General features: G+C 57.4%; 42 protein-coding genes. 18 read left to right on the top strand and 24 right to left on the bottom strand.

The features are described 5' to 3' along the window. Positions 1 to 219 (top strand): integrase core domain-containing protein (locus AB5Y90_RS03100; protein ID WP_368166549.1); only part of this gene is annotated, 219 nt, incomplete at its 5' end. A gap of 45 nt (positions 220 to 264) precedes the next feature. Here AB5Y90_RS03100 and ttcA read toward each other — a convergent pair. The 11 genes from ttcA to ccoN form a co-directional block, all read right to left on the bottom strand. Then, positions 265 to 1,173, bottom strand: coding sequence for a tRNA 2-thiocytidine(32) synthetase TtcA (gene ttcA, locus AB5Y90_RS03095; RefSeq protein ID WP_005336634.1), 909 nt, complete (start codon positions 1,171 to 1,173; stop codon positions 265 to 267). A gap of 74 nt (positions 1,174 to 1,247) precedes the next feature. Beyond that, a complete protein-coding gene (uspE, locus tag AB5Y90_RS03090) occupies positions 1,248 to 2,195 on the bottom strand; it encodes a universal stress protein UspE (RefSeq protein ID WP_005345417.1) in 948 nt (315 codons plus the stop codon). Between the two features lie 151 nt (positions 2,196 to 2,346). Beyond that, a complete protein-coding gene (locus tag AB5Y90_RS03085) occupies positions 2,347 to 3,102 on the bottom strand; it encodes an FNR family transcription factor (RefSeq protein ID WP_005336632.1) in 756 nt (251 codons plus the stop codon). Between the two features lie 68 nt (positions 3,103 to 3,170). Next, positions 3,171 to 3,857: a sulfite exporter TauE/SafE family protein gene (locus tag AB5Y90_RS03080; RefSeq protein WP_279502064.1), complete on the bottom strand. Its 687-nt coding sequence runs from the start codon at positions 3,855 to 3,857 to the stop codon at positions 3,171 to 3,173. Further along, complete coding sequence (gene ccoS / locus AB5Y90_RS03075; RefSeq protein ID WP_033138318.1) at positions 3,841 to 4,029, bottom strand: cbb3-type cytochrome oxidase assembly protein CcoS; 189 nt, start codon at positions 4,027 to 4,029, stop codon at positions 3,841 to 3,843. Before ccoS ends, AB5Y90_RS03080 begins: the two co-directional genes overlap by 17 nt. A 138-nt stretch (positions 4,030 to 4,167) precedes the next feature. Further along, complete coding sequence (locus AB5Y90_RS03070; RefSeq protein ID WP_368166548.1) at positions 4,168 to 6,552, bottom strand: heavy metal translocating P-type ATPase; 2,385 nt, start codon at positions 6,550 to 6,552, stop codon at positions 4,168 to 4,170. 86 nt (positions 6,553 to 6,638) lie between these two features. Beyond that, positions 6,639 to 7,139, bottom strand: a complete 501-nt coding sequence (locus tag AB5Y90_RS03065; protein WP_005345427.1) for a FixH family protein — start codon at positions 7,137 to 7,139, stop codon at positions 6,639 to 6,641. Between the two features lie 140 nt (positions 7,140 to 7,279). Next, the gene (gene ccoP / locus AB5Y90_RS03060) at positions 7,280 to 8,263 is read right to left on the bottom strand and encodes a cytochrome-c oxidase, cbb3-type subunit III (RefSeq protein WP_307894895.1); all 984 of its coding nucleotides are present in this window, start codon (positions 8,261 to 8,263) and stop codon (positions 7,280 to 7,282) included. Then, the gene (locus tag AB5Y90_RS03055; protein WP_005336620.1) at positions 8,263 to 8,442 is read right to left on the bottom strand and encodes a CcoQ/FixQ family Cbb3-type cytochrome c oxidase assembly chaperone; all 180 of its coding nucleotides are present in this window, start codon (positions 8,440 to 8,442) and stop codon (positions 8,263 to 8,265) included. The genes ccoP and AB5Y90_RS03055 overlap by 1 nt, the downstream gene beginning before the upstream one ends. A gap of 10 nt (positions 8,443 to 8,452) precedes the next feature. Further along, the gene (gene ccoO, locus AB5Y90_RS03050) at positions 8,453 to 9,067 is read right to left on the bottom strand and encodes a cytochrome-c oxidase, cbb3-type subunit II (protein ID WP_021230095.1); all 615 of its coding nucleotides are present in this window, start codon (positions 9,065 to 9,067) and stop codon (positions 8,453 to 8,455) included. Between the two features lie 16 nt (positions 9,068 to 9,083). Beyond that, the gene (gene ccoN / locus AB5Y90_RS03045) at positions 9,084 to 10,508 is read right to left on the bottom strand and encodes a cytochrome-c oxidase, cbb3-type subunit I (RefSeq protein ID WP_005336616.1); all 1,425 of its coding nucleotides are present in this window, start codon (positions 10,506 to 10,508) and stop codon (positions 9,084 to 9,086) included. 281 nt (positions 10,509 to 10,789) lie between these two features. Here ccoN and AB5Y90_RS03040 point away from each other — a divergent pair, with 281 nt between their 5' ends. The 15 genes from AB5Y90_RS03040 to rmf all read left to right on the top strand — a co-directional run bounded on the left by AB5Y90_RS03040 (position 10,790) and on the right by rmf (position 30,130). Then, complete coding sequence (locus AB5Y90_RS03040) at positions 10,790 to 11,251, top strand: hypothetical protein (protein WP_005351925.1); 462 nt, start codon at positions 10,790 to 10,792, stop codon at positions 11,249 to 11,251. 93 nt (positions 11,252 to 11,344) lie between these two features. Beyond that, positions 11,345 to 11,803 carry a GAF domain-containing protein gene (locus AB5Y90_RS03035; RefSeq protein WP_307894893.1) on the top strand — a complete coding sequence of 153 codons (459 nt, stop codon included), beginning with the start codon at positions 11,345 to 11,347 and terminating at the stop codon, positions 11,801 to 11,803. A gap of 102 nt (positions 11,804 to 11,905) precedes the next feature. After that, on the top strand, positions 11,906 to 12,553 hold the full coding sequence (gene proQ, locus AB5Y90_RS03030) for an RNA chaperone ProQ (RefSeq protein WP_368166547.1): 648 nt from the start codon (positions 11,906 to 11,908) through the stop codon (positions 12,551 to 12,553). 8 nt (positions 12,554 to 12,561) lie between these two features. Further along, positions 12,562 to 14,577, top strand: a complete 2,016-nt coding sequence (prc, locus tag AB5Y90_RS03025; protein WP_307894891.1) for a carboxy terminal-processing peptidase — start codon at positions 12,562 to 12,564, stop codon at positions 14,575 to 14,577. 144 nt (positions 14,578 to 14,721) lie between these two features. Next, complete coding sequence (pepN, locus tag AB5Y90_RS03020; protein WP_307894890.1) at positions 14,722 to 17,346, top strand: aminopeptidase N; 2,625 nt, start codon at positions 14,722 to 14,724, stop codon at positions 17,344 to 17,346. A gap of 70 nt (positions 17,347 to 17,416) precedes the next feature. After that, positions 17,417 to 17,638: a DUF2835 family protein gene (locus AB5Y90_RS03015; protein ID WP_201974254.1), complete on the top strand. Its 222-nt coding sequence runs from the start codon at positions 17,417 to 17,419 to the stop codon at positions 17,636 to 17,638. A gap of 278 nt (positions 17,639 to 17,916) precedes the next feature. Continuing rightward, entirely contained in the window at positions 17,917 to 22,755 is a 4,839-nt protein-coding gene (locus tag AB5Y90_RS03010) for an NAD-glutamate dehydrogenase (RefSeq protein WP_368166546.1), read from the top strand. Between the two features lie 77 nt (positions 22,756 to 22,832). Continuing rightward, a complete protein-coding gene (pyrD, locus tag AB5Y90_RS03005; protein WP_005336601.1) occupies positions 22,833 to 23,843 on the top strand; it encodes a quinone-dependent dihydroorotate dehydrogenase in 1,011 nt (336 codons plus the stop codon). 90 nt (positions 23,844 to 23,933) lie between these two features. Continuing rightward, positions 23,934 to 24,470 carry a cell division protein ZapC gene (locus AB5Y90_RS03000; protein WP_307894888.1) on the top strand — a complete coding sequence of 179 codons (537 nt, stop codon included), beginning with the start codon at positions 23,934 to 23,936 and terminating at the stop codon, positions 24,468 to 24,470. A 380-nt stretch (positions 24,471 to 24,850) separates the two neighbouring features. Next, complete coding sequence (locus AB5Y90_RS02995) at positions 24,851 to 25,114, top strand: type B 50S ribosomal protein L31 (protein WP_103252468.1); 264 nt, start codon at positions 24,851 to 24,853, stop codon at positions 25,112 to 25,114. Then, complete coding sequence (gene ykgO, locus AB5Y90_RS02990; protein ID WP_005336596.1) at positions 25,115 to 25,240, top strand: type B 50S ribosomal protein L36; 126 nt, start codon at positions 25,115 to 25,117, stop codon at positions 25,238 to 25,240. A 139-nt stretch (positions 25,241 to 25,379) separates the two neighbouring features. After that, positions 25,380 to 27,575, top strand: a complete 2,196-nt coding sequence (rlmKL, locus tag AB5Y90_RS02985) for a bifunctional 23S rRNA (guanine(2069)-N(7))-methyltransferase RlmK/23S rRNA (guanine(2445)-N(2))-methyltransferase RlmL (RefSeq protein WP_257698997.1) — start codon at positions 25,380 to 25,382, stop codon at positions 27,573 to 27,575. After that, on the top strand, positions 27,575 to 27,805 hold the full coding sequence (locus tag AB5Y90_RS02980) for a glutaredoxin family protein (protein ID WP_257698996.1): 231 nt from the start codon (positions 27,575 to 27,577) through the stop codon (positions 27,803 to 27,805). The genes rlmKL and AB5Y90_RS02980 overlap by 1 nt, the downstream gene beginning before the upstream one ends. Before the next feature lie 73 nt (positions 27,806 to 27,878). Next, positions 27,879 to 29,792 carry an ABC transporter ATP-binding protein gene (locus AB5Y90_RS02975; protein ID WP_368166545.1) on the top strand — a complete coding sequence of 638 codons (1,914 nt, stop codon included), beginning with the start codon at positions 27,879 to 27,881 and terminating at the stop codon, positions 29,790 to 29,792. A gap of 161 nt (positions 29,793 to 29,953) precedes the next feature. Further along, positions 29,954 to 30,130, top strand: coding sequence for a ribosome modulation factor (gene rmf, locus AB5Y90_RS02970; RefSeq protein WP_010674759.1), 177 nt, complete (start codon positions 29,954 to 29,956; stop codon positions 30,128 to 30,130). A gap of 84 nt (positions 30,131 to 30,214) precedes the next feature. Here rmf and fabA read toward each other — a convergent pair whose 3' ends face one another. Beyond that, positions 30,215 to 30,754, bottom strand: coding sequence for a 3-hydroxyacyl-[acyl-carrier-protein] dehydratase FabA (gene fabA, locus AB5Y90_RS02965; RefSeq protein ID WP_196783564.1), 540 nt, complete (start codon positions 30,752 to 30,754; stop codon positions 30,215 to 30,217). 98 nt (positions 30,755 to 30,852) lie between these two features. Then, positions 30,853 to 32,829 (bottom strand): Lon protease family protein, encoded by a 1,977-nt coding sequence (locus AB5Y90_RS02960; RefSeq protein WP_368166544.1) that lies wholly within the window; start codon positions 32,827 to 32,829, stop codon positions 30,853 to 30,855. A gap of 140 nt (positions 32,830 to 32,969) precedes the next feature. Between AB5Y90_RS02960 and AB5Y90_RS02955 the strand changes: the two genes are divergently transcribed. Next, positions 32,970 to 33,401 (top strand): hypothetical protein, encoded by a 432-nt coding sequence (locus tag AB5Y90_RS02955; RefSeq protein ID WP_307896789.1) that lies wholly within the window; start codon positions 32,970 to 32,972, stop codon positions 33,399 to 33,401. A gap of 24 nt (positions 33,402 to 33,425) precedes the next feature. On the opposite strand, the gene AB5Y90_RS02950 is transcribed toward AB5Y90_RS02955, so the two are convergent. The 11 genes from AB5Y90_RS02950 to AB5Y90_RS02900 all read right to left on the bottom strand — a co-directional run bounded on the left by AB5Y90_RS02950 (position 33,426) and on the right by AB5Y90_RS02900 (position 41,243). Further along, positions 33,426 to 33,788 (bottom strand): hypothetical protein, encoded by a 363-nt coding sequence (locus tag AB5Y90_RS02950; RefSeq protein WP_307896787.1) that lies wholly within the window; start codon positions 33,786 to 33,788, stop codon positions 33,426 to 33,428. 212 nt (positions 33,789 to 34,000) lie between these two features. Continuing rightward, positions 34,001 to 34,975 carry a zonular occludens toxin domain-containing protein gene (locus AB5Y90_RS02945; protein WP_307896786.1) on the bottom strand — a complete coding sequence of 325 codons (975 nt, stop codon included), beginning with the start codon at positions 34,973 to 34,975 and terminating at the stop codon, positions 34,001 to 34,003. 7 nt (positions 34,976 to 34,982) lie between these two features. Beyond that, complete coding sequence (locus AB5Y90_RS02940; protein WP_368166543.1) at positions 34,983 to 35,249, bottom strand: DUF2523 family protein; 267 nt, start codon at positions 35,247 to 35,249, stop codon at positions 34,983 to 34,985. After that, the gene (locus AB5Y90_RS02935; protein ID WP_307896783.1) at positions 35,249 to 36,361 is read right to left on the bottom strand and encodes a hypothetical protein; all 1,113 of its coding nucleotides are present in this window, start codon (positions 36,359 to 36,361) and stop codon (positions 35,249 to 35,251) included. The genes AB5Y90_RS02940 and AB5Y90_RS02935 overlap by 1 nt, the downstream gene beginning before the upstream one ends. A 69-nt stretch (positions 36,362 to 36,430) precedes the next feature. Next, entirely contained in the window at positions 36,431 to 36,559 is a 129-nt protein-coding gene (locus AB5Y90_RS02930) for a major capsid protein (RefSeq protein ID WP_005333101.1), read from the bottom strand. A gap of 138 nt (positions 36,560 to 36,697) precedes the next feature. Then, positions 36,698 to 36,985: a hypothetical protein gene (locus AB5Y90_RS02925; protein WP_307896782.1), complete on the bottom strand. Its 288-nt coding sequence runs from the start codon at positions 36,983 to 36,985 to the stop codon at positions 36,698 to 36,700. Beyond that, on the bottom strand, positions 36,985 to 37,242 hold the full coding sequence (locus AB5Y90_RS02920) for a hypothetical protein (RefSeq protein WP_307896781.1): 258 nt from the start codon (positions 37,240 to 37,242) through the stop codon (positions 36,985 to 36,987). Before AB5Y90_RS02920 ends, AB5Y90_RS02925 begins: the two co-directional genes overlap by 1 nt. Position 37,243: 1 nt before the next feature. Further along, the gene (locus tag AB5Y90_RS02915; RefSeq protein WP_307896780.1) at positions 37,244 to 37,585 is read right to left on the bottom strand and encodes a DNA-binding protein; all 342 of its coding nucleotides are present in this window, start codon (positions 37,583 to 37,585) and stop codon (positions 37,244 to 37,246) included. Positions 37,586 to 37,637: 52 nt separating this feature from the next. Continuing rightward, a complete protein-coding gene (locus AB5Y90_RS02910) occupies positions 37,638 to 39,374 on the bottom strand; it encodes a phage/plasmid replication protein, II/X family (RefSeq protein WP_307896779.1) in 1,737 nt (578 codons plus the stop codon). A gap of 451 nt (positions 39,375 to 39,825) precedes the next feature. Further along, positions 39,826 to 40,011, bottom strand: a complete 186-nt coding sequence (locus tag AB5Y90_RS02905) for a hypothetical protein (RefSeq protein ID WP_307896778.1) — start codon at positions 40,009 to 40,011, stop codon at positions 39,826 to 39,828. Between the two features lie 407 nt (positions 40,012 to 40,418). Further along, a complete protein-coding gene (locus AB5Y90_RS02900) occupies positions 40,419 to 41,243 on the bottom strand; it encodes a hypothetical protein (protein ID WP_368166542.1) in 825 nt (274 codons plus the stop codon). Positions 41,244 to 41,588: 345 nt separating this feature from the next. Between AB5Y90_RS02900 and AB5Y90_RS02895 the strand changes: the two genes are divergently transcribed. Continuing rightward, complete coding sequence (locus AB5Y90_RS02895; protein ID WP_368166541.1) at positions 41,589 to 41,924, top strand: hypothetical protein; 336 nt, start codon at positions 41,589 to 41,591, stop codon at positions 41,922 to 41,924. Positions 41,925 to 42,050 lie beyond the last annotated feature (126 nt).

Below are 42,050 nucleotides of genomic sequence, written 5' to 3'. Positions count from 1 at the left end.
GACTGTTACCAGAATGCGTTGGCGGAGCGGGTGAACGGGATTTTGAAAGGAGAGTTATTGCTACAAAGCCCGCAGGATTTGGCGCAAGCGCGGGAGATGGTGCGTGAAGCGGTGGATATTTACAACGCGGAGCGGCCGCATCATGCGTTGAAATACAGAACCCCCGATGCGGTACATAGGGGGGTTCTGAGTAGAGAAATGCTAGTTGAAAATGTGTAAACCTATTTCAGGACTAGACAGTGGCGTGTGCCTTGTGAGAGCGGCTTAGCGCACTTCAATCACATCAAGCATGTCCATCTCGTCGATGTCCAGCAGCGGCGCCTTTGGCATCTCGGGCGGATCAAACGCCTTGTCGCCGCCATCTATGATGCCGGAGTCGCGATTGATGCTCTTGAAGTCAAACAGCTTGTGGTCGAGCAGGTGGCTCGGGATCACGTCCTGAATGGCGGTGAACATGGTTTCGATACGACCGGGGAAGCGGCGATCCCAATCCTGCATCATCTGCTTGATGGCCTGACGCTGCAGGTTCTCCTGCGAGCCGCACAGGTTGCACGGAATGATGGGGAAGGCTTTGACGTCGGCGTAGCGGATCAGATCCTTCTCTTTGCAGTAGGCTAGCGGGCGGATCACCACGTTCTTGCCATCGTCGCTCACCAGCTTGGGCGGCATGGACTTGAGCTTGCCACCGTAGAACATGTTGAGGAACAGGGTCTCGAGGATGTCGTCGCGGTGGTGACCAAGAGCAATCTTGGTGCAACCCAGCTCCTGGGCGGTGCGGTAGAGAATACCGCGGCGCAGCCGTGAGCAGAGGGAGCAGGTGGTTTTGCCTTCCGGTACCTTCTCCTTGACGATGGAGTAGGTATCTTCCTCGACGATCTTGTACTCGATGCCGAGGGAATCCAGATACTCGGGCAGCACATGCTCGGGGAAACCAGGCTGCTTCTGATCCAGGTTGACGGCAACCAGATCGAAATGGATGGGGGCACTGGCTTTGAGGCTCATCAGTATGTCGAGCATACCGAAGCTGTCCTTGCCGCCTGAGAGGCAGACCATGACCTTGTCGCCCTCTTCAATCATGTTGAAGTCGGCAATGGCCTGACCCACGTTGCGCCGCAGGCGCTTCTGCAGTTTGTTAAAACTGTATTTTTCTTTGGCGTTCAGCTCTTCTAGCATGCTCGTAAAACCCGGGACACAAATAAGCGCGTTATTATAGCCATGTCCCGGGGGAGGGCAAGGTGCCAGGCACCTTATGATTGATTGCGACGACTGTCGACCGGGCAGCTGTAGTCCGCCGGTTTGAGGATCAGGATGTCGCAGGAGAGGCGGTCAATCACATGTTCGGCGGTATTGCCGAGCAAAGCTGCAGAAAGCCCGGTACGGCCGACGCAGCCCATGATCATCAGGGTCGCCTTGAGCTCTTCGGCCATATCCGGCAACACCTCTTCCGGTAGCCCCTCTGCTACCCGAGTCCAGAGATGACCGATCCCGAACTTGTCGGCATGGCTTAGCAGCAGGCTTTCGTGGTGCTTGCGGATAGCTTCGTTGTAGGCGTTGGGATCAAACTCTGGCAGCTCGATGGCCACGTTGACCGGGGTGCCCGGGTAGGTGTTGACCAGATAGAGATTGGAGCCCAGCAGCTCGGCGATGTCGCTTCCCTCCTGGGTGATCCGTTCGTTGAGCAGTTTCTGATCCGGATCGTCACTTGAGCAGTTGATGGCGGCGATGATGTTGCCGCCCCGTTGCCAGTGACCCTCTTTGACCAGCAGCACCGGACAGGGGCATTTGCGCAGCAGGTGCCAGTCGGTGGGGGTAAAGATGAAGGTTTGCAGGAAGCTGTGATGGTGAGTGGCTTTGACCACCAGATCGTGGCGCTGCTCCAGCACCTCCTGGATCACGCACTCGAAGGGACGATTGTGCCAGACCACTTTCACTTCGCACTCGATCCCCTGTGCCCGATAGGGGGTCAGGATCTCGTCCAGCCACTCACGTCGCTGTGAAATGACGCCGTCGCGCATCTCTTGCCGCTCGTCCACCGAGAGCATGGCGGTCATTTCATACGAGAAGTCATAGATGGTGAGCAGCAGGGTCAGATGGGCGTTTTCGTCCAGCTCGGCGACTTTGACTGCCCGTTCGAGGGCGATTTGGCGCTCCTCTTCTGGATTGATAACCACCAGAATATTCTGATATTTGACCATCTTCTCCTCCTTGGAAAAGTCCAATGACAGTAGAATCTTAGCCATTACAGCTTAGCGCAGGAGGAGGGTATGGGGAACGTACCGGATCACATTCCAGAGGAAAGGATCCGGCAGGGAAAGCAGGAAAAAAGTGAGAGGGTAAGCGGAAAAATCAGCCGCAGGGCGGGCGAGTTGCACCGGCCATCATGCCCAGCGCGACCTGATCCAGTACGGTAATGTATTTGCCTTTAACGCTGATGAGACCGGACTTCTGGAAACGGCCGAGCAGACGACTGATGGTCTCAACGGTCAGCCCCAGATAGTTGCCAATGTCACCACGGGTCATGGATAGACGGAACTCCTTGGCGGAGAAGCCGCGTTCGGAGAAGCGTACCGACAGATTGTGCAGGAAGGCGGCGAGGCGCTCTTCGGCATTCTTCTTGGAGAGCAGCAGGATCATCTCCTGATCGCCCATGATTTCGTTGCTCATCAGACGCATGATCTGCTGGCGCAGCTTGGGCATCTTGCCGGAGAGATCATCCAGCACTTCAAAGGGGATCTCGCACACCATGGCGGTTTCCAGCGCCTGGGCGAAGGAGGGGTGTGCTTGTTTGTGGATGGCATCAAAACCGACCAGATCGCCAGCGAGGTGGAACGCGGTGATCTGCTCATCCCCTTGCTCGGTGATGGTGTAAGACTTGATGGTCCCGGAACGGATGGCATAGAGCGATTTGAACTCATCGCCAGCCTTGAACAGCTCTTCACCCTTCTGGATCGGCTTCTTGCGCTCGATGATGCTGTCCAGCTGATCAAGCTCGTTATCGTTCAGAGTGAAGGGAATACAGAGCTGACTGATGCTGCAATCCTGGCAATGAATTGCACAGCCACCGCTCTGGATACGTCTGCCAGGTTTCTTTTCCGGGATCATAGGCTCATACGAATAATTGATTTATATCAAACAAGTTTACCATCAACTCATCCGTTTTGGATAGGGTTTCAAAAGGAAGCAATGCCAATCCAGAAGGTATGCACCCCGAACAAAATGAGCAGCAGGGCACCGCCAAGGCGCAAACTGCGCAGGGTGAGCCAGTATCTCAGGCGATCGGCGAGCCCGCCCAACGCAAACAGGGTGGGCAGGGTGCCGAGGCCAAAAAATAGCATGATGAGCGCCCCGCCACTGGCCGAACCCGCCGCTGCGCTCCAGGTCAGCATGGAGTAGACCAGCCCGCAGGGGAGCCAACCCCACACCATGCCAAAGGGCAGTGCCTGCACAGGTGAGGTGAAGGGGATAAATTTGCCCGCCAGCGGTTTGATACGTGGCCAAAATCTGGCGCCGAGCCGCTCCAGCAGCAAGATCCCTTGCCACCAGCCCGCCAGATAGAGACCAAGCGCAATCATCAATAGCGCTGCCACGAGACGCAAGCCGGCAATAGCGTGTTTGCCAGCGCCCAGCTCACTGGTGGTGGCGAGCAGGCCGCCCACCAGTGCACCTGCAATGACATAGCTCAGGATCCGGCCGAGGTTGTAGTTGAGCAGATAGGCGAGTCGCCCCCAAAAATGCTGTTTGTTGGCGGGGATCGCCATGGAGAGCGCGGCGGAGACGCCACCGCACATGCCGATACAGTGGGCTGAGCCTGCCAGTCCGACCAGCAGGGCGCCGGCCAGGTCAAGGTTGTGGGTCATTGTCAGCAGGCTTTGCGGGTTTGTGGGTGGGTTGCTCTTCGTCAAACAGGATGTTGGAACCCTGGCGGTCGAGATCTTCAAACTGTTCGGAGCGAATGGCCCAGAAGAAGACGACCCCGGCGATGATCACAAACAGGATAGCGATGGGGATCAGGACAAAAATTATATTCATGAGAGGTACCTTGGCGTTCATCCTTGGCAAGCGTCCCCTATGGTAACCCTGTTCGGGCAGGGGGCCAGCCGCTATCAATTAGAAATGTGGCCTGCATCGGAGGCAGGCCACATTTTCAGCTATTTTCCGCCACCAGCCTCATCGGTTGAGGCGCATGGAGTTGGTTACCACGATGAGTGAACTGAGCGACATGCCCGCCGCCGCCAGATAGGGGGGCAGCCAGCCGCAGGCCGCCAGCGGCAACACCAGCAGGTTGTAACCGATGGACCAGGCGAAGTTCTCGATGATGATCTTGCGGGTACGCATTGCCAGCACTCTGGCCTCGAGCAGTCGGCTCAGGTCATCGGCCAGCAGGATGGCATCGGCGCTGTTTTTCGCCAGATCGGTGCCACCGGCCATGGCAAACGAGGCGTGAGCGCCAGCCAGTACCGGGGCGTCGTTGATGCCATCGCCCACCATGATACTGATATCCCCTTGGGCTTCCCGGGCCTTGAGGTAGGCCAGCTTGCCATCGGGCGAGACCCCCTTGACCAGCTCATCCACTCCCAGCTCGCGGGCAATCTCGTCTGCCTGCAAAGAGCTGTCGCCAGTCAGCACGGTAGTTTGCAGACCGGCGGCCTTGAATGCCGCGATCAGCGCCCTGGCATCGGGGCGCAGGGTATCTTCCAGATTGAAGCGGGCCAATACCTGCTGCTCGTCGGCCAGATAGATAGCCAGACCGCGGCCGCGTTCTTGCGCCGGATCCAGCCCAAGCCAGCGGGCACTGCCGATGCGGTAGCGTACGCCATCCACCAGCGCCGTGATGCCGTGACCGATGACGGGGGTGATCTCGCGGGCGGATGGCAGCACACTGATACTGTCGGCAGGTAGCCGGAAGGCGCGAGCTATGGGGTGCTCGGATTGCGCCTCCATGGCCCGGGCGATGGCGAGGCATTGCGTCTCGTCCATCTCTGCCAAGGTGGTGGTGCCTGTCAGACTGATCTCACCTGTGGTGAGCGTGCCAGTCTTGTCCATCACGATGCGGTTGGCCTTGGTCAGCACGTCCAGCACATGACCACGGCGCAGCAGAATGCCGTTGCGGGTCAGATTGGCGGTGGCCGAGGTCAGCGCCGTCGGAGTCGCCAGCGACAGGGCACAGGGGCAGGTGGCAACCAGCACGGCGAGAGTGACCCAGAACGCCTGATCCGGTTGATGGAAGTGCCAGAAGGTCCAGACCGCAGCGGCAATGATCAGCAGCACCAGAATAAAGTGGCGTGACAGCTGATCCGCCATCTGGGCGATGGCCGGTTTGTCATCGAGGGCGTGATCCTGCAGCCGCATGATCTGGGCGATCCGCGACTCTTCGATGAGGTGGGTAACCCGGATCTGCAGCGGGGCATCCGTGTTGATGGTACCTGCATAGACCTGCTCACCTGGCTGTTTGAGCAGGGGCAGCTGTTCACCGGTCAGCATGGATTCGTTGAGGCTGGCTTGCCCTTCGACAATGATGCCGTCCGCCGGCAAGGTGGCGCCAGCAAGCACCCGTACCCGATCGCCGACCTGCAAGGTCTTGGCCGCTACCTCATGCTCCCCTTCATCATCGATGCGGGTCGCCATGATGGGCACCAGTCGCGCCAGGTTGGAGCTTGATTCCGACGCCTTGCGCCGGGCCCGCAACTCGAGAAAGCGCCCCAGCAGCAGGAAGAAGACGAACATGGTGATGGAGTCGTAATAGACCTCACCGGTATTGAACACGGTGGCCCACATGGAGGCGATAAAAGCCCCGATCAGCGCCAGCGACACCGACACATCCATCGACAGGTGACCCTGTTTCAGGGTGCGCCAGGCACCCACGTAAAAGGGCTGGGCCGAGTAGATCATGATGGGGGTGGAGAGCAGCAGGCTTATCCACTTGAAGTAGACCATGAACTCATCTTCAACGCTGATGAAGAGATCCATGTAGAGGGCCACAGCGCACATCATCACCTGCATCGAGCCAAGCCCCGCCAGTGCCAGCCGGAACATATAGCTGCGCACCTCTTTGGCGTAGAGCGCCTCCTGTTGATGGGTCTGGAACGGATAGGCGCGATAGCCGATCTGGGCAAATCCCTTGAGGATGTCACTCAGGGAGAGTAGCTCCGGATCCCACTTGATGCGGGCCCGGTGGGTGGTGGTGTTGACATTGATGTAGCGCAGGCCCGTCAGTGTCATCAGGTGGCGTTCGATAAGCCAGGCACAGGCGGCGCAGGTGAGCCCTTCAACTGTCAGCTGGATTTCGCGAAGGGTACCGCTGTCGGTGACAAAATCCTGTTGCACTTCTGCCAGATCGTAGTGGGTGAGGGCGGCCAGCTCCTCGGGCACCAGATCCCCCTTGGTGCCGGGAGCGGTGCGGTGATCGTAGTAACTGGCGAGGCCGCACTCCATGATGGTCTCTGCCACAGCCTGACAACCGGGGCAGCACATGGGGCGAACAATCCCCTTTATCTCGAGGGCATAACCACTATTGGCGGGTACCGGCTCGCCACAGTGAAAGCAGGGGGTCATGCGTTATGCCCCCCTGAATGCAGAATGCAAGCAGCAGGGGCGGTGGCGAGAACCGGCTCGCCACAGTGAGAACAGCCGGTCATGGCTTAGCGTCCTTTCGGGTCGAGTTCGACAGGGGCCAGGGTGGGCAGCTGGACGGTCTCTTGCAATCGCCACTGGTGATCGAAGGCATCGACCCGAATGTGCCACTTGCCGACCAGCGGCTTGTCGAAATGGAGGCGATAGGTGCCGCTCGCATCGGCGGTGATCATGTGTTCGCTGTCCTGACCGGCCAGGGTCGGGTGGAACAATGAGAGATAGAGAGCTTGCCCGGCAGGAATGTCACCGCTGATGGGTTTGAGGGTCAGCTCGTTGCCGTCAACTTCCAGCCCAAAGCGGATATTGAGCGCTTCGGAGCGGTCAAACTTGCTCAAGTCCTGATTGATCTCTTTCCCTTGTTTGTAATAGTCCTCGGCCACCAGATTGACCCCATCCTTGCTGGCGATGATGGCGGTGGCGATACTGCCGACAACGGCGGCAGTGGGGAGGGCGATGATAAACCAGGGCCAGAATTGGCGATACCACGGTTTGGATAGAGGTTGGGTCATGATTGCTACTGCCATGAAACGAATGATTAACGTGGAAGATGGTTTTTACGCAACACAAGATAACAAAAAGCCTCGAGGAGTCGAGGCTTTTTGCTGTGTAATCACGTGTTTATCACATGTTACAACGTTACGGGCGAACCTTATTTGGCAGACTGTTGATGAGACAGGCTGTAAACGTAGGAGGCCAGCAGGTGAACCTTGTCCTCACCCAGAATGTCTTTCCAGGCTGGCATCACGCCGTGACGACCGTGGGTGATGGTTTGCACCACCACTTCGCGGGAGCCACCGTAGAGCCAGGTGTTGTTGGTCAGATCTGGCGCACCGACGGCAACACCGCCCTTGGCATCGGCCCCGTGGCAGGCAGCGCAGATGGCGAAGCGTGCTTCACCTTTCTTCGCTTCCACCAGGTCGACCTTGCGACCGGAGAGGCTCAGCACATAGGAGGCCACTTCCTGAACGCCATCTTTGCCGAGGATTTCACCCCAGGCAGCCATGACCCCCTGACGACCGCCCATGATGGTGGTCTTGATTTGATCAGGCTGTCCGCCCCATTGCCATTCGCTGTCGGTCAGGTTCGGGAAGCCGCGGCCACCACGGGCATCGGAGCCGTGACACTGGGAGCAGTTCTGCAGGAACAGACGCTGACCCACTTTCAGGGCTTCCGGATCCTTGGCGATCTCGGTGATGGCACGATAGGTTTTGCCATCCGCTTCATAGGTGAGTTCACGGAACTTGGCGCCGTAGATCTCGTCAGCCTTGGCGACCTCGCGGTCATACTCAACCGCGCGACCTTCAGCCTTGGCCGATTCGGTTGCAGCCTTGGACTCAGCCAGCGAACGCACGTCCTGGTTGGAACTTTGCCAGCCCAGCAGGCCTTTGAAGTTGCCAAGCCCCGGGAAGGCGATCAGATAGACCAGACCGGTGACGATGAAGAAGAGGAACATGTAAGTCCACCACTTCGGCAGCGGGTTGTTGATCTCCTCGATGCCATCGAAGGAGTGACCCATCGATTTGCCTTCTTCAACACCCATCTTGTCCTTGCGGCACCACATCAGCAGCAAGAAGCAGCCGAGGATGGTTCCCAGACTGATGACAGTCACAAAAATGCTAAACAGAGTGCTCATTATTGTTTCGCTCCTGCGTTCTTTTTATCAGCACCGGGTTGCTCATCATCGGCAAAAACCAAATTGGCAGCCTCGTCGAAAGAGGTCTTGCGGCGTTTGCTGTAGGCCCAGACGATGATGCCAATCATGATGGCCATCAACAGCAAGGTATACAGACCGCGAAATGTGCCGTAGTCCATTTTCGCCTCCTTATTTCAGGGCATGACCCAGTGATTGCAGATAGGCCACCAGCGCATCCAGCTCGGTTTTGCCCTTGACGGCTTCGCCAGCACCCTGAATATCGGCGTCGGTATAGGGCACACCGAAGTGATCGCGGAACAGCGCCAGTTTTTTGCCGGTCATCTCGCCAGTCAGCACATTGGTATCAAGCCAGGGATAGGCGGGCATGTTGGATTCCGGTACCACATCGCGCGGGTTGATCAGGTGAACCTTGTGCCACTCGTCGGAGTAGCGACCACCAACACGGGCCAAGTCCGGACCAGTACGCTTGGAGCCCCACAGGAAGGGGTGCTCCCAGACGCTCTCGCCGGCGACCGAGTAGTGACCGTAACGCTCGGTTTCGGCACGGAACGGACGGATCATCTGGCTGTGGCAGTTGGTGCAGCCTTCGCGAATGAAGATGTCGCGTCCTTCCATCTGCAGAGCGGTGTAGGGCTTGAGGCCCTCCACCGGCTCGGTGGTTTGCTTTTGGAAGAACAGCGGGGTGATTTCAACCAGGCCCCCCAGACTGATGGCGAAGATGATGCCGACCACCAGCATGGGAACGCTTTTTTCAAATATTTCGTGACGGTTATTGTTGCTCATGGGTTGACCTCTTCAATCATGCTGGCTGGGCGACAGGTTCCAGAGAACCTTTGGGCGCAGTGATGGTGCGATAGGCGTTGTAAGCCATCAGCAACATGCCGGTGACGAAGAAGCAGCCACCCAGGAAGCGCACGAAATAGAAGGGATAGGATGCCTGCAGCGCTTCAACGAAGCTGTAGGTCAGGGTGCCGTCTTCGTTGACTGCACGCCACATCAGGCCCTGCATCACGCCGGAAATCCACATGGCAACGATGTAGAGCACGGTGCCCACGGTCGCCAGCCAGAAGTGAACGTTGATCAGCTTGACGCTGTACATCCGGCCCTGGCCGAACAGGTTCGGGATCAGGTGATAGACCGCACCGATGGAGACCATGGCAACCCAGCCCAGCGCACCGGAGTGAACGTGACCAACGGTCCAGTCGGTGTAGTGGGAGAGGGCGTTGACGGTTTTGATCGCCATCATCGGGCCTTCGAAGGTCGACATGCCGTAGAAAGACAAAGAAACGATCAGGAAGCGCAGGATGGGGTCATAACGCAGTTTGTGCCAGGCACCGGAGAGGGTCATGATGCCGTTGATCATGCCGCCCCAGGAAGGTACGAACAGGATCAGGGACATTACCATGCCGAGTGACTGTGCCCAGTCAGGCAGTGCGGTGTAGTGCAGGTGGTGCGGACCGGCCCAGATATAGAGGGAGATCAGCGCCCAGAAGTGGACGATGGAGAGGCGATAGGAGTAAACCGGACGACCGGCCTGTTTGGGCACGAAGTAGTACATCATCCCCAAGAAGCCAGCAGTCAGCAGGAAGCCTACCGCGTTGTGGCCATACCACCACTGTACCATGGCGTCCATGGCGCCGGAGTACATGGAGTAGGACTTCATGCCGGAGAGCGGCACTTCCATGTTGTTGACGATGTGCAGCACCGCAACGGTGATGATGAAGGCGCCGAAGAACCAGTTCGCCACATAGATGTGGGAGGTGGTGCGCTTCATCAGGGTGCCGAAGAAGACGATGGCATAGGCGACCCATACCACAGTGATGGCGATATCAATCGGCCACTCCAGCTCGGCATACTCTTTGGCGGAGGTGTAACCCAGCGGCAGAGAGATGGCGGCAGAGAGGATGATTGCTTGCCAGCCCCAGAAGACGAAGGTTGCCAGCGGGCCCCCAAACAGTCTGGTTTGACAGGTGCGCTGCACCACGTAGAAGGAGGTGGCCATCAGTGCACTGACGCCGAAGGCGAAGATCACTGCGTTGGTATGGAGGGGCCGCAGACGACTGTAAGTCAGCCACGGGGTCTCGAAGTTGAGGGCAGGCCAGATCAACTGGGCTGCGATCAGTACGCCAACCGACATGCCGACAATTCCCCAGACAATCGTCATGACGGTAAACTGGCGAACAACGGTGTAGTTGTACTCAGGATGGTTAGTTGTATGGCTCATCGTTATATTCCGCTTCCGATGCTGCTGTTGTTTGGTTTTGTATCCGGAGGACCGGACTGGCTTCATCAGCCACCGCCGACCAGTTGTTAACATCTGTTAACGAAAGGAAAAGCAAAAGATGGCTAAATGAAAACTGCATGGGAATGATACTGAAGTGACAGGTAAAATAACAGTATAAACAGTGATATATTTGGCTCCGTCCGGTCTCGATATGGCAGTTTTTTACCTTGTTCGAGATCACAAAAAACTATTTTAATTGCATCTTAATCGGGCTGTTTTTGATGAAAGAGAGACTTACCGCACGTAAAGTTTTGCACCTCGTACTGGTATTGGCGCTGTTATTGGCGCTGATGGCCTATCGCACCTGGTTTTCGGCCGATAACAGCGTCTCTGCTGACCAGAAAAAAGATCAGATTTGTGATCTTTCCCACACCCCTTGCAGCGCGCTGATTGGTGACAAGCCGCTGACGGTCGCCATCAAGGAATTACCGCTGCGCGCCGAACATGACTTTGCCATCGCTATTACCGGCGGCGATCCGGCCATCAAACCGGTGAAAGCGACACTCGAAGGCAAAGATATGTTTATGGGCACCATTCCGGTGAGCTTTGAAGAAATAGACGGACAGTGGCAGGGGGTGACCCAGGTGGGGAGCTGTACATCACCCGTCATGATCTGGTTGTTAAATATCGAGTGGAGTAATGGTCAACGCCAGCAATTGGCGCTTTCCGTTGCCCGGGAATAACGGCGCAAGAGGTGGGGAGTGGAAAAAATATTTGAAATTTCCCGGCCAGGAGTTACCTTCCCCAAACCATCAGGGAGTGAAGTTCATTTAATCATGATTGAAAAACAACCGTTTTATCGCACCCTCAACCAGCAGGCCAAGGCGCTGCTGGAGGGGGAAACCGATCTTATTGCCAATCTGGCCAATCTCTCCGCACTGCTTAATCAGGAGCTGGAGGAGATCAACTGGGTCGGTTTTTATCTGTTGCAGGGCGAGACCCTGGTATTGGGGCCATTTCAGGGCAAACCGGCTTGCGTACGGATCCCGGTCGGCCGTGGGGTGTGTGGTACCGCAGTGGCAGAGGGGAGAACCCAGCTCATTGACGATGTCCACCAGTTCGACGGTCACATCGCTTGCGATGGCGCGAGCAACTCGGAAATCGTGATCCCGGTTCGCCGTGGTAGCGAGATCATCGGGGTACTCGATATCGACAGTCCGATTTTTAACCGTTTCGACCAGCAAGACCGGATTGGCCTCGAAGAAACGGTGCAAATTTTGGAAAGCATGCTCTAAGTCATTGCTAGATGGTTCGCAAAAGGCCCCAAGCTCTCTATAATGGGGCCTTTGTTGTGCTCGGGACGTGCCCGTGCGTTTATATGAAAGCCAAGGTTATACATGGAAAACACTGAGAAGCTGAAGAACAGTAAAGAGATCGTTGCCTACCTGGTCGAGAAATTCCCGGCCTGCTTCGTTGCTGAAGGAGAGGCCAAGCCGCTCAAGATTGGCATCTTCCAGGATTTGGCCGAGCGTCTTGCTGACGATGCCAGAGTCTCCAAGACCATGCTGCGCTCCGCACTGCGTCAATACACCTCCAGCTGGCGCTACCTGCACGGTCTCAAAGCTGGCCAGGCTCGCGTTGATCTGGATGGCAACCCGGGCGAGCTGCTGACCGAAGAGCACATCGAGCACGCCAAGCAAGCTCTGAAAGAGAGCAAAGAGCGCGTATTCGCCAGCCGTCGTACCAATACCAAAGATAAGGATGAGAAGGCCAAGAAGCCCCGTCGTCCTGCTGTGCGCAAAACCGAGAAAACCGAGAAAGCTGATGTAGCTGCCAAGCCGAAAGCTGCCGCCAAGGCACCGGTCGCTGACGCTCCGCTGGTTAAAGTGGATGCCGCTACGCTGAAAGTGGGCCAGGATGTGCGCGTCGTTATGGGTAAATTCCCGGTTCCGGCAACCATCAAGGAAGTAACCAAGGACGATGTACAGGTCCAACTGCAGACCGGCATGATGGTGCGGGTCAAATCAGAGCACTTGGTTCTCTAAGGAGACAAATGTTGAAGCATGGCGTAATTCGTTTTTCCCTCGTTGCCTGTAGCCTGGCGCTTGCCGGGCTTGCACAGGCCATCGAGCCGGTGCTCAAGGAGAGTGATTTGCCTGTGTTGGCTCAAGAGAGCCAACATGCTACGGCCAGCAAGCGAATTACCAATCTGTTTACCCGCTCGCACTACAAACAGTTCAAGCTGGACGATGCCTTTTCCTCCGTGATTTTCGATAAATATCTGGAGAATCTGGACTACAGCCGCAACCTGTTTTTGGCCTCTGATATCAGCCGTTTTGAAAAGTACCGTAACGGTTTTGACACCGACCTCGAAAGAGGCCGTCTGGCTCCCGCCTACGAGATGTTCAACCTGAGTCAGCAGCGGCGTTATGAGCGGTTCGAATACGCCCTCAAACTGCTTGATACTCCTTTCGATTTTACCCAGACCGACAACTATGTGTTTGATCGGGAAGGGGCGGCTTGGCCCAAAGATGAAGCAGAGCTCAACGAGCTGTGGCGTCAGCGGGTCAAGTTCGATGCCCTGAGCCTCAAGCTCAGCGGCAAGGAGTGGCCCGAGATCAAGGAGCTGCTTGGCAAGCGTTACAACAACGCCATCAAGCGGATGTCCCAGACCGAGAGTGAAGATGTCTTCCAGCTCTTCATGAACTCCTTCGCTCGCGCCATCGAACCGCACACCAGTTACCTCTCACCGCGCAGTGCCGATCGTTTCAACACCGAGATGAACCTCTCGTTGGAGGGGATCGGTGCCGTGTTGCAGGCGGAAGATGACTTTACCGTCATCCGTTCTCTGGTGCCCGGTGGCCCGGCAGCCAAATCGAACCACCTCAAACCCGATGACAAGATCACCGGGGTAGGGCAGGAAGATGGCAAGATTGTCGATGTGATCGGCTGGCGTCTTGATGACGTGGTCGAGCTCATCAAGGGGCCCAAGGGGAGCAAGGTCAAGCTGGAGATCCAGCGCGGCAAGGGCGCAACTGCCAAAACCGAGCAGATCGAGCTGACCCGCGACAAGGTGCGCCTTGAAGACCGGGCTGCCAAGTCCAAGGTGATTAACGCCGAAGGCAAGAAGATTGGTGTCATCGAGATCCCGAGTTTTTACGTCAATCTGCATGACGACGTGATCAAGGAGCTCTCCAGCCTGAACAAGAAGAAGATCGATGGCTTGATCATTGATCTGCGCGGTAACGGCGGCGGCGCCCTGACCGAAGCTTCCGCCCTGAGCGGTCTCTTCTTTGCCAGCGGTCCCGTGGTGCAAATTCGTGATCACATGGGCCGTATCACGGTCAATGGCGATGACGATGGCAACGTCTACTACGGCGGCCCGATGTCGGTGATGATCGACCGCTACAGTGCCTCGGCCTCCGAGATCTTCGCTGCCGCCATGCAGGATTATGGCCGTGCCCTGATCCTGGGTGAAAACTCGTTCGGCAAGGGGACGGTGCAGCAGCATCGCAGCCTGGCCAAGGTCTATGACTTCTACGAGCAGCCGCTGGGTCACGTGCAGTACACCATCGCCAAGTTCTACCGGATCGACGGTGGCAGCACCCAGAACAAGGGCGTTGCGCCGGATATCAGCTTCCCGACACCGGTTGCTCCGGAAGAGACGGGAGAAAGCCGTGAGTTCAATGCGTTGCCGTGGGACAAGATTGCCTCCGCCAACTACGAGAAACTCGGCAACTTCGCCAGCGTACTGCCCAAGTTGCAGGCGGCGCACGATGCCCGAATCGCCAAGGATCCCGAGTTTGCCTATGTGATGCAGGACATCGCCGACTACAAGGAGGAGAAAGACAATAAGTCGGTCTCCCTCAACGAGGCGGAGCGTGTTGCAGAGCAGGCGAAACAGGATGAGAAAGCGCTCAAACGTACCAACGAGCGTCTGGCACGTCTTGGCAAGCCGGCGGTGAAGAGTCTGGATGAACTGCCCGCTGATTTTGAAGCGCCCGATGAGTATCTCATCGAAGCGGCCAATATCACGGCAGATCTGGCCAAGGTCAGCAAACGCAGCTGACAAAGCGACCTCCAATGCACAAGGGCGACTTCGGTCGTCCTTTCTTTTTGTCTGGCGTATCTGACGTAATGCAAATTGTTTGACCCCGCCAGTTGGTTGTGACAGCCTCTTTCTCGCCTTTAACAAGCGTGGAAGCAGACAATAATGACAGATCACTCCCAGGCCATGACGGCCAAATATCGCCAGGATTATCAGGCGCCGCTCTACTGGATCGACACCATCGACCTCGATTTCCAACTGCAGGAGCCGCTGACCCAGGTCACCGCCATCACCCGCATTCGTCGCAACGGCGAGCACAATGCGCCGCTCGTCCTCGATGGTGAGCAGCTGACCCTCAAGAGCGTTGCCATTGATGGCATTCCCTGTGACCACTACGAGCAAGGCGAGAGCAGTCTGACCCTGTTCAACCTGCCAGCCGAATGTGTACTGACCATCGTCACCCTGCTGGATCCGGCTGCCAACACCGCGCTGGAAGGGCTTTACAAATCAGGTGATGCCTACTGCACCCAGTGCGAAGCCGAAGGCTTTCGCCGCATTACCTATTATCTGGACCGCCCCGACATTCTGGCGCGCTACAGCACCCGTATTACCGCCGACAAAGCCCAGTTCCCCTTCCTGCTCTCCAATGGCAACAAGGTCGATAGCGGTGATCTCGATGGCGGCCGTCATTTCGTACAGTGGCAGGATCCTTTCCCCAAACCGAGCTACCTGTTTGCCCTGGTGGCCGGTGATTTCGATGTGGAGCGCAGCCACTACACCACCAAGAGCGGCCGCAAGGTTGCCCTCGAGATCTTCGTCGACAAGGGCAACCTCGATCGCGCCGGTTTTGCCATGGAGAGCCTCATCAACTCCATGCGTTGGGACGAGCAGCGTTTCGGCCTCGAGTATGATCTCGACATCTACATGATCGTCGCGGTGGACTTCTTCAACATGGGCGCCATGGAGAACAAGGGGCTCAACATCTTCAACTCCAAGTTCGTGCTGGCCAATCCGGCCACCGCTACCGATGGCGACTACCACGGTATCGAACGGGTGATCGGTCACGAATATTTCCACAACTGGACCGGCAACCGCGTCACCTGTCGTGACTGGTTCCAGCTCAGCCTGAAAGAGGGGCTGACAGTGTTCCGGGATCAGGAGTTCTCCTCCGATCTGGGCTCCCGTGGCGTCAACCGCATCAACAACGTGCGTACCGTGCGTGGCCCGCAGTTTGCCGAAGATGCCGGCCCCATGGCACACCCGATCCGCCCGGATGTGGTGATCGAGATGAACAACTTCTACACCCTCACCGTCTATGAGAAGGGGTCGGAAGTGATCCGCATGATGCACACCCTGCTGGGGGAAGATGCCTTCCAGGCTGGTATGCGTCTCTACTTCGAGCGTCACGACGGCTCGGCCGCCACCTGCGATGATTTCGTGCAGGCGATGGAGGATGCGTCCGGTGTCGATCTCGGTCGTTTCCGCCGCTGGTACAGTCAGTCCGGCACCCCCGAGCTGACCATGACCGACGAGTATGATGCCGCCAGCGGTATCTATCGCCTTCATGTGAGCCAGCACACCCCGCCGACTCAGGATCAACCGCAAAAGCTGCCGCTGCATATTCCCCTCGACATCGAGCTTTATGACGAGCAGGGTGCCGTCATTGCGCTGCAGTATCAGGGCAAGGCCATCGGCAACGTGCTCGATGTGCTGGAAGCGGAGCAGACCTTCGAATTCGATCAAGTGCCCGTCAAACCAGTTCCTTCTCTGCTGCGGGACTTCTCCGCGCCGGTCAAGCTGCACTATGACTACAGCGACGAAGCGCTCGCCTTTCTGATGCGCTTTGCCCGCAACGAGTTTGCCCGCTGGGATGCGGCCCAGATGCTGATCAACAAAGCGGTCATCGATGGGGTGGCACGGGTCCAGCATGGGCAGGGGGTTGAGCTCTCCCAAACCCTGTTGGCCGCCTTCGTCGCCATTCTGGACGACAGCGATCTCGATTTTGCCCTCAAGGCGGAGATCCTGGCGCTGCCCGGTGAGGCGACCCTGGCCGAGCTGTTCGAGGTGGCCGATATCGATGCCATCCATCAGGTGCGCGACGCGATCCATACCCGTCTTGCCGAGGCCTTTGGCGCGCGCTTGGCGGCAACCTATCAGAGTCTGCGTCTGAACGGTTATCAGGTGGTGCATGCCGACATGGCCAAGCGGGCCCTCAAAGGGGTAGTGCTCGGCTATCTGGCGGCACTGGATGCGGAGCATGCCGATGCGCTGGTGCGCGAGCAGTATGCAACTGCCGACAACATGACCGACACCCTGGCGGCGCTGCAGGTGGCCAACGGCTATCTGTTGCCATGCCGTGCCGCGCTGTTGGCCGATTTTGAAGGCAAGTGGGCCAAGGATGGACTGGTGCTGGACAACTGGCTGCGGCTGATTGGCAGCAAACCGGCTGCCGATGTACTGAGCGAAGTGAAACAGGCGATGAATCACCCCACTTTCAGCATTCGCAATCCGAACCGGCTGCGGGCGCTGATCGGCAGTTTCGCCATGAGCAATCAGGTGCAGTTCCATGCGGTGGATGGCTGCGGTTACCGCTTCCTGACCGATCTGCTGATCGAGCTCAACGAGGTGAATCCGCAGGTGGCCTCCCGTCTCATCACTCCGCTTATCCAGTTCAAGCGACTGGATAAGGCGCGCAAGGCCCTGATCCGCGCCGAGCTGACCCGTCTTGCCAACCTTGAGGGGCTGGCACGGGATCTGTTCGAGAAGGTCAGCAAGGCGCTGCAGCAGTAACTGTCGACGGGGCAGGGGCGTGAATGCGCCTGCCCCCATTGTGTGATTTGTCGTGTGATCAGGAGCAAGCGTGAAGCAGTTTACTTTTCGGCTCTCATTGAGCAGTGATGAGGTGATGCTGATGTATCAGGGCCATGCCAGACGGCTGGTGGTGCGCAGCGAACAGGGATTGACCCTGGAGCTTGGCATAGAAAAAATACGGCCCTATGTCGCCATCAATGGTGTGCATGGCTATTTTCGGCTGAAAACCCATGACGATTACCGCTTTATCAGCCTCGAACGCATAAATTAACAAAAATCGAACAGATTGCCGACTGTTTATCTGCTTTGCGTCACTATCTATCCGGTAAACTGGCACAAAGGTAGTGTGAATTTCTGTATTTTTGGTTTTTTACAAAATTTCTCACAGTTTAAGCCGTGATCTGCACCTTGTTTTTAACATCTCGTTAGCACCTTTCCTCGCCTTCCCTTATCCAAGCCATTACACTTCGCAACAACTCTGCACCAGCGGGTAACCAGGGTGGTTGCCTCTGCGTCGGAGGTTAATGTCGTCCGATAAGGAATATAAAAATGGCATTGAAAGACGCCCCTACCTCAGTTCTGCTCGAAAACGTTCTCAGCCTGATCCATCAGAAGTTGCCCAAAAACAGTGCCTCTCTGGTCGAGCGCTTCGTTGCCAAGTTCTACGGCAACATGGCGAGTTCCGACCTGCACGATCGCAATGACAGCGATCTCTACGGCGCGGCCCTGAGCCTGTGGAATGCCCTCAATCAGCGCAGCGGTACCGATCCCTACATCCGGGTCAACAATCCCGAGCTGACCCGTCACGGCTGGCAATCGCCCCATACCATCGTCGAGGTGATCCTGCAGGACTCCCCCTTCCTGGTGGACTCCATCCGGATGGCGCTTAAACGGCTCAATATCACCGCCCACATGATGCTGCACCAACCGCTGCACCTCATTCGTGGAGCGGATGACAAGATTGACGCCATTCTGGAGCTCGACAACACCGACGGGCAGACCTCGGTTGAAACGGCGTTCCTTATCGAGATCGATCACCTCACCAGCGAGGAGCAGATGGCCGCGCTGGCTACCGAGCTCAACTCGGTGGCCGGGGAAGTGGCGCTGGCAGTCGGCGACTGGCAGCCCATGCTGGCCAAGCTCAATGAGATCATTGACGAACTGCCCAAGCGCAAGCACCCGGTCAGCAAGGAGGAGGTGGCCTCCTGCGTTGCCTTCCTCAAATGGGTGGCTGCCCACAACTTCACCCTGATGGGGTATCGCCGTTACGACGTCAAGGCAGTGGAGGGGGATCACGAGATCCTGCCGCAGGCGAGCTCCAGTCTGGGGCTGATGAAGAACTCCATCAAGGAGGTGGGCCAGCGCCTTGGCAACATGCCTGCCAGCGCCCGTCATGCCGCTCTGAGTTCTGACCTGCTGATCCTCACCAAATCCAACAGCAAGTCCCGGGTGCACCGTCCGGCTTATGTGGATTACATCGGCATCAAGCGCTTTGACGAGCATGGCAAGGTGATCGGGGAAGATCGCTTCATAGGTCTCTACGCATCTTCCATCTACAACACCAGCGCGACCCAGATCCCGCTCATCAGCCATCGTCTCGAACGCATCATGGCGGCCTCCGGTCATGAGAAGGGCTCCCACGCCTACAAGGCGCTGCTGAACGTATTGGAAACCTATCCCCGTGACGAGCTGATCCAGGCCCGCGAAGAGGAGTTGTTGGCTACCGGCCTTGGGGTGCTGGAGATGCAGGAGCGAGACATGCTGCGGCTGTTCGTGCGCCGGGATGTCTATGGTCGCTTCTTCTCCTGCATGGTCTATGTCACCAAGGAGCGCTACAACACGGCGCTGCGGATCAAGACCCAGCAAATATTGCAGAAGTATTTTGGCAGCAACGAAGAGGTGGAATTCAACGTCTACTTCACCGAAGGCGTGCTGGCGCGGACCCACTACATAGTGCGGGTCAACAACAACAACGTGGATGTGGATGTGAACGAAGTACAGAACAACCTGATTGAAGCGGCTCGCAGCTGGGACGACAGACTCGACTCCGTGCTGCTCTCCCATTATGGCGAGGCCCGTGGCAACGAGCTGCGCCGCCGTTTCAGTACCGCCTTCCCCCGTGCTTACAAGGAAGATGTGCTGCCTGGCTCTGCCGTGGCCGACATCATGGCGCTCGATAACCTGAGCGAAGCCGAGCCGCTGGGTATGCTGTTCTACCGCGCGCAGGAGGAGGAGAACGATCGTCGGGTACGGCTCAAGCTGTTCCATCGCACCGAACCCATTCACCTCTCCGATGTGTTGCCGATGCTGGAAAACATGGGACTGCGGGTGATCGGTGAGACCCCGTATCAGGTACGCACTCCGGGTGGCGATCTGTTCTGGATCCTCGACTTCTCCATGTTGCTGCACGGCGAGCAGCCCTTTGATCTTGCCCAGAGCCAACAGCGCTTCCAGCAGGCGTTTGCCGCCATCTGGAACAAGCAGTTGGAAGATGATGGCTTCAACCGGCTGGTATTGGGGGCGGGTCTCACTGGCCGTCAGGTCTCGGTGCTGCGCGCCTATGCAAAATATATGCGCCAGACCGGCGTCTCCTTCAGCCAGTCCTATATCGAAGAGACCCTGACCCGCTATCCCGATATCGCTGGCCTGCTGTTTGGACTGTTCGAGCAGCGTCTCAATCCGGCCATGACCCGCGATGCGGAAACCGGGGCCAGACTGCACGAGGAGCTTGCCGCCAAGCTGGATCAGGTGGCCAACCTGGATGACGATCGCATCATCCGCCGCTATGTGGAGATGATCGACGCTACCCTGCGCACCAACTACTACCAGCTGGACAGGGCGGGCAACATCAAGCCCTACATCTCCTTCAAACTGGCACCGTACAGCATCACCGACATGCCGCTGCCGTTGCCGAAATTCGAGATCTTCGTCTATTCGCCGCGAGTGGAAGGGGTGCATCTGCGCTGGGGCAAAGTGGCTCGTGGTGGTCTGCGCTGGTCCGATCGCAAAGAGGACTTCCGCACCGAAGTGCTGGGTCTGGTGAAAGCCCAGCAGGTGAAGAACACCGTCATTGTGCCGGTGGGGGCCAAGGGCGGCTTCTACTGCAAACAGATGCCGGTGGGGGCGCCCCGTGCCGTCATCCAGGAGGAGGGCAAGGCCTGTTATCGTCTGTTTATTCGCGGTCTGCTCGATGTGACTGACAACATCATCGGCGGCGAGGTGATCCCGCCCAAATCCGTGGTACGTCACGATGAGGATGATTACTACCTGGTGGTCGCTGCCGACAAGGGCACTGCCACTTTCTCGGATATCGCCAACGAGATCAGCCTCGAATACGGTCACTGGCTCGGCGATGCGTTCGCCTCCGGCGGCTCAGTCGGTTACGACCACAAGAAGATGGGTATCACCGCCCGCGGCGCCTGGGAGTCGGTCAAACGGCATTTTCGTGAAATTGGCGTCAACTGCCAGACCACCGACTTCACTTGCGTGGGGATAGGGGACATGGCCGGCGACGTGTTCGGTAATGGCATGCTGCTCTCTGAGCACACCCGGCTGGTGGGCGCGTTCAACCACATGCACATCTTCGTTGACCCCGCTCCGGATGCGGCCAAGAGTTTTGTCGAGCGCCAGCGCCTGTTCGATCTGCCGGGTTCCAGCTGGGATGACTACAACCGCGAGCTGATATCACAGGGGGGGGGCATCTTCTTGCGCTCGGCCAAGTCCATCAAACTGAGCCCGGAAATGCAGAGCCTGCTCGGCACCGACAAGGCCAGCATGGCGCCGAACGAGCTGATCAAGGCGCTGCTCTGCCTCAATGTCGATCTGCTGTGGAACGGCGGCATCGGCACCTACGTGAAGAGCGCTCGCGAGAGCGATGGGGAAGTGGGCGATCGCAGCAATGACGCATTGCGGGTCAATGGTCGCGATTTGCGGGCCCGCATCGTGGGCGAGGGGGGGAACCTCGGCTTCACCCAGCTCGGTCGGGTGGAGTACGCCAGTCAGGGCGGTCGCATCAATACCGATTTTACCGACAACGTGGGCGGGGTGGATTGCTCCGATAACGAGGTGAACATCAAGATCCTGCTCAACCAATTGGTGGCGGCAGGGGATCTGACCCTCAAGCAGCGTAACCAGATGCTGTATGAGATGACCGACGACGTGGCGCAGATCGTGATCACCAACGCCTATCGCCAGTCCCAGTCCATCTCGGTCACCAGCTTCCGCGGCTCTGAACAACTGAAAGAGCAACAGCGCTTTATTCAGGGGCTGGAGCGGGAAGGCAAGCTCGATCGTGCGCTCGAGTTCCTGCCATCTGATGAGGAGCTCTCCGAACGGATGGCGGCAGGGCAGGGACTGACCCGCCCCGAACTGGCGGTGCTGGTGGCTTACGGCAAGATGGTGCTGAAAGAGCAGCTCAACTGCCCGGAAGTGACCGACGAGCCCTTCCTCGCCAACATGCTGGTCACCAGCTTCCCGGCCAAAGTACAGCAGCAGTTTGGTGCACAGCTGGCCGATCACCCGCTACGCGGCGAGATCATCGCTACCCGGGTGGCCAACATGCTGGTCAATGACATGGGGCTCAACTTCGCCAGCCGGATGAAGGACGAGACCGGTGCCTCGGTCGCCGAAGTGGCCTGCTGCTTCGCCATGGCCCGCGAAGTGTTTGGCATGAACCAGCTGTGGCGCGATATCGAAGGGTGCGACAACTTGGTGGATGCCCAGACTCAGCTCGAGCTGATGTTCTACAGCCGCCGCATCGTGCGCCGTGCGACCCGCTGGTTCCTGCGCGCCCGCAATCGCAGCTGGAGCATCAGCGAGAACATCGCCTTCTTCCGTCCGGCGTTCGAGATCTTAGGGAAGCACCTTTACGAGGTGATGGATGAGAGCGAAGTGGCCGAGCATCGTCAGGCTGTTGCCAAGTGGATGGAGAAACAGGTGCCTGAGGCCATTGCCCGTCAGGTCGCCCATATGAGTAGCCTCTTCTCCAGCCTGGATCTGGCGCAGATTGCCGCAGAGCACAAGACCGATATCCTGCGTGCCGCCAATGTTTACTATCGCCTCGGTGCCAAACTGGATCTGCACTGGTTCCTCGACCAGATCAACCATCAGCCGGTCGGCAACCACTGGCAGGCGATGGCGCGAGCCTCCTTCCGCGAAGATCTTGACTGGCAGCAACGCAGTCTCACTTCTGTGGTACTGGAAGGGTGCAAAGATCAGGGAGAATGCGCTACCATACTGGCCGACTGGATTTCGGAGCATGAGCAACTCTTGTCCCGTTGGACCCACATGTTGGCCGACTTCAAGACCACCAGTACCCACGAGTTCGCCAAGTTCTCGGTGGCCTTACGAGAGTTGAACCTGCTCCAGTTGAATTGTCGGGCACTTTAATTGCCAGATTAAGGCATGACACCGACATTACACCCAAAGCCCCGGCCAGTTGCCGGGGCTTTCTTTAAGGAGCAAAGATGTTGTACCCCATCGCCAGGCATTTCCTGTTCAAACTCAATCCGGAACAGGCTCACGATCTCTCCATGAAATATTTGCCCCGCCTTCTCGGTACGCCACTCGATTGTTTCTTCCGCCAGAATTTGCCGAAACGCCCCGTCACAGTCATGGGGCTTTCTTTTGCCAATCCGGTGGGATTGGCGGCCGGTCTGGATAAAGATGGTGAGTGCATTGACGCGCTGGGCGCCATGGGATTTGGCTTTATCGAAGTTGGTACCGTCACCCCCAGACCTCAGAGCGGCAATGACAAGCCCCGCCTGTTCCGGGTTATTCCGGCAGAGGGGATCATCAACCGGATGGGATTCAACAACAAAGGGGTTGATCATCTGGTGGCCAAGGTAAAAGAGGCCAAATATCAGGGGGTCATCGGCATTAATATCGGCAAGAACAAAGACACTCCCATCGAACAGGGAAAGGATGATTACCTGATCTGCATGGACAAGGTTTATGATCATGCCGGTTATATTGCCGTCAATATATCTTCCCCTAACACCCCGGGGTTGCGTTCGCTGCAATATGGCGAGGCGCTGGATGAATTGTTGGCCGCCCTCAAGGTACGTCAGCAAGAGCTGGCCGCTCAATATAAAAAGTATGTGCCGCTGGCGGTTAAAATTGCCCCGGATTTAAGCCTTGAAGAAATAGATCAGGTGGCCGCTTCGCTGGTGCGTAATGGCATTGATGGGGTTATCGCCACCAATACCACCCTCGAGCGCGAGATGATTTATGACATGCCCCATGCCGGTGAAGCGGGTGGCTTGAGCGGTCGTCCGCTGCAACACAAGAGTACCGAGGTGATCCGCCATCTGGCCAAGGCGCTCAATGGTGCTCTGCCAATTATCGGTGTGGGTGGCATTGATAGTGCCATGGCCGCCCGTGAAAAATTGGCTGCCGGTGCCAGTCTGGTACAAATTTATAGCGGCTTTATTTATAAAGGGCCGGGGCTGGTCAAAGAGATTGTGACCAATATTTAAGAAATAGATGGAGGAGCCCTTTATTTGACGTTGCTGATTTCCTGCATATGGAATAAAGTCAACTGGTAATTATCAAGTAAGGGCTCCAACATGTTTATCCAACCGACCGATAGCTGGCAATGGCACTATGATGCCCAGAATGACCGTCTGATGTTGGACCTGTCTGATAACATGTTATTTGCGACCGAGTATAAAGGGCGACAATTGGTGCCCAGTTCGTTTGCAGCCCAGCCTTTTTGTGTCGATGATGCCGCCCTCTATTATCAGTTGATGGATAAAGCAGCCGAACTTGAGTGGAGTATTCCGCATCAGGTTCAGTTGGTGCTTAATGCCATCGCGGTCAGTCGTTTTTATAAACCCCTGATGCCACAAAGCTGGTTTTTTAGTGAACAACATCCGCAAGTGATCCCGCAAAATGGTGATCTGGTCCTGATGAATACGCCCCATGGCAACGGCGAATTTATGGTCATTGAGGCAGAAGATCAGGCTAGCGTCTGTTTGAACCTCACTGCCGATCTGGTATTGACCACCAGTAAAACCTTGCCGCGTTTCGGGGTGATCAAGGTGATGAATAACCGGATGAAACCGCGTATTACCGTGACCGAGCAATATCGTCAGGTCAGTTGATATATATTCATCAATCTTTTTATCTCTGTGATTACACCGCTGCCTGTTTTAACTGTGGACACCTCAATCGCGCCTCGTTTCTGATCCTTCATTGATCCGCGAACATCTTGCCCATTCTCATTGATCTTCATGGTTGTGGTTCAGCCTCTCTTTAGGCTTGTTACATCTATTTGCACCTTGTGTTCTGACCCACGCAGTATCTTGCTCTTCCGTGCTGCAAGCATGGTGTCTCCCTCTTGTTTCGTTCTGCTTGTGTAGTGCCTCCACTTCAGCATCAACACATCACTCACTGAAGCGATTTTTTTCATACGACATTTTATGCTTGAAACGAGAGCTATTCTCACTTACATTTTGTTATAACATAACAAAATGGAGTTGCCATGAAGCCTCATATTCATCCTGATTATCGTTTGGTGCTGTTCCATGACACGGCGGCAGATGCCTTTTTCCTGGTCGGTTCAACCATCAAGAGCGATCGCTGCTATACGTGGCAAGACGGGAAGGAGTATCCCTATGTGTCGCTCGATGTTTCCAGTCAGTCGCACTCGTTTTATACCGGCAAGCAGAAGCAGGTTTCTAGTGAGGGGAGTGTGGCCCGATTCAACAAGCGCTTTGGCGCATTTTCAAGCAAGAAGGAGTCCTGAATGCAGGTCGTCTGTTCACTCAAATCCGCACGGGCACGTCATCCCGATTGTCAGTTGGTGCGTCGTCGGGGAAAATTGTTCGTGATTTGCAAAAGCAATCCCCGTTTCAAGGCTCGTATGAAGTGATCCGCTAAATGAGGTCTGGCCCCATGATCTCGCCATCGGGTAGTCATGGGGCCTTTTACCTTTTCGCCACCTATCAATCTGTTTCCATCCTGCTGTTTGCGCCGACTTTTGCATGCTCCAGCCCGCCTGATGAGGTATAATGCGGCACTATTTTTATGGGTTCCCCGTGAGCGTGATGAAAGAATTTTTTGCAACCTGCCCCAAGGGGCTGGAAAACCTGTTGGCCGATGAGCTGACCAATCTTGGCGCAGAGCAGGTCCGTGAGACCGTGGCTGGCGTCCACTTCAAAGGCGAACTGGCGATTGGCTACAAGGCCTGCCTGTGGAGCCGTTTTGCCTCCCGCATCGTGCTGGTGCTCTCCGAATTCCAGATGAACGACGATCTGGATCTCTATCTGGGCGCCCACACCATTCCCTGGGAAGAGCACTTCTCCGGTACCTCTACCATCGCGGTGGACTTTACCGGTACCAACCCCGCCATTCGCAATACCCAATATGGCGCGCTGAAGATCAAGGATGCCATCGTCGACCGCTTCACCAAGCGCGGTCACGTGCGTCCTGACGTGGACAAGAAGTCGCCGGATATTCGCATCATGGCGCACCTGGGCAAGGGCAAGGCCAATATCACGCTGGACTTGTCAGGCCCGGCGTTGCACCAGCGTTTCTATCGTCAAGGCACCGGTGAAGCACCCCTCAAAGAGAACCTGGCCTGCGCCATGATTGCCCGTAGTGGCTGGGCCGGTGAGCCCATGATGGACCCTATGTGCGGTTCCGGTACCTTGCTGATTGAAGCGGCCTTTATCGCCGCCGACATGGCGCCTGCGCTGCGCCGCGAGCGCTTCGGTTTCGATCGCTGGCTGCAGCACGATAGCGAGCTGTGGCAGAGCCTGATGATGGAAGCGCAAGTGCGTGCCAAACGCGGTATGCAACGTTGCGAAGTGAAGCTGTTTGGCTGTGATGCCGACCAGCGCGTGCTGCTCAAAGCTCGCGACAATGCCAAAGCGGCCGGTGTGGCCCATCTCATCACCTTCAAGCAGGCCGATGTCACCAAGCTGGAAAACCCGCTGCCGATGCCTGCCCCTGTTGAAGGGGAAGAAGGTCAAGGGGAGGCCCGCCAGGTCGGCATGCTTATCTCCAACCCGCCTTATGGCGAGCGTCTTGGCGAATTTCCGGCGCTGCTGGAAGTGCATCAGGCCCTCGGCGATGCCCTGCGTCGCAGCTTCCAGGGGTGGAGAGTGTCCATTCTTTCCGCATCGCCCGAGCTGCTCAGCTGTCTGCGCCTGCGCGCCGACAAGCAATATCGCCTGTTCAACGGCGCCCTCGAGTGTCAGCTGCGTAACTACCAGATCGCACTGGACTCCGTGGCTTCCCAAAAAGAGGTCGCGCAGGACTTTGCCAACCGTCTGCGCAAGAATCTGAAAACCCTCGAGAAATGGGCCAACAAAGAGGGCATTGATTGCTATCGCATCTACGATGCCGACTTGCCGGAATACAACGCCGCCATCGACCGCTATCAGGACTATCTGGTGGTGCAGGAGTATGCCGCGCCCAAGGACATCCCCGCCCAGAAGACCCGTCAGCGTCTGCTCGACATGGTTCAGGCCGCCATCAAGGTGACCGGCATGGATGGCGAGAAGGTGATCCTGAAGGTGCGCGAGCGTCAGGAAGGGAAACAGCAGTATCAGAAGCTCTCTGAAGAGCAGCACCGGATGGAAGTGCAGGAGTACGGCGCCCGGCTGTGGGTCAACCTCTACGACTATCTGGATACCGGCCTGTTCCTCGACCATCGTCAGACTCGCCGCATGCTGGGCCAGATGGCCAAGGGCAAGCGCTTCCTGAACCTGTTTGCCTATACCGGCAGTGCCACCGTGCACGCAGGTCTTGGCGGTGCCAGCGAGACCACCACGGTCGACATGTCCCACACCTACCTGAACTGGGCGCAGGACAACATGCGTCTTAACTCGCTGGTGGGCCGTCAGCACAAGTTTGTCCAGGCAGATTGCCTGAAGTGGTTGTCTGAAGCCGATGAGCAGTACGACCTCATCTTTATCGATCCGCCCACCTTCTCCAACTCCAAGCGGATGGATGAGAGCTTCGACGTACAGCGCGATCACCTGCTGCTGATGCAGCACCTGAAGCGCCTGCTGGCGGCGGACGGCACTCTGGTCTTCTCCAACAACAAGCGTCACTTCAAGATGGATCTGGCCGGTCTCGAGGCCACTGGTCTCAAGGCCCAGAACATCACCCAGAAGACGCGACCGAAGGATTTCGAGCGCAACCAGCACATCCACAACTGCTGGATCATCACCCATGCGCCGGAGCAAGGCGAGGCGTGATGCTGACCCTGTTTCATACCGACGGCTGCCACCTGTGCGAGCAGGCGTGGGGGCTGGTGGAGCAGGCAGGCCTTGCCGCCACCACCCGCCAGTGCGACATCATGGATGATGAGCAGTGGCTTGCCGCCTATCGGGTGCGCATTCCGGTGCTGCGTGACGAAGCAGGCCGCGAGCTCGGTTGGCCCTTCACACTGGCCGAGCTCAAAAGCTGGGCCGCCCGTCAGGGGTGAGAGTGATTTGACGATAAAACGGGGGCAGACCCAGTCTGCTGCCCGTTTTTTTCATATGAAATAAGGAACACACATGGCTCTTTTAACATTGCACGGCGCATGTCTGTCGTTCAGTGATTTCCCGCTGCTCGACAATGCCGAATTGACCATCGAGCGGGGCGAGCGCCTCTGTCTGGTTGGCCGCAACGGGGCGGGCAAGTCCACCCTGATGAAGGTCATTGCCAGCGAATTGCCGCTGGACGACGGGCGTCTGGTGCTGCAACAAGATTTGAAAGTGACCCGCCTTGAGCAGGATCCGCCTGCTTCCAGCGAGCTGACGGTGTTTGACTATGCCGCCGAAGGGCTGGCGGGGGTGGGTGAGTTGCTCAAGCAGTACCACCACATCTCCATGGAGCTGGCGAGCGATCCGTCAGATGCCAATATTCGCAAGATGAGCGAGTTGCAAGAGCAGCTCGATTATCAGAACGGTTGGCAATTCGAGACCCGCATCAGTCAGGTGTTGACCCTGCTGGGGCTGGATCCCGATGTGACTCTCGACAGCCTCTCCGGCGGCTGGCTGCGAAAAGTGGCGCTGGCCCGTGCGCTGGCTTGCGATCCCGACTTGTTGCTGCTCGATGAGCCGACCAACCACCTGGATATCGAAGCCATCAACTGGCTGGAAGATTTCCTCAAGGATTTTCGCGGCGCTATCGTCTTTATCTCTCACGATCGGGAGTTCATCCACAAGCTGGCGACCCGGATCATCGATCTCGATCGCGGCGCCATCACCTCCTGGCCGGGTAACTACGACGAGTATCTGCAGGGGAAAGAGGAGTGGCTGCGGGTCGAAGAGCTGAAAAATGCAGAGTTCGACCGCAAACTGGCCCAGGAAGAGGTGTGGGTGCGTCAGGGTATCAAGGCTCGCCGTACCCGTAACGAAGGTCGGGTGCGCGCCCTTGAGGCAATGCGGATGGAGCGCAGCCAGCGCCGCGAGCTGCAGGGCAAGGCCAAGCTGCAACTGGACGAGGTCAATCGCTCCGGCAAGCTGGTGTTCGAGACCGAAGGGCTGGGGCTGGACTTTGGCGATCGCACCCTGTTCAAGGGGCTCGATCTGCAGGTACTGCGCGGCGACAAGATTGCGCTGGTCGGCCCCAATGGCTGCGGCAAATCGACCCTGATCAAGCTGTTGCTGGGTCAGCTAGATGCCACTCGTGGCTCGGTACGTCAGGGCACCAATCTGGAAGTGGCCTACTTCGATCAGTACCGCGAACAGCTCGATCCCGAGCAGACCGTGGTGGACAACGTCGGGGAGGGCAAGCAGGAGGTGATGGTGCGTGGCCGCTCCCGTCATATCCTCGGTTACCTGCAGGACTTCCTGTTCGAGCCCAAGCGGGCCCGTACCCCGGTCAAGGCGCTCTCCGGTGGCGAGAAGAACCGGCTGCTGCTGGCCAAGCTGTTCCTCAAGCCGAGCAACCTGCTGATCCTCGATGAACCCACCAACGACCTCGACGTCGAGACTCTGGAGCTGCTGGAAGAGCTGCTTTCCGACTACCCCGGCACCCTGCTGCTGGTCAGTCACGATCGTCGCTTCATCGATAACACAGTGACTGGCTGCTGGTTGTTTGAGGGGAATGGCCGCATCAGCGATTACGTGGGTGGTTACGCCGATATGATGGCGACCCGCGAACAGCAGAACGCTCAACAACAGGCCAAGAGTGCAGCGGTCAAGGCGCCCGAGCCGGTCGTTGCCGCCGCGCCAGAAGCGCCGAAGAAGAGCAAGAAGCTCTCCTACAAGCTGCAGCTTGAACTGGAAGGGTTGCCCGCTCGTCTCGAACAGCTGGAAGCCGAGCTGGATGCGCTGCAAAGCGAGATCAACCAGCCAGGGTTCTTCTCGCTGCCGGCAGATAAAACCCAGCCGAAACTGGATGCGCTCAATGCCGCTGAAGCCGCGCTGGAACAGGCATTTGCTCGCTGGGAAGAGCTGGAAGGACTCAAAAATCAGGAGTAAGTTCCCTGTAATTAAAACTTAATCCAGTTCAGTGCCTTGTGTCACATAGCCCGGTTAGGGTGGAAGTTTTTGTTTGACCGAGTGCGCTCGCAGGAGTAAAGATGAAAGCGACCGATGCAGAATTGGTCGCTTTTTTTGTTCCACGAAGAGGGTCGTAGATGATGAAGAGACAGAAGCGGGACCGTCTGGAAAGAGCTCGTGCTCGTGGTTATCAGGCTGGCGTGGTCGGCAAACAGAAAGAAGCGTGTCCGTATCAATGCCTGGATGCCCGAGGGCATTGGCTTGGTGGTTGGCGTGACGCCATGGAAGGGCGGGGCTCAGGCCTCTTCATGAAGTAGCAGGTACTTCATCACTCATTACAAAAGGAAAGGGGCCGTTGTGGCCCCTTTGCGTTAATGTTGTTTTCCCACCAATCAGAGAGATCAGAATGCGGTGGTATCTTTGAACAGGCCCACTTTCAGGTCGGTGGCACTGTAGATCGGACGGCCGTCGACTTCGACCACACCATCAGCAATCCCCATCACCAGCTTGCGGTTGATGACGCGCTTGAAGGTGATCTTGTAGGTCACTTTCTTGGCAGTCGGCAGGATCTGGCCGGTGAATTTCACTTCACCTACGCCCAGAGCACGACCCTTGCCGGGGCCACCTTTCCAGCCAAGGAAGAAGCCAACCAGCTGCCACATGGCGTCCAGACCGAGACAGCCAGGCATCACAGGATCACCCGGGAAGTGGCAATCGAAGAACCAGAGATCCGGAGTAATGTCGAGCTCAGCCAGGATCTCGCCCTTGCCGTGTTCGCCGCCGTTGTCATTGATCTTGACGATGCGATCCATCATCAGCATGTTGGGGGCAGGCAGCTGACTGTTACCCTCACCAAACAGTTCGCCACGGCTGCAAGCCAGCAGCTCTTCACGGGTAAAAGAGTTCTTGCCCTGTTCGCACAGGGAAAGGCGGGCTTCCATGGTGGTATTGTCTACGGTCACGCGGTATTTCCTTCAAATGGGTCAAAGCCGAGCCAATTTAGCTTACAGTTGTTCGCTAAACAACTCCGATCACTTCATCAGCGGCCAAACAGGCGCCCCAGCAGGGATTGCAGCAGCCCGACTTTGGCAGTGGAGCCGTTCAACTCGTCCAACCGCTCCTGAATACGGCCAAACAGGGTATCGGGCATATCAGGCTCACCGGCGACACAGCCTGTGAGCAACTCGATGGCCTCTTCCACATGATCCACCGGGTGGATGTGGAACTGGCCTGCTTCAACCGCTGCAATCACCTCGTCAGAGAGGTTCAGCTGCTGGATGTTGGTGCCCGGCAAAATGATCCCTTGCTTGCCGGTGATGCCGTGGATTTTGCACACCCGGAAGAAGCCTTCAATCTTCTCGTTGACGCCACCAACGGCCTGCACATTGCCAAACTGATCGACCGCACCGGTCACGGCGAAGTGCTGATAGATAGGCTGACGGGCGAGGGCAGAGAGCAGGGCACACAGGCCGGTCAGGGAGGCACTGTCACCATCAATTTCGTGGTAAGACTGCTCGAACACCAGATTCGCCGACAGGGGGGAGGGGTTCTCTGCACCAAATTTGTTGGAGAGATAGCCGTGGATAATCATCATCGCCTTGGCGTGGATATGACCGGCCAGCTCCGCTTTGCGCTCGATATCCGCCACATCGCCATCACCAAGGTGTACGGTCGCGGTGAGGCGCACCGGCTCGCCGAAGTCATAAGGGTGACCGGAGACCTGAATGACAGACAGGCCGTTGATCTGGCCAATCTCTTCGCCATCGGTTTGCAGCAGAATCTGGCCATCGATAACCCCCTGATCGGACTGCTCAACCAGATAGTTGAGGCGGTAATCCTGCTCTTCCAGTGCGCCGCGAATATGCTCGTCGGTGACCACATCAGATTCCAGCTCCCGGGCCAGACTGTCAGCCATCCGCATGATGGCGGAGAGTTGCACTTCGGAGAGCGACAACCACTCCTGATGGTCACAGAGGCGGCTGGCATGACGACAAAGGGCGGCGAGGGCGGCTGGCGTGAGGTCCAGCAGGCTCCAGCGCTGGCGCAGCCAAGCCAGGTACTGCAGAAATTCCTGCAGATCCTCTTCAATATTCACCTCTGACACCAGATCCGCGCGCAGGAAGATGCGTTCGGACATATCCCGATCCAGCATCTGGAACTCGGCCACGTCGAGTCGGTCACCGACCAGGATCAGCTTGAGCTTGATGGGGGTCGCTTCAGGCGCGAAGAAGGGGGTCAGGGTTTTCCCTTCCTGATAGGCGTTCCAGTCCAGCTCGCCTTTTTGCATGGCATTTTTCAGTTTGAACCAGAGGTGTGGCTGATCCAGCAGCTCATCCAGTTGCAAAATGAGGTAACCGCCGTTGGCTTCGCGCAGCAAGCCTGGCTCCAACAGGTGCTGGTTGGCATAGACAGAGCCTTGTTCGGTCTGGTAGTTGATGGAGCCAAACAGGGTATCCCAGTTGAGATCACGGCCATAAATCACCGGCGCTTCCTGCGCTTCGTGGTGGATCAGCAGGTTGATCAGAATGGGGTGCTGGAACTCCAAACCCAATGCCACGTGAGCCGCCAGATCGGAGAGGAAATCATCGATTTTCGGATCATTGTTCTGCTTGCGCATGATGCGGGTTACGATGCGTTCGGCATCGAGATGGTGGCTCAACAGCTTGAGCAGCTCGCCAACCATTTCGCAAAACTCAACGCCGGTGCCCGGTTGCAGGCGCAGCCAGATAGGCTTGTAGGGGTTGTTCAGATTCTCGGTGTAGCAGAGATCAAACAGGTCACCATCCTTGCCATTGGAGTCGGCAATCAGCGTCTGGCAAACTCCTTCGTAATCTGCGCCGGGGAACCCGTTGAGCAGCATGACCGGACAGTCACCATCAAAACTGGCAAGACGCTTGATGCCGGAAATGGCTCTGGGTTGCAGCGCAGCAAAGGGGATAGGTTCAAGCTCGCTGAGCTTGGTGAACTGTTCAATCGCAAAAGCGGGTTTTAATTGTTCTGATGTTAATTCAGCCACTTAAGACATCCGGTCGAAGATAGGATCAATTGTTGCCATTATACACAGTTCAATAAGTGGTGACAGGAAACAAGATATGCCATTTAACATAATATACATTATGCGCAGTGGTGGATATCTACGTTTTGGAGGTTTTTTCGATGAAACACAGCCGTCGCCCACAGGATCGACTCTCGCTGGATGCGTTAACCGCCGGTGTCGACCTGTTGGCACAACTGCGGCGCCATCGCTTTCGGCGGCTGGATATCACTGTGCCCGATGACCACCAGTTGCTGTGGTTCGACGTGTTCCCGTTGGCCGGTGCGTTGGCGCTGGTTCATCGGGACACCCCGTTGTGGGTCTGCCGCTGGCGGGTGGTCGACCGTGTGGCAGTTATCAACGACTGGCGGTCGTTTTGGTACACCCATCAACAGGATTTTGCCCATCTGCCGCTGGAGGCGATTTGTTGGCTATCCAGTCGTTACCAGGTGCAATGGGCCGCGCCCAGTGGCAGGCACTTTTGGCAGCGCTGCATGCGGGAGGCCCGCGCCCGTGGCCTGTCGGTGAACGCTGGTGCTATCGGACAGCCCTAAACATTGCTCACCGGGTTGGATGGCTCAGGCATGATCGATTGGCGCGACCTCGCGACGTGCTGCATGCAGAACATCAGACAGTTCCCCTGGACTGATCCGCCGCACCACATCCACAGGCCTGGCACAGCCTAGCCAACTATTGGCCGACTGGAACCAGATCGCTAGCGCCACAGGACCGCGCTGGGTTTGCAGGACGCTGATGATCTGGTCCAGTTCCGGCGATGCTGGCAGGTTCAGCTCGGCCAGACTGAGGACATACCCTTTGGCCAGCAGTTCGTCGCGGGTTGCGACCCTAAAAACGTGCTCGGCTATGACCGGTTCACGTTCGGCCAGAAATTCCGGATCAACGGGGTCCGTTGAATCGCTGAAATCGTCCCAATTGCCCATATTTTGCGTCTGCTCCGTTAGAGATGTTGAAGGTCAAAATGGAGATGTTGAAGGTCAAAAGTCACGTAATCTTTACAAATGATGCCGATAAATGGGGTTATCGGCATCATTATTGGTAACTGTTACCGTAATTATATTGATGACCGGCCATCCGCCTGTCCGCCGCCCGCCAGCGGTCGTCGCCCAGTCGCACGGCCCTGCGCCTGCGGCGCCTACCTGTTCGCCATCAGCGCATCTGCGTCCTGTTGCAGATACCCTACCAGATCAGCATCACGTATCACCCACTGGGCCACATCATCTCCAGCGTGAGCCAGCAGCAGCACGTTGGCGCCCTCGACGCGATACGCGGAGAACGTGTCCAGACTCGCATATCCCCCGCCCTCCCCCAGTTCGACGCGGTATTGGGGATGACCGTTCACCACTACTCGGGAGCGGAAAAATGCCTCCGGGATCGGTGGCGGCAGGCTGGGCTCGGCACTGGAGACTGCGGCGGACACCGCCTCCTGTTCGGCGGTGGTGACGGTGGCTGCCTGTTCTGACGGGGTATCGCCCTGCCCCTGCTGCCAGATGGACCAGAACGACCAGGCAAATAGGCTAACGGCCGTCAACAGTGACCCGATGAGCAGTGCAAATTTTTTCAGTGGCGGCCGGGATTTGTGGGTATGCACCTCGGCCGAGGTGTACAGCTCATACAGGCTCTTATCGAACGGTTTTTTGGTGATCAGTGCGTTTTTCTCTCCCTGGGATGGCTCAGGATCCTCGTTACATGAGTTCCACTCGAAAATCTTCCGGTGCTCCATGCCGAACGGCCTGTACGCGTGCAGGTGCCGCCCGACAGTTTTACGAGCCAGCACATCGATCAGTCTGGGGTCTGGAGTCATCAGGATCAGGTCGATCCCTGCGTGACGATGTTCGTTCAAAAAATCAACATGAGGTGGAACCTTCGCGCCACTGGGACGAGGCGGCATGATCTTTTGGCATTCGTCTATCACTACGATGGCCCCGGACGGCAGCTGTGGCCATGCGGTCGGGTCCTCCAGTGGGAAACACCGCAACCGGTCAAAATTCAACCCGTCGATGTTGCAAAACAGGGGCCTGATCCGTTCTGCATTGGCATTGTCGCGGATCATCTCAACCGCCAACAGCGTTTTGCCGCTCCCTGGGCGGCCGGTGATGAGGGTGATCATAGGCTAACTACCTCACACGCATCGTGGTCAGCGCCGCCATGGCGAGTCGGGCGGCATAGGCCGACAGGATCAGGTTGATGCACAGATCAATGCGAGCCAGCCCCAGCAGCCCCAGCGCAGTTGCAGGCAGACCGGTGACCAACGCCCGGATCTCCGAGGTAGCCAGCGACAGAATGGCGTCGAGTCCCTGATAGGAGACGACAGCAACACCCAGCGCGAGCAGAATTCTGGCCACGAAATTTCCGGCCGTTAGTGTCCCAAACGCACCCCACATCAGCTAGACCTCCCGACGCCGACGATCACGATCGACAAAAATCCAAACAGCGCCAGCAGACGCAGAACTGGCGCAACAGCGCTCTCGATCAGCCCGCACAGAGTCCCGTAATCGATGGAGAAATTTTGTCCCATGACAGGGACAACGGTCGGCGCTGGGCACTGGCGAGGCAGCCAGCCGCTGCCCCAGTCGTAAAAACGCCGCACATCGATCACATCCGTGGGCACATCGGCCATCGAGGCCAGATCGGTCTGAGCCTCAGGGTCCGGATCCGGGTTGGGTTTAGTCCCCTCGCCCGGGTTTGGGGCAGTCTCATCGACCGTGACCGGCTCAAAAATGTCCGGGTAAAGCCCGGGGGCAATTTGCAACGCGGCGGGGTTGGACAGGACCATATCGGCAAACTCCAGATCGCTGATAGCGCCACCGGTGAGGGGTTCGGAACGAACGTCATTTTGTGACCAGGATTTTCTGTATGCATAAATATCAACCGGCCCCAGCGGCATAGAGGGCGCTCCCCAGGTTGTATAAAAAACGCCTGATTGTACGGTCGGGGTTGAACCTGGATCAGCCCACTGGGCAACAGTTGGATCAGGCCCAGCAGTACGGAATGTCCAGTACGAGGAATATTTTTTAACGCACGGGAGGCCAGGGAACGTCTTTACCGAACTGCCGTTCAGGGGCAAAAAAACGTAATCGCTTGGACACTCCCCGGCGGGCACCGCCGGTTTTTCCAGCCACCCGTTGATCAGATCGTACCCGGCGTAGGACGCTGCGGCGGTGATGGCTCCGACCGCCGCACAGCGAGCGGCCCCTGCTGGTGACAGACAGGCGCGACCGAATCGCGCCAGCGCGTCAGGCACGACCCGTAAAACGCGGTTAACCCTGACCGCGTTCCCGAATCGGTCCCTGGCATCAATAACAGCGCCGACGGTTCGGGCGGTTCTGTCGATGCTGGTGACGCCGACGATCCTGCCGGTGGTGCCGTTGGCCACCCGGACGGTGCCGGCCCCGGGGAACAGCTCGACAACATCGGCGTGCACCGGTGCAGTGAGTGCGATCAGTGATAGAGCAGCCAAAACGCTCCGATTAGTGCTGATACGTAGAGCCACCATTCACTCCCCATAGTTGGCCTCCGATATAAATCCGATATAAAGAAGGGGGCCGCTGCGGCCCCCTATTCGTTACTTAAACGCGCCGCGTACCCAGGTGAACGTCCGGATTGTCACGTACACGCTGAGACAGGCCAGCCCGATCGTGGTGATCTGAGTGACAGCGCCGGTGATCGCGGTGGTGATTGAGGTCAGGTCCATATAAAAACTCCATTGCATTGATCTAGCGGATGGCTCTCCGCAGTTGACGTAGAACCCACGCGGTGGCCCAGAGCAGGCCGATGGCCTGCACCAGTTCGACCGCCTGCGCGGGGGTAATGCCACGGAGCAGATCCATTGTCAGCCCCCCAGAATCGGTGTTGTGGCCAGCCGTCCCTCTGCCAGCATCAGCCCCGCTGGCGACGAGACGACCGGCAGCGCTACGAGGGTGCCGACGAGGCCCAGCAGGCGCCGTTCCTGAGCGGAACCGGCAAAATTCTCAGGACAGAGAACCACAAAAAGATCGGCCTCGGCCTCCAGGATCAGCAGGTAGGCGGGATCCGCATCAGTGGCACTGCGCTCGATGCGATCGACGTGGGTCAGCACCGCGTGCAGGACCAGACCGAGGCTGTCAGTGACGATGGCCATCAGGTCCGCACCTCGGGATCCCGGTACTGTGTGTCCAGCACGCGGGCCCCATCGATCTCGTGCCCCGGCACGACGCAAAAACCCATTTTTTCCCCGACCAACCGCTCAAAATGAGCCACGGGATCGGGCAGGAGTTGCAGTGCTAACGGCGGGATGACGATCGCGACATCGCCCTCTGCTGTGCGCACGATAACGGCAAAATCCGGTGCATTTTTAACGCCGGCCAGCACGCCGGTGACAGTAGCGGTTGCGCCCATATCACAACCCCAGGATCTGTTGTTTGGAGTCCAGCATCAGCGCAAAACCAGCGCCGCGTTTGCCGGTGTAGCTCTGCACCCAGACAGGCAGGTAGAGCACCTGGCCACGCAGCCCCTCGAGCTGACGCGGCAGACCTGCATCGACGGCGGTCTGCGGCAGACGGACCTCGACCAGCTCGCTGGTCTCCCCGCCGTAGGCATCAATACTGGTGACCCGGACACCGACCGTGTGGCGAATGATCTGCTGCTCGCCGTTGCGGAATGAGTCCTGCTTTACCCCGGCGATCTCACCGACCAAATACAGGCCGGATGCGCCGACAGTGGGTTGGGTTTTGTCATTCATCTGATGAGTCCTTTTTGGTAACAGTGACTGAAATTAATGTCATAAGACCCCCTCACACCAGCCGTAGCTGCGGATGGCGGGGTACGGCGGGAACGCGCAGATCGGCGACCTCTGACTGGACGACGATCAGATCCCAGTCGACCTCGGGCGGGAACAGCCCTGCGTGGGAGCTCAGACCGTGACCGGCCGAGCGGTCGAGGAATGCAAAAATTTCGGCATCGGTATCAGGGCGCTTATCGACCGGACCACAGAGGCCATCGTCGGAGCCGATGCAGTCGACCAGACCGTCGCCCACGGCGCGGCGGTGACGGTGCGGTACGGACATGAGATCCTGATCGTCCAGCCAGCGGGACAGATCGGCCGGTTTGAACCAGCTAGGCGCGGAGCTGACTGCCTGCACCTCGAGCACCGACCGGAGAGAGACCACGACACCTGCCGCGAGGCGGCTCTCAGCGGTCCCGTCACAGGACTGGAGGGCAGCCAGCGAGATCCCCGCATCGACGAGCTCGCCGATCGTCCGGTACCACGTGGCCTGGGAGGCGGGAGGCGAACGCTTGGCGGCTGTCCAGCCGCGATCGATGATGCACCGCAGGTGGGTCAGGGCGCGGCGCGTGCCCATGCTGCGGGCACGCCCAACGGCATTTTCCTCGTAATAGGTGGTGATTTTCTGCTCGAGTTCAGTCTCATTTGCGAGCGACATAGACGGGTCTCCCCAGAGTGCGGTTAGGACTGGGCGCCAAACATGTGCCCAGAGGCTGTGTACAAAACTTGTTCCGGCATCAGCGAGCTGGCGCTCGCAGCGGATGAGATCGACGGCGGTGCCGTCCCAGTCGGTGATACCGAGGCGTTCGAGCTGACCGACCAGCCCGCGGCGCAGCGTTCTGGCCTCGAGGCGCAGCAGCTTTTCGCAGTAGGCCTGATAATCGGGGTCGGACAGGGCCTCGACCCGGGCTGCCAGAGCGGCGTTACCGGGGTCGCGACGGAGTTCCTGAGTCAGGCGTTTTTCCTCCTCTCGGGCCTCGGGCCCCTTGGGGTAGGCAGCCCCGCGCTGGTGCTCGGAGTTCGGGTTGATGTAGGTCGTATCGCCAGATTTGGCGAGGATCTTCTGCTCACGCTCGGCGTAGGTCCCCGTAGAACCGGCGGCGTGAACGTGCCCGATCTGCACGTGACTGATGCGTTTCAGCAGGGCGCTGACGTCAGCCACGGTGGAGCAATGCACGCCAGAGGTCGAGTCGACCCTCATGACCACGCAGCCAGCTACATCAACCCGAGCAGCCAGGTCTGGGCAGCCACGGACAAACGCGCTCATCGCTATCGGGAGGGCCTGACCGAGCGTGTGGATATTGCTATAACCGTTGAAACCGTAGGTAATTTTGGACGGGTTTATTTTCGCGGATACGTAGGGGTCTAACCCCAAACGCGAATTGCCACGAGGATAAATTTTTATCGCCATCGAGCCAAGATGGGACTTGATGGACTCGAATGGAGTTTTCAGTTCGTCCGTGATCACCGACCCGTCGGGCTGGAACGAGACCTCTGCACACAGGCGCAGGTCAGGCACCAACGAGGCCAGTTTTTTCAGATCGACGTCAAAAGTTTTTTCGGTGGAGAGGCTGACGATGCCGTCGGATTCGACCGCATCGGAGGAGCCCACACAGCAGCGTGGGTCGAACAGGAACCGGAATCTGAGCTCAACGAAATCGTTGAACGCCACGAACCCGGCCAGCGCCGTTTCGATGGCCGAACTGAGAGGTTTTTTTTGTGATACGGGCTGTGATACGGGGTCCATGCGCCTATCCGAGACAATGCTAATGAAAAAAATCCGGCCTCGGCGCCAAGGCCGGACCAACAACAGTTTTTTCATTACCCCGGAGGGTGCATCGCCCGAAGGCGTCATATCCCGAAGGATTTGATTGAGACACGAATGTGTCTCGAACTGACCGCTCCACATAAAACGTGGAACTCGAGCATCCTGCCACAGGGTCAGACGGAACACAACCGATTTTTACAGGTGAAAACAGACCCCAAATAGGCTAAAAAAGAGTCTCAAACGACATCGAATTTATCACGGTGAGAATTGGGTGGGAGATTATAATACTCCCACCCGACCCAACCACCCTCCCCCAGACCGACCCGACACACAACAACAAAAACCGCCCCTACGGGGTCGCGCTCTCTGCCGCTGGGCAGGCCGACCGGCGTGGGTGGCCGAACGAATGCCACCCGTGCGGACGGCAGAATCAGGGCTCTGGCTCACCGGCCACCGCCCGGTTGAACTCGGCGAACTCCGGTGCCTGCTCCTCCCAGAGCTCAATGGCCAGAGACAGCTGCTCGATCAACTGCTGATTGGTGTCATAGTCATCAACCAGAGTATCCATCAGCGCCAGGGCCTGCTCGTACTCCTCTCGGCTAGAGATCTCGGTCATTCTGCCACCGGTGCCAGCTGTGCCAGGGTCGCGGAGCGAATCGATTCCAGGATGGAGGCCGCATGTTCTGGGGGGATGGGGGCATCGAACCCAGCTACCAGGGCGCGAATATGCGAGTCCAACGCGTCAATAGCAGCACGATCAAACGTGACCGTGACAGTGCGTGCTCGCTGCCGTTGCCTGTATCGAGCCTGTTTTTGCGCTGGGGTCAGTGCCGTTCCGGTGCTGGGGCGGCCACGGCGGCGGGGTGTGGGGAGCAGGTCGTGGGTTTTGGTATCGTTGGGATCGCGCATCGGATATCCATTCTGGTAACGGTGACCAAAATAGAATAGCACTATTTATGGTAACTGTGACCAAAAATAAAGGCAGGCATCAACGTGCCTGCCCTGATGTAAGAGAACGCAGATCTAGATCAAGGTCGGCTTACCATCGATGAACACGAGGCGCTTGCCATCTTCACGGGGGGCAACACGTGGGAGGATCGTGTTGGTGTCACCGAGGACATAAGAACCGGACTTCAGATAGAAATAGGCATCCGGGGCATCTTTTTTGGGGTGCAGGACGGAGCCTTTATCTGAACGCATTACATAAACGCCGTACTGGCCGGCAGGCAATTTCATTACATTGGAAAATTCCGTGCCATTAGCGGGCCGGACCACCTTGATGTAATGGTTAAAGCTCTTGTATGCAGGGTCAAAACAGCTGAAGTCAAAGTTACTTTTTGCTAGAAAATCAGCATTTTCGCACACATACGCATCTAGATTAGGCTTAGCAAAATAACCGTTTAAGGCTTTGAACTCTTCCGGATCTTCAGGCCTCTTCTCGTAATTGGCTTTCAACACACGTAACACAGTCGCAGCTGACCGATAATCTTCACCCAGCTGTAGTTTGGCGGTGAATACTTTAGCCGCGTCCAAAGGGTATTGATCAGCTAGACCTGAGATGAATCCCAGTCCAAGTCCTAACGTTCCGCCACCTAATGAACCAAGGCTTCCGCTGAGATCGTTGGCCAGCAGCATGGCATTGCTGCTCGAGGTTACGAGGGTGTCGAATTCCTGGCTGTAGCTGTTGTCCACAAGTAAATATGGATAACCAGCATAAGCAGCTACGTTCAACGCAACGCTCTTGCTCTTATCCTGAACGAATGGCTGTCCCAAATCTTTGGGGGTGGAGGAGCACCCGGTTATAGCTGCAATCGAAAGCACAGATGCAACAAAAATATTCCCTTTCATTTTTCTCTCACAGAGCCGGGAGCACCGGCAAGTTGTATACGGAGTCATTTGATTTTGCGGGGGATTCTAATGGAAATATTTTCGCGCGATCTAGGCCTGTCTCTATTTTTTCTCACAGAACGTGATGGAGATAGACAATGACGCCTAGTGGTGGGTGCTGAGAGTGAAGTGATACACCGCGCATAATAGACATTATGTTACGGGCGCTCTGCACCCTGCACGATGCTGCTGCGCGTCCCACGTGCTGTGTGCGCCGCGTCCTTGCGATGCTGGCGCATTATTTCGCAAGGAAAACCCTCAACATAATGCTCGCATTATGCGCAATGATGGGTACGGTAGGACGGAATGAAGAGAATTGAACAATGGAGCCGCTTTGATGTGGCTGACGGCTTGGCCACCGAGGCCGACATGGTTGCCTATCTGCAAGCAGCTCTTGAAGATGGTGATCCGGCGCTGCTGAAAGCTGCGTTGGATGATGTAGAACGTGCTCGCGCCAAACTGCGTGGCCTACCGCGCTACACACTGGAAGAACTGCTGTCACAGTGTGACCCCAATGCCACGTCACCAGGTGAAATGAACTGGGAACCTGAGGTGGGTTTAGAGCGTCTGGATTATCTGCCGGAGTTGCTGGCTGGATTTGACCCCATAGGTCCAGACACTTTTTCCCGCTTAGGGTTGTGATACCCGACTGCGCAGAAATTCCCGGGGTGAACGCTTAACCATCCCCTCATATGAGCGAGGCGTGGCGCGGCTTCTGAGGTATGATCGCCATCCTTGACCAGCTAATACCCAACAGACTATCCCCAT

Origin of the sequence: Aeromonas sp. R4-1, assembly GCF_040908325.1 — a bacterium.
GTDB classification, from domain to species: domain Bacteria; phylum Pseudomonadota; class Gammaproteobacteria; order Enterobacterales; family Aeromonadaceae; genus Aeromonas; species Aeromonas veronii.
The sequence above is the reverse complement of the archived record's forward strand: the minus strand, read 5'-3'. Positions and strand labels throughout refer to the sequence as shown.

What these genes read in the sequence shown, in the direction of transcription:
- ttcA (WP_005336634.1), bottom strand. Translation starts at nt 1,173, where the DNA reads ATGCTAGAAGAGCTGAACGCCAAAGAAAAATACAGTTTTAACAAACTG.
- uspE (WP_005345417.1), bottom strand. Translation starts at nt 2,195, where the DNA reads ATGGTCAAATATCAGAATATTCTGGTGGTTATCAATCCAGAAGAGGAG.
- AB5Y90_RS03085 (WP_005336632.1), bottom strand. Translation starts at nt 3,102, where the DNA reads ATGATCCCGGAAAAGAAACCTGGCAGACGTATCCAGAGCGGTGGCTGT.
- AB5Y90_RS03080 (WP_279502064.1), bottom strand. Translation starts at nt 3,857, where the DNA reads ATGACCCACAACCTTGACCTGGCCGGCGCCCTGCTGGTCGGACTGGCA.
- ccoS (WP_033138318.1), bottom strand. Translation starts at nt 4,029, where the DNA reads ATGAATATAATTTTTGTCCTGATCCCCATCGCTATCCTGTTTGTGATC.
- AB5Y90_RS03070 (WP_368166548.1), bottom strand. Translation starts at nt 6,552, where the DNA reads ATGACCCCCTGCTTTCACTGTGGCGAGCCGGTACCCGCCAATAGTGGT.
- AB5Y90_RS03065 (WP_005345427.1), bottom strand. Translation starts at nt 7,139, where the DNA reads ATGACCCAACCTCTATCCAAACCGTGGTATCGCCAATTCTGGCCCTGG.
- ccoP (WP_307894895.1), bottom strand. Translation starts at nt 8,263, where the DNA reads ATGAGCACTCTGTTTAGCATTTTTGTGACTGTCATCAGTCTGGGAACC.
- AB5Y90_RS03055 (WP_005336620.1), bottom strand. Translation starts at nt 8,442, where the DNA reads ATGGACTACGGCACATTTCGCGGTCTGTATACCTTGCTGTTGATGGCC.
- ccoO (WP_021230095.1), bottom strand. Translation starts at nt 9,067, where the DNA reads ATGAGCAACAATAACCGTCACGAAATATTTGAAAAAAGCGTTCCCATG.
- ccoN (WP_005336616.1), bottom strand. Translation starts at nt 10,508, where the DNA reads ATGAGCCATACAACTAACCATCCTGAGTACAACTACACCGTTGTTCGC.
- AB5Y90_RS03040 (WP_005351925.1), top strand. Translation starts at nt 10,790, where the DNA reads ATGAAAGAGAGACTTACCGCACGTAAAGTTTTGCACCTCGTACTGGTA.
- AB5Y90_RS03035 (WP_307894893.1), top strand. Translation starts at nt 11,345, where the DNA reads ATGATTGAAAAACAACCGTTTTATCGCACCCTCAACCAGCAGGCCAAG.
- proQ (WP_368166547.1), top strand. Translation starts at nt 11,906, where the DNA reads ATGGAAAACACTGAGAAGCTGAAGAACAGTAAAGAGATCGTTGCCTAC.
- prc (WP_307894891.1), top strand. Translation starts at nt 12,562, where the DNA reads ATGTTGAAGCATGGCGTAATTCGTTTTTCCCTCGTTGCCTGTAGCCTG.
- pepN (WP_307894890.1), top strand. Translation starts at nt 14,722, where the DNA reads ATGACAGATCACTCCCAGGCCATGACGGCCAAATATCGCCAGGATTAT.
- AB5Y90_RS03010 (WP_368166546.1), top strand. Translation starts at nt 17,917, where the DNA reads ATGGCATTGAAAGACGCCCCTACCTCAGTTCTGCTCGAAAACGTTCTC.
- pyrD (WP_005336601.1), top strand. Translation starts at nt 22,833, where the DNA reads ATGTTGTACCCCATCGCCAGGCATTTCCTGTTCAAACTCAATCCGGAA.
- AB5Y90_RS03000 (WP_307894888.1), top strand. Translation starts at nt 23,934, where the DNA reads ATGTTTATCCAACCGACCGATAGCTGGCAATGGCACTATGATGCCCAG.
- AB5Y90_RS02995 (WP_103252468.1), top strand. Translation starts at nt 24,851, where the DNA reads ATGAAGCCTCATATTCATCCTGATTATCGTTTGGTGCTGTTCCATGAC.
- ykgO (WP_005336596.1), top strand. Translation starts at nt 25,115, where the DNA reads ATGCAGGTCGTCTGTTCACTCAAATCCGCACGGGCACGTCATCCCGAT.
- rlmKL (WP_257698997.1), top strand. Translation starts at nt 25,380, where the DNA reads ATGCGGCACTATTTTTATGGGTTCCCCGTGAGCGTGATGAAAGAATTT.
- AB5Y90_RS02980 (WP_257698996.1), top strand. Translation starts at nt 27,575, where the DNA reads ATGCTGACCCTGTTTCATACCGACGGCTGCCACCTGTGCGAGCAGGCG.
- AB5Y90_RS02975 (WP_368166545.1), top strand. Translation starts at nt 27,879, where the DNA reads ATGGCTCTTTTAACATTGCACGGCGCATGTCTGTCGTTCAGTGATTTC.
- rmf (WP_010674759.1), top strand. Translation starts at nt 29,954, where the DNA reads ATGAAGAGACAGAAGCGGGACCGTCTGGAAAGAGCTCGTGCTCGTGGT.
- fabA (WP_196783564.1), bottom strand. Translation starts at nt 30,754, where the DNA reads ATGGAAGCCCGCCTTTCCCTGTGCGAACAGGGCAAGAACTCTTTTACC.
- AB5Y90_RS02955 (WP_307896789.1), top strand. Translation starts at nt 32,970, where the DNA reads ATGAAACACAGCCGTCGCCCACAGGATCGACTCTCGCTGGATGCGTTA.
- AB5Y90_RS02950 (WP_307896787.1), bottom strand. Translation starts at nt 33,788, where the DNA reads ATGGGCAATTGGGACGATTTCAGCGATTCAACGGACCCCGTTGATCCG.
- AB5Y90_RS02945 (WP_307896786.1), bottom strand. Translation starts at nt 34,975, where the DNA reads ATGATCACCCTCATCACCGGCCGCCCAGGGAGCGGCAAAACGCTGTTG.
- AB5Y90_RS02940 (WP_368166543.1), bottom strand. Translation starts at nt 35,249, where the DNA reads ATGTGGGGTGCGTTTGGGACACTAACGGCCGGAAATTTCGTGGCCAGA.
- AB5Y90_RS02935 (WP_307896783.1), bottom strand. Translation starts at nt 36,361, where the DNA reads ATGGTGGCTCTACGTATCAGCACTAATCGGAGCGTTTTGGCTGCTCTA.
- AB5Y90_RS02930 (WP_005333101.1), bottom strand. Translation starts at nt 36,559, where the DNA reads ATGGACCTGACCTCAATCACCACCGCGATCACCGGCGCTGTCACTCAG.
- AB5Y90_RS02925 (WP_307896782.1), bottom strand. Translation starts at nt 36,985, where the DNA reads ATGGCCATCGTCACTGACAGCCTCGGTCTGGTCCTGCACGCGGTGCTG.
- AB5Y90_RS02920 (WP_307896781.1), bottom strand. Translation starts at nt 37,242, where the DNA reads ATGGGCGCAACCGCTACTGTCACCGGCGTGCTGGCCGGCGTTAAAAAT.
- AB5Y90_RS02915 (WP_307896780.1), bottom strand. Translation starts at nt 37,585, where the DNA reads ATGAATGACAAAACCCAACCCACTGTCGGCGCATCCGGCCTGTATTTG.
- AB5Y90_RS02910 (WP_307896779.1), bottom strand. Translation starts at nt 39,374, where the DNA reads ATGGACCCCGTATCACAGCCCGTATCACAAAAAAAACCTCTCAGTTCG.
- AB5Y90_RS02905 (WP_307896778.1), bottom strand. Translation starts at nt 40,011, where the DNA reads ATGACCGAGATCTCTAGCCGAGAGGAGTACGAGCAGGCCCTGGCGCTG.
- AB5Y90_RS02900 (WP_368166542.1), bottom strand. Translation starts at nt 41,243, where the DNA reads ATGAAAGGGAATATTTTTGTTGCATCTGTGCTTTCGATTGCAGCTATA.
- AB5Y90_RS02895 (WP_368166541.1), top strand. Translation starts at nt 41,589, where the DNA reads ATGAAGAGAATTGAACAATGGAGCCGCTTTGATGTGGCTGACGGCTTG.